This window comes from Halorhodospira sp. 9622 (assembly GCF_022228025.1).
GTDB classification, from domain to species: Bacteria; Pseudomonadota; Gammaproteobacteria; order Nitrococcales; family Halorhodospiraceae; genus Halorhodospira; species Halorhodospira halophila_A.
Map to the genome: position 1 here is coordinate 55856 of NZ_JAJNRE010000003.1, position 57671 is coordinate 113526.

Annotated in this window: 49 protein-coding genes and 1 pseudogene (2 of these 50 running past the window's edge); 18 read left to right on the plus strand and 32 right to left on the minus strand. The window is 63.5% G+C overall.

Annotated elements, in window-relative coordinates:
• Together LRG07_RS02525 and LRG07_RS02530 are read right to left on the minus strand one after the other, a co-directional pair.
• On the minus strand, window positions 1-3619 hold the 5' portion of the coding sequence (locus LRG07_RS02525) for a PAS domain S-box protein (RefSeq protein WP_238641708.1). Its footprint begins 314 nt before the window's first position; the window shows 3619 of its 3933 coding nt (coding positions 1-3619); the start codon lies at window positions 3617-3619; the stop codon falls past the left edge of the window.
• A gap of 492 nt (window positions 3620-4111) precedes the next feature.
• Window positions 4112-5884, minus strand: a complete 1773-nt coding sequence (locus tag LRG07_RS02530) for a bifunctional diguanylate cyclase/phosphodiesterase (protein ID WP_238641709.1) — start codon at window positions 5882-5884, stop codon at window positions 4112-4114.
• A 435-nt stretch (window positions 5885-6319) separates the two neighbouring features.
• Here LRG07_RS02530 and LRG07_RS02535 point away from each other — a divergent pair, with 435 nt between their 5' ends.
• From LRG07_RS02535 to LRG07_RS02545, 3 genes and pseudogenes are all read left to right on the plus strand, one after another.
• Window positions 6320-6886, plus strand: coding sequence for a recombinase family protein (locus LRG07_RS02535; RefSeq protein WP_238641710.1), 567 nt, complete (start codon window positions 6320-6322; stop codon window positions 6884-6886).
• Between the two features lie 359 nt (window positions 6887-7245).
• Window positions 7246-8408 (plus strand): annotated as a pseudogene (locus LRG07_RS02540) (IS3 family transposase).
• 221 nt (window positions 8409-8629) lie between these two features.
• Window positions 8630-11047 (plus strand): hypothetical protein, encoded by a 2418-nt coding sequence (locus tag LRG07_RS02545; RefSeq protein ID WP_238641711.1) that lies wholly within the window; start codon window positions 8630-8632, stop codon window positions 11045-11047.
• Window positions 11048-11428: 381 nt separating this feature from the next.
• On the opposite strand, the gene LRG07_RS02550 is transcribed toward LRG07_RS02545, so the two are convergent.
• Window positions 11429-12565: a hypothetical protein gene (locus LRG07_RS02550; RefSeq protein ID WP_238641712.1), complete on the minus strand. Its 1137-nt coding sequence runs from the start codon at window positions 12563-12565 to the stop codon at window positions 11429-11431.
• 177 nt (window positions 12566-12742) lie between these two features.
• Between LRG07_RS02550 and LRG07_RS02555 the strand changes: the two genes are divergently transcribed.
• Window positions 12743-13837, plus strand: a complete 1095-nt coding sequence (locus LRG07_RS02555; RefSeq protein ID WP_238641713.1) for an IS5 family transposase — start codon at window positions 12743-12745, stop codon at window positions 13835-13837.
• Window positions 13838-14179: 342 nt separating this feature from the next.
• On the opposite strand, the gene LRG07_RS02560 is transcribed toward LRG07_RS02555, so the two are convergent.
• The 13 genes from LRG07_RS02560 to LRG07_RS02620 form a co-directional block, all read right to left on the minus strand.
• Window positions 14180-14914, minus strand: coding sequence for a TIGR03747 family integrating conjugative element membrane protein (locus tag LRG07_RS02560; protein WP_238641714.1), 735 nt, complete (start codon window positions 14912-14914; stop codon window positions 14180-14182).
• Window positions 14914-16983 (minus strand): type IV conjugative transfer system coupling protein TraD, encoded by a 2070-nt coding sequence (gene traD, locus LRG07_RS02565; protein ID WP_238641715.1) that lies wholly within the window; start codon window positions 16981-16983, stop codon window positions 14914-14916. The genes LRG07_RS02560 and traD overlap by 1 nt, the downstream gene beginning before the upstream one ends.
• A complete protein-coding gene (locus LRG07_RS02570; RefSeq protein WP_238641787.1) occupies window positions 16980-17507 on the minus strand; it encodes a PFL_4695 family integrating conjugative element protein in 528 nt (175 codons plus the stop codon). The genes traD and LRG07_RS02570 overlap by 4 nt, the downstream gene beginning before the upstream one ends.
• 128 nt (window positions 17508-17635) lie before the next feature.
• Complete coding sequence (locus LRG07_RS02575; RefSeq protein WP_238641788.1) at window positions 17636-18172, minus strand: transglycosylase SLT domain-containing protein; 537 nt, start codon at window positions 18170-18172, stop codon at window positions 17636-17638.
• Complete coding sequence (locus LRG07_RS02580) at window positions 18172-18978, minus strand: TIGR03759 family integrating conjugative element protein (protein WP_238641716.1); 807 nt, start codon at window positions 18976-18978, stop codon at window positions 18172-18174. The genes LRG07_RS02575 and LRG07_RS02580 overlap by 1 nt, the downstream gene beginning before the upstream one ends.
• Window positions 18975-21770 carry a conjugative transfer ATPase gene (locus LRG07_RS02585; protein ID WP_370641484.1) on the minus strand — a complete coding sequence of 932 codons (2796 nt, stop codon included), beginning with the start codon at window positions 21768-21770 and terminating at the stop codon, window positions 18975-18977. Before LRG07_RS02585 ends, LRG07_RS02580 begins: the two co-directional genes overlap by 4 nt.
• Before the next feature lie 5 nt (window positions 21771-21775).
• Window positions 21776-22303 (minus strand): TIGR03751 family conjugal transfer lipoprotein, encoded by a 528-nt coding sequence (locus LRG07_RS02590; RefSeq protein WP_238641789.1) that lies wholly within the window; start codon window positions 22301-22303, stop codon window positions 21776-21778.
• Entirely contained in the window at window positions 22263-23801 is a 1539-nt protein-coding gene (locus LRG07_RS02595) for a TIGR03752 family integrating conjugative element protein (protein WP_238641718.1), read from the minus strand. Before LRG07_RS02595 ends, LRG07_RS02590 begins: the two co-directional genes overlap by 41 nt.
• Window positions 23801-24778 carry a TIGR03749 family integrating conjugative element protein gene (locus LRG07_RS02600; protein ID WP_238641719.1) on the minus strand — a complete coding sequence of 326 codons (978 nt, stop codon included), beginning with the start codon at window positions 24776-24778 and terminating at the stop codon, window positions 23801-23803. Before LRG07_RS02600 ends, LRG07_RS02595 begins: the two co-directional genes overlap by 1 nt.
• Window positions 24760-25053 (minus strand): hypothetical protein, encoded by a 294-nt coding sequence (locus LRG07_RS02605; RefSeq protein WP_201173631.1) that lies wholly within the window; start codon window positions 25051-25053, stop codon window positions 24760-24762. Before LRG07_RS02605 ends, LRG07_RS02600 begins: the two co-directional genes overlap by 19 nt.
• Entirely contained in the window at window positions 25050-25952 is a 903-nt protein-coding gene (locus LRG07_RS02610; RefSeq protein ID WP_238641720.1) for a hypothetical protein, read from the minus strand. The genes LRG07_RS02605 and LRG07_RS02610 overlap by 4 nt, the downstream gene beginning before the upstream one ends.
• Window positions 25949-26629: a hypothetical protein gene (locus LRG07_RS02615; protein ID WP_238641721.1), complete on the minus strand. Its 681-nt coding sequence runs from the start codon at window positions 26627-26629 to the stop codon at window positions 25949-25951. Before LRG07_RS02615 ends, LRG07_RS02610 begins: the two co-directional genes overlap by 4 nt.
• A 946-nt stretch (window positions 26630-27575) precedes the next feature.
• The gene (locus LRG07_RS02620; protein WP_238641722.1) at window positions 27576-28226 is read right to left on the minus strand and encodes an NYN domain-containing protein; all 651 of its coding nucleotides are present in this window, start codon (window positions 28224-28226) and stop codon (window positions 27576-27578) included.
• 210 nt (window positions 28227-28436) lie between these two features.
• On the opposite strand from LRG07_RS02620, the gene LRG07_RS02625 reads away from it, so the two are divergent.
• Window positions 28437-29360 carry a DNA methyltransferase gene (locus tag LRG07_RS02625; RefSeq protein WP_238641723.1) on the plus strand — a complete coding sequence of 308 codons (924 nt, stop codon included), beginning with the start codon at window positions 28437-28439 and terminating at the stop codon, window positions 29358-29360.
• Here the strand turns inward: LRG07_RS02625 and LRG07_RS02630 are convergent.
• The 5 genes from LRG07_RS02630 to LRG07_RS02650 form a co-directional block, all read right to left on the minus strand.
• A complete protein-coding gene (locus LRG07_RS02630) occupies window positions 29355-29999 on the minus strand; it encodes a hypothetical protein (protein ID WP_238641724.1) in 645 nt (214 codons plus the stop codon). The genes LRG07_RS02625 and LRG07_RS02630 overlap by 6 nt on opposite strands.
• Window positions 30000-30017: 18 nt before the next feature.
• The gene (locus tag LRG07_RS02635) at window positions 30018-30248 is read right to left on the minus strand and encodes a helix-turn-helix domain-containing protein (RefSeq protein ID WP_238641725.1); all 231 of its coding nucleotides are present in this window, start codon (window positions 30246-30248) and stop codon (window positions 30018-30020) included.
• A 197-nt stretch (window positions 30249-30445) separates the two neighbouring features.
• Complete coding sequence (locus LRG07_RS02640) at window positions 30446-34231, minus strand: hypothetical protein (RefSeq protein WP_238641726.1); 3786 nt, start codon at window positions 34229-34231, stop codon at window positions 30446-30448.
• 131 nt (window positions 34232-34362) lie between these two features.
• A complete protein-coding gene (locus LRG07_RS02645) occupies window positions 34363-34623 on the minus strand; it encodes a hypothetical protein (protein ID WP_238641727.1) in 261 nt (86 codons plus the stop codon).
• Window positions 34624-34728: 105 nt separating this feature from the next.
• Window positions 34729-35349, minus strand: coding sequence for a hypothetical protein (locus tag LRG07_RS02650; protein WP_238641728.1), 621 nt, complete (start codon window positions 35347-35349; stop codon window positions 34729-34731).
• A 500-nt stretch (window positions 35350-35849) separates the two neighbouring features.
• Here LRG07_RS02650 and LRG07_RS02655 point away from each other — a divergent pair, with 500 nt between their 5' ends.
• Window positions 35850-36278: a DUF192 domain-containing protein gene (locus LRG07_RS02655; RefSeq protein WP_238641729.1), complete on the plus strand. Its 429-nt coding sequence runs from the start codon at window positions 35850-35852 to the stop codon at window positions 36276-36278.
• Window positions 36279-36383: 105 nt separating this feature from the next.
• Here the strand turns inward: LRG07_RS02655 and LRG07_RS02660 are convergent, their stop codons facing one another.
• The 6 genes from LRG07_RS02660 to LRG07_RS02685 are packed head-to-tail and all read right to left on the minus strand — an operon-like array spanning window position 36384 to window position 41442.
• A complete protein-coding gene (locus tag LRG07_RS02660) occupies window positions 36384-36671 on the minus strand; it encodes a hypothetical protein (protein WP_238641730.1) in 288 nt (95 codons plus the stop codon).
• Between the two features lie 13 nt (window positions 36672-36684).
• Window positions 36685-37458, minus strand: a complete 774-nt coding sequence (locus LRG07_RS02665) for an ATP-binding protein (protein ID WP_238641731.1) — start codon at window positions 37456-37458, stop codon at window positions 36685-36687.
• A gap of 8 nt (window positions 37459-37466) precedes the next feature.
• Window positions 37467-38441, minus strand: a complete 975-nt coding sequence (locus tag LRG07_RS02670) for a hypothetical protein (protein ID WP_238641732.1) — start codon at window positions 38439-38441, stop codon at window positions 37467-37469.
• Window positions 38438-38986: an STY4526/YPO1902 family pathogenicity island replication protein gene (locus LRG07_RS02675; protein ID WP_238641733.1), complete on the minus strand. Its 549-nt coding sequence runs from the start codon at window positions 38984-38986 to the stop codon at window positions 38438-38440. Before LRG07_RS02675 ends, LRG07_RS02670 begins: the two co-directional genes overlap by 4 nt.
• A gap of 5 nt (window positions 38987-38991) precedes the next feature.
• On the minus strand, window positions 38992-40584 hold the full coding sequence (locus tag LRG07_RS02680; protein ID WP_238641734.1) for a ParB family protein: 1593 nt from the start codon (window positions 40582-40584) through the stop codon (window positions 38992-38994).
• A gap of 36 nt (window positions 40585-40620) precedes the next feature.
• Window positions 40621-41442, minus strand: coding sequence for a ParA family protein (locus LRG07_RS02685; protein ID WP_238641735.1), 822 nt, complete (start codon window positions 41440-41442; stop codon window positions 40621-40623).
• Window positions 41443-41928: 486 nt separating this feature from the next.
• Here LRG07_RS02685 and LRG07_RS02690 point away from each other — a divergent pair, with 486 nt between their 5' ends.
• From LRG07_RS02690 to LRG07_RS14015, 8 genes are all read left to right on the plus strand, one after another.
• Window positions 41929-43167 (plus strand): integrase arm-type DNA-binding domain-containing protein, encoded by a 1239-nt coding sequence (locus LRG07_RS02690; protein WP_238641736.1) that lies wholly within the window; start codon window positions 41929-41931, stop codon window positions 43165-43167.
• Between the two features lie 298 nt (window positions 43168-43465).
• Window positions 43466-43666 (plus strand): AlpA family transcriptional regulator, encoded by a 201-nt coding sequence (locus LRG07_RS02695; RefSeq protein WP_238641737.1) that lies wholly within the window; start codon window positions 43466-43468, stop codon window positions 43664-43666.
• A gap of 13 nt (window positions 43667-43679) precedes the next feature.
• Window positions 43680-44603: a toprim domain-containing protein gene (locus LRG07_RS02700; RefSeq protein WP_238641738.1), complete on the plus strand. Its 924-nt coding sequence runs from the start codon at window positions 43680-43682 to the stop codon at window positions 44601-44603.
• Window positions 44603-46399 carry a DUF927 domain-containing protein gene (locus tag LRG07_RS02705; RefSeq protein WP_238641739.1) on the plus strand — a complete coding sequence of 599 codons (1797 nt, stop codon included), beginning with the start codon at window positions 44603-44605 and terminating at the stop codon, window positions 46397-46399. Before LRG07_RS02700 ends, LRG07_RS02705 begins: the two co-directional genes overlap by 1 nt.
• Before the next feature lie 175 nt (window positions 46400-46574).
• The gene (locus LRG07_RS02710) at window positions 46575-46841 is read left to right on the plus strand and encodes a hypothetical protein (protein WP_238641740.1); all 267 of its coding nucleotides are present in this window, start codon (window positions 46575-46577) and stop codon (window positions 46839-46841) included.
• Window positions 46838-47329 (plus strand): ProQ/FINO family protein, encoded by a 492-nt coding sequence (locus LRG07_RS02715; protein WP_238641741.1) that lies wholly within the window; start codon window positions 46838-46840, stop codon window positions 47327-47329. Before LRG07_RS02710 ends, LRG07_RS02715 begins: the two co-directional genes overlap by 4 nt.
• Window positions 47326-48489, plus strand: coding sequence for a single-stranded DNA-binding protein (locus tag LRG07_RS02720; RefSeq protein WP_238641742.1), 1164 nt, complete (start codon window positions 47326-47328; stop codon window positions 48487-48489). The genes LRG07_RS02715 and LRG07_RS02720 overlap by 4 nt, the downstream gene beginning before the upstream one ends.
• 937 nt (window positions 48490-49426) lie before the next feature.
• Entirely contained in the window at window positions 49427-49876 is a 450-nt protein-coding gene (locus tag LRG07_RS14015) for a helix-turn-helix domain-containing protein (protein ID WP_370641482.1), read from the plus strand.
• Between the two features lie 139 nt (window positions 49877-50015).
• Here LRG07_RS14015 and LRG07_RS02725 read toward each other — a convergent pair whose 3' ends face one another.
• Both LRG07_RS02725 and LRG07_RS02730 read right to left on the minus strand, forming a co-directional pair.
• Window positions 50016-50219: a hypothetical protein gene (locus LRG07_RS02725; RefSeq protein WP_238641743.1), complete on the minus strand. Its 204-nt coding sequence runs from the start codon at window positions 50217-50219 to the stop codon at window positions 50016-50018.
• Between the two features lie 626 nt (window positions 50220-50845).
• Window positions 50846-51223 (minus strand): diacylglycerol kinase, encoded by a 378-nt coding sequence (locus tag LRG07_RS02730; protein ID WP_238641744.1) that lies wholly within the window; start codon window positions 51221-51223, stop codon window positions 50846-50848.
• 123 nt (window positions 51224-51346) lie between these two features.
• Between LRG07_RS02730 and LRG07_RS02735 the strand changes: the two genes are divergently transcribed.
• From LRG07_RS02735 to LRG07_RS02750, 4 genes are all read left to right on the plus strand, one after another.
• Window positions 51347-52066 carry an outer membrane protein gene (locus tag LRG07_RS02735; protein ID WP_238641745.1) on the plus strand — a complete coding sequence of 240 codons (720 nt, stop codon included), beginning with the start codon at window positions 51347-51349 and terminating at the stop codon, window positions 52064-52066.
• A gap of 276 nt (window positions 52067-52342) precedes the next feature.
• Window positions 52343-53341, plus strand: a complete 999-nt coding sequence (locus tag LRG07_RS02740) for a zinc-binding dehydrogenase (protein ID WP_238641746.1) — start codon at window positions 52343-52345, stop codon at window positions 53339-53341.
• A 25-nt stretch (window positions 53342-53366) separates the two neighbouring features.
• Window positions 53367-54197 (plus strand): DUF429 domain-containing protein, encoded by an 831-nt coding sequence (locus LRG07_RS02745; RefSeq protein ID WP_201168871.1) that lies wholly within the window; start codon window positions 53367-53369, stop codon window positions 54195-54197.
• A gap of 116 nt (window positions 54198-54313) precedes the next feature.
• Entirely contained in the window at window positions 54314-54832 is a 519-nt protein-coding gene (locus LRG07_RS02750) for an Hsp20/alpha crystallin family protein (protein WP_238641747.1), read from the plus strand.
• Between the two features lie 123 nt (window positions 54833-54955).
• Here the strand turns inward: LRG07_RS02750 and radA are convergent, their stop codons facing one another.
• The 3 genes in view from radA to dnaB are tightly spaced (each overlapping or abutting the next) and all read right to left on the minus strand, a layout consistent with a single transcriptional unit that may run on beyond the window.
• The gene (gene radA / locus LRG07_RS02755) at window positions 54956-56305 is read right to left on the minus strand and encodes a DNA repair protein RadA (RefSeq protein ID WP_238641748.1); all 1350 of its coding nucleotides are present in this window, start codon (window positions 56303-56305) and stop codon (window positions 54956-54958) included.
• Entirely contained in the window at window positions 56305-57399 is a 1095-nt protein-coding gene (gene alr / locus LRG07_RS02760) for an alanine racemase (RefSeq protein ID WP_238641749.1), read from the minus strand. The genes radA and alr overlap by 1 nt, the downstream gene beginning before the upstream one ends.
• Window positions 57396-57671, minus strand: the 3' portion of a protein-coding gene (gene dnaB, locus LRG07_RS02765; RefSeq protein WP_238641750.1) for a replicative DNA helicase. The gene runs 1539 nt beyond the window's last position; 276 of the gene's 1815 nt are visible here — the last part of the coding sequence; the start codon falls outside the window, past its right edge — the gene reads right to left on this strand; the stop codon is at window positions 57396-57398. The genes alr and dnaB overlap by 4 nt, the downstream gene beginning before the upstream one ends.

Below are 57671 nucleotides of genomic sequence, written 5' to 3' on the forward strand. Positions count from 1 at the left end.
AGCAGCCAAGCTGTTCCAGCATGATCCGGGCGAGCATCACGTTCGCTGGCTCATCATCGGCGACCAGTACGCGGAGGGAGTGCTCCGGTACATCGATAGCCTGAGACGACTCCACCCCACCAGGGTCCCCGTCACCGGCTCTCGAACTGGCGGCGGGTGCAGCCACCGCTGGCAAGGGCACGGTCACGCTGAACGTGGTACCGAGCCCCGGCGCGCTGTCCAGGTTGAGTTCGCCGCCAAGGAGGCTCAGCAGCTCCCGCACAATGGCCAGCCCCAGTCCGTGCCCACGCTGTGCGCCGGCGTAATACCCCCGGTCAAAGGCCGAGAAGATCTGCTCCTGCGCCGGCTGCGGAATCCCCGGGCCGGTATCGCGCACCCGAAAGGTGACCCGCTCGCCTTCCTGCGGGACAACCTCAAGGTCCACCCGGCCTTCATCCGTGTACTTCACGGCGTTGCTGAGCAGGTTCGAAAGCGTCTGGGCAAGCCGCGTGGCATCCCCCTCGACCCACTGCGGCAAATGCGGATCGACCCGGCAGCCCAGCTCCAATCCCCGCTCCGCAGCAAGATGTCGAAATTCGGCATGTTGGCAGTCGATCAACGCGTGCAGATTGAAGGGGGCCGGCGTCACCGCCAGCCGGCCCGCCTGCAAGCGGCTTAGATCGAGCAGCGAGTCGATGAGGCCGAGTAGCCGCTGCGCGCCCTGGCGGCAATACTTTATATACTCGGCATGCTGCTGTTCCGGAAGCCCGGGTTCATCGAGCAGCTCGAGGAAGCCCATCAGGGCGTTGAGCGGTGTGCGCAGGTCGTGGCTGACGGCGTTCAGGAAGGTGGTCTTGGCCTCCACTGCCTCCTTAAGCTCGCGCTCTGCACGCTTTTGGTCGCTCATGTCGAGGCTCACGCCGACCGCGGCTACCACATCGCCGCGATGATCGGTGACCGGGTGGATCGTCAACTGCGCCGGGAAGGTGCTGCCGTCGCGGCGGATCAGCTCCGTTTCTCGGCGAAGCGGCTCGCGCTCCCGGACCAGCCGTGTCACGTGCGCGTGGTCTACCTCCGGGTCGGTCACCAATTGGCTGGCGTGGCTGCCGATCAGTTCCTCGCGGGCGTAACCGAACAGCTCCTCAGCGCCGGTGCTGGCCTCCAGGATTACTGATTCCAGGTCGGTTTTGACGATGCTGACAGAACGGGCAGCCTCGAAAATCGCCTCCAGTTCGCGCTGCCGCTCCTGGAGCTGCTCGCGCAGCTGCTGCTCGGCCTGCTCGGCGCGGCGGCGCTCGGTGATGTCCACTCCCACCGCCTGAAAGTGGCTCAGCGCGCCGCTCTGGTCGAAGAAGGCGCGGTTGCTCCAAAGGGTCCAATAGGTTTGACCATCCGCGCTTATCACGGTGTTCTCATGGTGGCGCACCGGCTCCTGCGGCGTGAAGCTCGCCAAATACGCTTGCGCCCGCTCACCCTCATCCTCGGGCAGGAAGTTGATCCAGCGCTGGCCTATGAGCTGCTCCGGCTCATTACCAAGGTAAGCCCCCAGGGCAGGGTTGGCATAAGTGATGGTGGTATCGGGCAGGAAGCGCTCAATCATCAACGGCTGGTTCTCGACCAGGTCCCGGTAATGGGCCTCGCGCTCGGCAAGTTCGCGCTGGGTCCGGCGCTGCTGGGTCACATCTTGCGTCGTGCCGCGCAAGATGCATGGGCTTCCGTCGACGTCGAACTCCGGATAGCCGAGCTCTTGCAGGATCCGCTCACCGCCATCTGCTCGCACGATGCGGTGCTCGATCTCGTACGGTGCTCCCGTGGTTAGAGTGCGCTCGATGGCCTCCTTGAGGGCTGGAATTTCCTCGGCCAGTTGATGAGCCCAAAAGGTATCTAAGTCAAAAACATGTTCCGACTCGTCCAACCCATAGAAGCCGTAGATCTCATCTGACCAGTGCACCAAGCCGGAGGGGATGTCATAGACCCAGTGCCCCAGCCCGGCGATCCGCTTGGCCTCGGCGAGTTCCTGCTCGCGCCGGCGCAGCGCCTGCTCCGTCGCCTTAAGCTGTTGGATGTCGACGTACGTCCCCATCAGGCGCTGCGGGCGCCCGTCCGAGGCGCGCTGCACGGTCTGGCCCCGCCCCTGGACCCAGAGCCAGCCGCCATCGGCGCAGCGCAGGCGGAACTCAAGAGAGATCGGCTCGCCCTGCTCGATCAACCGCCATAGCGTGGGCTCAAGCTGAGCCCGATCTTCCGGATGCACCGAACTGCGCAAATCGCCGAAATTTAGGGGGCACCCGTCTGCCGGGTCGTGCCCAAGCATGCGCCAGCAGGCCGCGTCCCGGTGGATGGTGTCGTTCTGCAGATCCCAGTCCCAGACGCCGAAGCCAGCTGCCTCCTGTGCCAGGCGATATCGCTCCCGCTCGGCCGTCTGCTCACTCAGGTCCATCGCGGCACTGATCACGCCGGTGAGCTCGCCGGTGTCGTCAAGGATGGGCACCAGGCTCAGCAGGACCGGGAATACCGACCCGGAGCGGTGTACACGTTGGACCTCTTCGGTGATCTCCCGTCGCTCGTGGCGCAAGCGCTCCAGGAGCCGGCCCGGCACATGCCGCTCCTCCGGCGGATAGAACAGCCGCACACTCTCGCCGATGAGCTCATCACGCGTGTACCCGTGCAGCTCCTCGGCGCCCCGGCTGGCCTCCTCGATCACACCCGCCGCGTCCGTCTGGATCAGGGCGATCGAACTCGACCGGTGGAAGATGGCCTCGAGCTGGCGCTGGTGCTGACGCAGGGCCTGCAGCGTCTTCTGATAGTCGGTCACGTCTTGGACCGTGCCCTGGATAACTCGGCGGCCCTGGCCATCCCACCACTGCTTCGCGACCTCGCGCACCCATAGGAGGCGTCCATCCGGATGCCGAAACCGGTAAGATCCCTCGCAGGCGGTCCGCCCCGGATCGTCCAGAAGCTGGAACTCCGCCATTTGATGGCGATCCTCCTGCGGGACGCGCTTGAGGAGTTCGGCAAGGCTCGGCTCCTCCTCACGAGAGAAGCCACCGAGCTCGTAGATCATTGGAGACCAGATCAGCTCCCCGGATTCCGGGTAGGCGCGCCAATGCCCCAACCGCGCAATGCGCTCGGCCTGCTCAAGGCGCTCATTGGCCGTACCTAAGGCCTGCTCGCTTCGCTGTCGGGACCTTTCCGCTAGGTACCGGTCCGTAATGTCCAGATGATTGAGCACGGCGCCGCGGATCTGACCCTGCTCGATCAGGGGGGTACCCTGCATGAGGAACCAGCGTTCCCGATCTGGGGCATGGCAGGGATATTCATGCTCAAACGAGCTTGTCTCGCCGGCCAGCAGCTGCATGATGCCGTCGTAGGCCTGGGCTGCGTTGGGCTCGCGGGCCTCCATGGCGCCTTTCAGAACCCCCAGGTAGTCCCCCCCGACCTCCAGACTGGGGCCAGCGCCTGCGTTCTCCCTTGCGAAATGCCGCCACGCCGCGTTCACGAACGCGATCTGTCCCTTGGTATCAATCACGGCAATGTGGGAGTTGAGAGCGTCGAGACTGGCACGAGCGAGGTCGAGTCCACCGATGCTTGACGAAAGCTCGGCGCTCTGCGTATCCGAATGGCTAGACCCGGAAGGCATCGCTTGGTGTATTCCCGAGATTGCGGCGTAACAGAGTCCTGTTAGTGAAGGCCATTGCGACGGCCGACGCCTCGAGGAGATGACTCACGGCGCCGGTGAGCCATCGGTGCCGGTAATGTGAATGTTCTGCATGGTACGAAAGGGCAAAATACCAGACACACTCCTCCTTGAGCGCTTTGGACGGACCAGCAAAGACGGGAGTCGAGCCATCTGATCCGGTTATCACTGCAGCCCCGTAGCTCGCCGATCACAAAAAGCGCAGGGTGGTGGCTCAACCACTGACATGGCCTAGTCATACATAGGCTGGGGCTTTTATCAAGGACGCACGACGCCGCAGGTCGAGTTCCAGCAAGAGCGCGGTAGTGCGGCCGGACACTTGAAGATTCATATAGATGACACCGCGATCCGCCCAAGTGGACAACCAGTGGTTCAGTCGTAGAAGGGGTGAGAGCAGCGCCGGCGCCCGGCGGCGCGGATAAGGCCGTGCCCCCCTCAGGGAGCGGGCCGCTCGCCGCGCTCGAGTAGCTCGGTGAGCTGGTCCGCTCGCATGGGGCGCCCGAGCCCGAAACCCTGGCCGCGCTCGCACCCGAGCCCTTGGACGAAGGCGCGCTGCGCGTCTCTCTCGATCCCCTCCGCCACCACCGGCATACCCAACCCGCGAGCGAGGCTCACGATCCCACGAACCAGGGCCTCGGACTTGGCGGAGTTGCCGATGTCGCCGATGAAGGCGCGATCGATCTTAAGCGTGGTCAGCGGCAGGGCCTGGAGATAGGCCAGGGCGCTGTAGCCGGTGCCGAAATCATCCAGTGCCAGCTGGACGCCCATCGCCGAGAGCTCCCGGAAGACCGCCTGGGTATCCGCGTCGAGGTCAAGGAGCAGCGTCTCGGTGATCTCCAGCTCCAGGGCGCCCTGCGGCAGCCCGGTGTCGTCGAGGATCCGGGATACCAAGCCGACCAGGTCGCTGGCGTGCACCTGCCGCGCCGAAAGGTTGACCGCCACCTGCATCGGATACCCCTGCTCCAGCCAGGCCCGAGCCTGGCGTGCCGCCGCCTCCAGCGTCCACTCACCAACCCGGTTGATCAGCCCCGATGCCTCGAGGATCGGTACGAAGACTCCTGGCGAGACCGGGCCGCGCTCCGGGTGATCCCAGCGCAGGAGGGCCTCGGCGCCGACGATGCGCCCCGAGCCGAGATCGACCTGCGGCTGGTAGGCCAAGTAGAGCTCCCCGTCGTCCACCGCCCGCTGGAGATCGGCGCGGAGCGCGAGCTGCTCCCGGAGCCGTGCGCCAGCCTGCGCATCGGCGAGCCTGATACTGGAGGTGCCGTTCGCGAGGGCGTTGGCCGCGGCTGCCTCGGCCTGCCCGAGGAGCGCGTCAGCCTCCTGGCCGTCGTTGGGGAAGAGTGCCGCCCCGGCACACGCCGAGGCGAGCGGGCCTCGCTCGCGCTGGGTCGCCAGCTCCCGATTGACCCCCTCGAGCAGCTCGTGGAGGAGCCCGGTGAAGTGCTGCTCCGCCTCCGAGAGCCGCTCAAGGACGGCGATGATGCGCCCGCGGGCGGCGACACCAAGGAAGTGGGACTGGCCGGCGAGCTGTTTGCGCAGGCCGAAGGTCAGAGTATCGAGCAGCGCATCGCCGGGCTCTTCGCCCATGCCCTGGGTGATGGAAGCGAAGTCGCGGATCTCGACGGCCACCACGGCGAGTTCCTGGTCGAGCCGCTCGGCGCGGCGCAGCGCATCTTCGAGTAGCTGCAGCGTGTACTTGCGGTTGGGTAGCCCCGTGCGGGGATTAAAGTTCGCGTGGTAGTGAAGCCGCTCGGCCTCAAGGCGGTGGAGCTCGGTGACCTCCCGCTGCACCGTGACCAGGTAGCGGGCCTCGCTGTCTGGGGTAGTGACGGGGGCGATGTTCCACCGCACCCGGTAGCGGGAGCCGTCCTTGCGGTAGTTCCAGGCCTCCCCTTCGAACCAGCCGTGGTCGCGCAGGTCCGCCTTGAGTCGGTCCAGTACCTCGCGCTCCGTGTCCGGCCCCTGCAGCACGCGCGGCGTCTGCCCCACGATCTCGTCCGGGGTGTAGCCGGTGATGCGCGTGAAGGCCTCGTTGACGTAGATGATCTGCGGCCCCGGCGGCTCGAGTTCGGCAGTGGTGATAATGATCGCCTCGCCTGCCTGGCTGATCGCCGCCTCCAGCAGGCTCTGGCCGTCCCGCGCTGTCAGCGAGTCCGTGAGCGCCTGGAGCACCCCCACGGCGCCATCCGTGTGGTTCCCGGTCATCGTGGGTCAGACTCCCTGTCAGCGCCTCGATACGGCCGAGGGTAGACGATCCGGTCCCACGATCACCAGCACCGCTGGTTAGGGGGCGGCCCATGTTTCGGTCGAAGTCGTGTTCTACCGCTTCCAATGGGATATCGTTATCGACGCGGACCAGATTCACGCCACAACGGCTCATGTCACCTCGCGCATTCTGTTACGCCGTAACGGCCCAGCGGGCCGCCACCTCGCGATGGGTCATTGCCGCTACCCGCTCCGGTGGCCGGGGGTCACCCAACCGTGCAGTGCAGATCAGCGCTCAGGCGTTCGGTATCATCAATAGGGGGATCATATTCCACCTGGGCTCATCAAACGATAGCCCTATATTGTTGATACCCGACGGCGCAGAAACCGGCAGGGGTCATTTAACGGTCCTTTTATGATGCCAGGAGGCCACTTGTGCGCACGTTCGCCTATTGCCGCGTGAGCACCGTTGAGCAAAACCCCGAGAATCAGATCGGGGCTATCCGCCAAGCGGGCTACGATATCCAGGAACACCGAGTGGTCGTCGAGCACGTCAGCGGCAGTGTGGAAGCTCGCAAACGCCCCGAGTTCCGTCGGCTGATCGACGACAAGCTAGAGCCCGGAGACCGCCTCATCGTGCTCAAGCTAGACCGCCTTGGCCGCGACGCCATCGATGTACAGCAGACCATTGAGGCCCTGCACGCGCGCCAGCTATCCGTGGTCTCCCTCGACCTCCCGACCCCGGATCTGACCAGCGCCAACGGCAAGCTCATCCTGCAGATGTTCGCTGCCTTCGCGGAGTTCGAGCGCAACAGGATCCGAGAGCGCACGGCGGAGGGACTGGAGCGAGCTCGGCGCGAGGGCCGACGCCCAGGGCGCCCGCCGGCTAAGGCCACGACCGCCGCGGTCCAAAAGCTCAAGCTGCGTGGCTACTCGCAACGCCAGGTAGCGCGAGAGCTCGGCAAGGGCCTAGCGACCGTTAAGCGGCACTGGCACGCCTAACCGCCCGGCCCCTACCGCTCAGCGGCGATCGCCTCTGCCGGCTGCGCCGTGTCCCACAATACCCCCAAACCTTGCCGCACCCGGAGCGTCCACAGTATGCATCAAACGCATCCGTGAGGTACCGTACCTCGCAAACACACCAGCCTCGGAATATCGTATGGATGCGTATTTGGCTGACTCCCCTTTGCCACATGGGCATGACAGCAAGCATTACCAAGCCCTCCGCTGAGTCGCCGAGCGAGCTAAATCTAAGGACGCTGTGACTGCTTCGGGTTAATCGGCATTGCCATGAAGTGGTCCAATAGCAGCGGACACCCCAGCTAAGCCACACTAAGGGGAAAGAGACTGGAGGTGTCCTCATGGGGAAGGCGACCCGCCGCCGTTACAGCTGGGAGTACAAAAGGGCCGCGGTGGCTATGCACCGCGAGCAGGGCTACACCAAGGCAGAGGTGGCCCGGCGCCTCGGGATCGAACGCAGCATGCTCGATCGCTGGGAGCGGAAGCTGCACGGCAATGGCCAGGAGGCCGCACCGGCACCCGGCTCGGTCGGTGCTGGCGAGGACGAGCGCGATGCTGAGCTTCGCCGCTTGCGCGAGGAGAACCGTAAGTTGCGGGAAGATAAGGCCATTTTAAAAAAGGCGACGGCCTTCTTCGCCAACGAATAGTGCAGCGGTACGAGTTCATCGAGGCGGAGAAGGCGAACCACAGCATCGACCGGCTATGCCGGAACATGGAGGTCTCTCGCAGCGGCTACTACGACTGGCGCCGGCGAGAGACCCTGGCCCTGGAGCGGAGCATGCTGATCGAGCGTGTCGAGCAGTTGCATGAGCAGAAGCGGGGCAGCCTCGGCAGCCGCCGTATGGCGGCACGGCTGCGCAGCGAGGGCTATGAGGTGGGTCGCCACCGGGCCCGCAGCCTGATGCGCGAGGCGGGCGTTGAGTGCCGTCAGCGCCGGCGTTTCCGGGCCACCACGCTCAGCGATCACCGTCGCCCGGTCGCCCCCAACCTGCTCAAGCGGGACTTCTCGGCGCCGCGGCCCAACGAGGTCTGGCTCGCCGACATCAGCGCGGTCTGGACCTTCGAGGGCTGGGTCTACCTGGCGGCGGTACTCGACGTCTACGACCGGCAGATCGTCGGCTGGGCGATGGCCGAGCACATGCGCTCCGATCTCACGCTCCGGGCTTTGGAGATGGCCATCGGGCGGCGCCGGCCGACCCCCGGGCTCATCCATCACTCCGACCGCGGCAGCCAGTATGCCTCGGCGGAATACCGGGAGCTGCTACGTCGTCACGGACTCACCCAGTCCATGAGCCGGAAGGGGGACTGTTGGGATAACGCCCCAATGGAGCGGTTCTTCGGAACCCTGAAAAGCGAATAGACGGGCGGGCAGCGATACAGCACCCGCCAGGCAGCCTACGACGACATCGCTCGGTTCATCGAACTCGAGTACAACAGCGACCGCCATCACTCTTCGCTCGGGTATCTGACACCGCGCGAAAGGGAAATGGCCGCTGTTGCTTAACCGGGTGTCCGCTGTGACTTGACCAGAACACCATGTGGACTTCTCCGCTGATCTCGATTGCGTTCTTTTGCACGACCTCCAGTGCCTAGAAGGCCCGCTCAGAGCAGAGGCGCCCGCACCAACGGTCTTTTTACAAAACGAGTTTCAATCATAGCCTCCCCCACCCCCGAGGCCGCCTTCGGCTTTTTCATCCAGCCTTCAAAAAGCGACAGGAGTAACCCATGACAAACTCCCAACAACAATTCAGCGCCTCCAAAGAGCGGTGGACCGAAGGCGAACGACGCCTTATCAACGCCACCCGCGACGGCGGAATCGCCAATCTTTCAGCCCTGGACGATACAGACCGACACGTATCGGCCGCCCTAATCGTGGATCTGGCGACGAACGCGTTCGAAGACAAAGAGTTTCCGCAATGGCGCCTCCACGCGAACGGTCTATTCCTTAGGGGTGCCATTATTAACAAAAAAATCGATTTAATAAACAGGCGTGCGCCGGCGTCACTTGTTCTTGATACTTGCACCCTAAAAGAAGGGCTCACTTTAGAAGATTCCCGGATTGACGGAAGGGTCTTTCTCAACAATTCTACTATCGACCGACTGGCCGTCTTCTCCAGAGCGTACATCAACGGTCAGTTCGCGGCCATAAACGCAACCTTTCGCGGCCGTGGCGGTCCGGCAATCAAAGCCCAAGGCGTCAAAGCCACCGGTTGGTTCATGGATAACGCCGAGGTCAATGGTCTTTTACGCATCAACAGCATGGAACTCTCCGGTCAGTTCAGTGCAGACAACGCAAATTTCTTCGGTGAGAAAGACGAGCATGACCGGCGCGGCAGGGCCATCAATGCCCAAGACGCCAAAGCCAAAGACTGGTTCATGCGTGAGGCCGAGGTTAATGGCACGTTCACGCTGACCAGCGCGGAAATCGACGACCAGGTCGAAACAGACAACTCCACCTTCAACGGGTGTGGCCGCCCGGCAATCACTGCCCAAGGCGTCAAAGCAACCCGCTGGGCCATGGATAACTCCAAGGTCAATGGTCTTTTGACGATTAACAGCACAAAACTCTCTGGTCAGTTCAGTGCGGTCAACGCAGTTTTCTTCGGTGAGAGAGACGAGCATGGCCGGCGCGGCAGGGCCATCCATGCCCAAGACGCCAAAGCCAACGACTGGTTCATGCAAGAGGCCGAAGTCAATGGCACGTTCGCGTTGACCAGCGCGGAAATCGCCGACCAGGTCAAAACCGACAACTCCACCTTCAACGGGTGTGGGGGCCCGGCAATAACTGCCCAAGGCGTTAAAGCCACCAGCTGGGTTATGCGTAAGGCCGAGATTAAGGGTTTGTTCGACATCGCGGGCTCCAACATCAACGGTCCATTCATGGCCGAAAGATCCACCTTCCACGACAATCTGTTATTACAATACGGTACATTTCGAGGAGGCATATTCCTGCGCGGAGCAAACACCACAAAAAGGGGGGTCATAGCTCTTTACTCCGCGACCATAGAAAAGACCCTGGATTTTCGCGAAGCAACGCTGAAAACCGATCGCGCAGTGAGCCTGGACCTCCAGGCCGCCAACGTCCACGGCGATACTAAATTTAAAGGTGCCTGCGTTCATGGTTGTATCAATGCGGGGCGCACGCGGTTCACGGGACTCGTTGAGCTAAAAGCTCGTTCGTTGATGTCCGCCGGTTTTGCGCTTGAAGACGGGGAAAGTGATCCCAACCGTATCGGCACCTTTTCGGGGCAGGACTCCGCACGCGCTCTTTATGTCGCTGATTTCACGGATGCAAGGGTGGATGGGCGGCTTATCATGCCGGACAAGCAACCTTGGGGCATAATCTCTCTTTCACATGCCTATTGTGACGCTTTCGAGGATTCCGAGGGTGGATGGCCTGAACCACCGAACGAACAGAAGAATCCTCCCGGACTATTGTTGCATGGCTTCGAATGCAATTATTTCGTCAATCCAGCCGGCTCTCCCACTACCAATTCGGCAGGCGCCGGGCCAATGAGGATTAAATGGCTGGATCGCCAGTCGGCCGAAGGCATGGCGACCCATTTCAATCCCCAGCCATGGCGGCAGACGGCCTCCGTCTTACGGAGGATGGGGTACTATGTGGCCGCAAAAGAGGTTGCGATCGCGCGGCTGCGACGCGAACGGCGGGCACCGGATTCCACACGTTTTCAGAGCTTTGTCAGTAGCTGCCTTGACAGTGTAGCCGACTACGGCTTCAGTCCGTGGAAAACAGTTTCCTGGTCACTTTTCATAGTCGTAGCGTGTGCTTTGTTGTACGGATGTGGTGCGGCAAGCTGCGGGGGCTCCGAATTGTGGGATATCCCAAAGTTTGACTGCGATGATGAGAAGGTTTTCATGCAGGTTCGGCACGGCAGCATTGAGGGTAGCGATGGCACGTATCCAGCATTCAGTGCCCTCGCTTATTCTGCCGACATGTTCATACCCATCCTCGACCTTGGCGCGGAGAGCTACTGGCGGGCTAATACAGAAGCTTGGTTCTATAACGTCCCAATTGGGCATCTCATGTACTGGCTTTCTTTCTTTCAGCGGTTCATCGGCGCCATCTTGGTCGCCATCACCGTTACAAGCTTCATGGGCCTGCTAACACGCGGTGAGCAGTGATCGGGCGCAATAGCCTTTGTGACACCCCGCCATGGGCTTGGCCATTCGGCACAGTGAACGTCACAGCATCCCCACGTGCAGGCCGGGTGTCCGAGAGTGGACGGATATTGCTTAGGGACAGCGCCTTTCCTCACAAGGCTGTGATGACACCCATCACAGCCGCCCACTTTCGGAAAGTCTCGAATCGCAAGTTACAAAAAACCGGTACCCTAGGCCGCCCTCTTCTCCCTTCGGATTGTCACGAATCCGCGTCTATTGCTTTCCTATGACCGACTTAGAATATTTGCCACCGTGGCTAATTCTCCCGATCCTTTCAGAACGCATCAATCTTGCCTTCTTTTTGCGCGCCAAGCTGCGTCAACCGACCCCAGCCCGTGCCGATCACTTAGAAAACCGGACATTGGCCACCCCATCAACCTCTTGCGCCACTTGGCAGAAGTTACCTTGCGGAAGGGCATATGGATGATGAGTATGAATACATGGCATCACCGGCACAAGAGAAAAAGGGAGGCGCCCTGAAGCACTAACCTTCTCTAAAATTTTCTCCATGTCGCTGGTAACCTCCCCCAAGATATCCGGCGCGCCGTTCAACCGTGTACGGAGTTGACCACAATCCCGTTCCAAAACGATATCGGTGAGCCACGTTACACGCTTGTCCAGCTCATAAAAAGGGCCTAACTGAAAAACAATTAAGCGAGGTTCATCAGCGCCTTCACCCCCCCAGCCGACGGCAATAACCCCTTTCGTTTCAAGGGATGTATAGTCCGCTTGCATAGCTTGGAACAACCAGATAACCGCGTTTTGCAAAACTTGCAGCGCTTCTAATTTACGAATGAACTGCTTCTCTGTCAAAGAAAAACTCCCATCAAGGCTAATGACCATATCGTCACGAATCCGGTAGGCGTTGTGCCCGACAGCGTTTCGCAACCGAGGGCAAAAAGCTTGCTCAACAGTTGCGTGCAAAGAGGGGTAACATCGCATACGTCCTTTCAGATGATCCGCCACCACCCCCTTTTTTAATTTCCCACTAGCGTCGCGGAATCGCGCTAGGTCGAGATCAAGCGTACCTGTTCTAGCCACCTCGATCAGATTTAATAGAAAACGAAGCGGTAACTCGACCTCATATTTTCTCTGGTATTGGAGAAGCGACTGGTGCGTTAAACCGTCACAGAAAAACGTATCAAACAGGTTTTCCCATTGAGCCTTGAAAAAATCAGTTGGTTCTCGGTACGCCTTAACAAGTCTTCGCATAACATCCGAGTGTGATCTTTTGGTATTCTCAACCATACTCATTAAGTCATGATGAACTCCGACAAACCCCTTCGCGGCTGCGAAGAAGGGCACAAATGAATTCCTATAGTATCCGTAGGCACGGACATCCTGGTTGGCTACAGCGCTGTACCCCGGCACTCTGAGCTGGTACGAAGCGGAAGCCGGACACCCATTCTGAATCCACTGCTCGTGCTCCAACCAAGTGAGCTGGAGCTTATAAAGCTTTACTGGGTCTACTTCGGCCATGGATACATCCATTTTATTTGTTAACCGATGTTTTATTACCTCATCGAATCATGAGCGCACGCTCTATCGGCGGCTATTGGTTTTTCTCGGCTCATCCCTGGACCTAACATGCTGCTGAAAACCCGGTGTCCCAGTATCATAGACGGGGTTGTTGGAAGCCGAGCATGAGGTAGACGGATGCGCGGTGAAGACGTTGGTCAGCAGCGCCTGTTCAGCTATGGCAGCCCGGAATCCCGCATACCTGCCAACCATCCGCTGCGCCAGATCCGCGCGCTGGTGGACGAGTTGTTTGAGTCCGTCTCCGAAGAGTTGGACGCGGTGTACCCGTACACGGGTCGACCCTCGATCCCGCCAGAGCGACTGATCCGTGCCCTGCTGCTCCAGGCGCTGTACTCCGTCCGCTCGGAGCGGCTGCTCGTGGCGCAGCTCGACTACAACCTCCTGTTCCGGTGGTTCGTCGGGCTCGAGGTGGATGACCCGGTCTGGCATCCGACTACCTTCACCAAGAATCGCGACCGGCTGATCGAAGCAGACGTTGCGCAGCGGCTGCTTCAGGCGTTCACGGAGATCCCGCAAGTCCGCCCGCTGCTCTCGGATGAGCATTTCTCGGTCGACGGCACGCTGATCGATGCCTGGGCCTCGATGAAGAGTTTCAAGCCGATCAGCAGTGATGACGAGGATCCGGGCGATGGTGACCCCCAAGGTGGCGGGCGCAATCCGACGGTGAACTTCCGCGGCCAGAAGCGGAGCAACGACACCCACGCCTCGAGCACAGCCCCGGATGCTCGCCTTTACCGCAAGGCGGACGGGCAGCCGGCGCAGCTGTGCTATATCGGCCATGCTCTGACGGAGAACCGCAACGGACTGATCGTGGACACGCGGCTGACCCGGGCCAGTGGCACCGCCGAGCGCGAGTCGGCGTTGGAGATGATTTGCAACATCCTCTCGGAAAGAAGCCGTCTGACACTCGCCGCCGATGCCGGCTACAACACCCGAGGGTTCGTCCGCCGTATGCGCCAATGCGAGGTCACGCCCCATGTCGCCCAGAAACGCCGCTTCAATGCCATCGACCAGCGCACGACGCGTCATCCTGGGTACGAGGCCAGTCAACGTATCCGCAAGCGTGTCGAGGAGTTCTTCGGCTGGTCCAAGACGGTCGTTAGCCTGCGCAAGACGAGGTTCATTGGCCCGGACCGGGTGGGGTGGGAGTTCAGCTTCGATGCCTTGGCCTACAACCTGGTCCGCACGCCGAAACTACTCGGGGTCAGCTGAGATGGGGGTGGTGTGCCTCCACCCCCTGCACTCAGGCGCCGAGCGAGCTCGGAAGCGGGGCATCCCCCCTGCCGGCCCCCTTCACCTCGTCGATTATCGTCCACGAGCGGCTTCATTCCGGGCCCCCAGTGGCCTCGAGCACTGCGTTTCTCAGCACCCTGCTAAGCCCTGAGACTACAGAGAATTATCCACAGCGTCTTCTAGGGAAGACAACGCCTCGTGCCCAGTAATGGGCGTCAAGAGGCCCCTTCGTAACACCCGCCGATCGCCGACTGCCCTGCATCCGCGACTTAGACACAAGTGCTGTCAATGGACCCGCTTCGAACTGGGCCACTCCTCTGACTAGAGGTACTTCTTAAAGGTGCTCGCGGCCACCACGACGGCCAGGGCATTGAGGGCAGCAAACGGGAAGATGATCCATGCCGGATGCACCGCAACCGGCATGGCGAGGTAGATCACCCACGCCAGGATCACGGTCGGCACGAGCATCCGCTTGGCATGGTGGTAGACGAAGGCGCTCTCGCGGCCACCGCCCCAGCGGCGCAGATCCCGTTGCACAAGGCCATCGACCAGAGCCACGAGGGCGAACAGAAAGAACACCGGCATGGCGAGAGTCAGCACGGCCAAGCGCACCGCGAAGACCTGGGTGATGGTCAGTGCCGAGAGGACATAGGGTTCCACCACATCGTAGCCGCTTCGCAAGGCGGCCTGGACACGCCCACCCTGTGGATCCGGCGACTCGGCGAGCCAGGCCAGGACGTGCTCGAGCCCGGTGAGCTCGACCAGGCCGCGGTAGGTGGTCTCCGCAAAGCCCTGCGCATAGCCGGCCGGGTCATCAGTGAGCAGCGCGCGCCCGTAGTCGCTATCCAGGTGCTCGATCTCGGCAGCGAGCATATTCCGGCTATGCTGGACACCAGCCTTCTGCCAGACCCACGTCTGCCCGACCCACTCGGCGAGGATCGAGAAGCCGAGGGCTACGAGGAGCCATAGGGCGAACGACCCGACCCCACCAAACAGCGCTCCGAACCATCCCGATTTCGACTTCTGCGGCGTGCTTTGGGTCCTCGTGGCGACCATCACTGCCCCTCCTGTACCAAGGGGATCGGTTCCGGACGCATCAGGTCCTCGCCGGTGTTGTAGGACTCGTCCATGCGCTCGGCGATCTCGGCGATATGCTCTGGCATGGCGGGGTCATTGCCGGGCTGAGGCAGCGGCATCCGGATCTTGTAGAGCTGGCCGCCGTTGAGTAGCGCGAAGGCCTGGCCCTTGGGCAGTGCGAGGACATCGGCCGGGGTGAGCATCGGCGTCTTCTCGACGCTGAGACGGTCCTCATTGCGGGAGGTGAACTGCTCGCTCGCCTCGGTGTCGGCCGAGTCGTTGACGCCACTGACCTCCATCAGCGTGTTGATGCGCACCTCGGGCAGCTGCGCGGTGAGCATTTCGGCGGTGGCGTACTCCTTCACCCGGAGCATGATCAGCGTATTGAAGTTGCCCGCGACCTGCCCGGACTTGGGCTTCGAGCCCAAGCGGGCCTCAACGTCGCTCCAGGTCTGGGTGTACGCCGTGACCTGGAAGCCGCTGCCGCCGGCCTTGTTGAGCATCGGCACGAACTCGTCGCCGATAAGCTCGTTGAACTCGTCGGCGTGGATGTTGACGACCGGCATCCCGCTTCGCCGTTCCGGCATGCCGACGTCCTGGCCGTGCTTGTAGATTTGCCCGGCAACCGAGCACAGGTCGGCGAACATGGCGTTGCCAACCGCCGCGGCCACCTCGGTATCCGCGAGGGCATCCAGCCCGACGTAGACCACCCCGCCAGTGCGGATGATCTCACGCCAGTCCAGGATCGGTCGCGGGTCGCTCGTGTCGCTGTAGTCCGGAGCAATGAGCTCGGCGCTCTTGCCGGTGGTCAGCTTCTCGAGCAGCGGCAGCAGGGAGGCCACGATCTTGTCGAAGTAGGTCTTGTCGTACTCGAAGGCCGAGCGCAGCCCGTCGGCGACCGGGTCACTCAGACTGCGATCCTTGGCATAGAGCACCAGGGCGACGGCCCGCGGGTCACGTCCCTGCATGTGCCGCGGGACCTTGCCGTCTTCCTCCTGCTGGCGCACTGCCTCGCGCCACCCCTCCTGGCCAACCTGGCTGAGCCAGTGCTCGTAATACTCGACGAGCAGCGGCTCGATCTGCGAGACGTCGCGCAGGATCTGCCGGTAGTCGGGGCGCGTGCCCAGCGCCACCCGCGCCTGGGCGACGACGTTGACAAAACGCCAGGCGAACTCCCGGAACGCCGCCGAGTTGCCCTCGCTCGGCAGCGGCCGGGTGGTCCGGGTCGCCACCTCCGTGATCCGCCCGAACGAGCCCACGGCGTTGTAGCGCGCCGAGTGCTCCGGGTAGCCGAGGTGGAACATGAAAAACTGATCCTCCCGCCCGGCCCGGCAGGCCTCCGCGTAGACCCGCTTGAGGAGCTCGGCATCGCCCTTGGGGTCGAAGACGACGACGGTCTCCTGGCGTCGAATGTCCTGGGCGACGAGCAGCTCCTCGAGGCGGGTCTTGCCGACCCGTGTTGTGCCGAGAACGAGCGTATGCCCGACCCGCTCGCCCAGGTCCTGATAGACGTCGCGCTCATTCGGCTCCACGCCGTGCAACGCCGGCCGGCCGCCGACCGGCGGCAGCGGAGCGAGCGGATTCCACCACGCGCGCTGGCTCAGCAGCTTCGCTACGGCCTGGAGGACGGGCTTGTTCTCCCACTCGGCCTCGATACGACGAGCCCACTCGTACACCGGGCCGGGCTCGATGTAGCGCTGCGCCTCGGGCTTGATCGTGTCCCAGAGCCGCTGCGTATGCTTCTGCGTCCAGCGAAAGCCTCGACCCAGGTAGAGCCAGTTGCGCGCGACCGGGATCTGCCGGGACGTCATGCGGAACTCCGGCAGGGTCCGGAGATTGCGCTGGTAGCGCAGGATCCACCACCCCTGATACCCCCGCGCGATCGCGACGGCACCAAACACCGCAGCGGTCCCCCAGGCCAGCTCCCGATTCATCATCAGCGCCCACGGCGCATAGGCGGCGATCACCGCCGCCATGCCGGCCGTGGCCGCCGAGTAGAGCTCCACCGGGGGACGCAGGAGCGCCTCAACCGGATGCTGCCCGCTCATTGCTTCGGCCCCTCCGGGGTCAGGATCACGGGGTAACGATCCACGCCGAAGTGCTCCGCGAAGCCGTCACCGGGGCCGACCTGGACCCAGATGCCGTCGGCGAGGTCGCGAACATGCTCCAGGTCTGCCCGATCCTTGGCCTCGACCAGGACACAAACCGCGCCCGCAGCCAGCAGGTCCTCGCGATGCTGCGCCAGCCACCTCAACGAGCCCTCATCGCGACCGATCAGGCACAGGGGGCGCGGGAGCTCGGCCATGCGCTCGCGATGCTTGCGCTCGACCCCCTCCTCCAGGCGCCCGAACTCCATGCGCTCGGTCTCGACAGGCAGCAGGCTCTGCGCCGCGTCGGTCACCTCCGGCTCGGGAGGATCCGGCATGGACAGGGGCTCCGGCTCGCAGCGCAGCGCCTCGAACGAGTCCTCGAAGCGCTCGATGTAGGGATCAATCGACTCACCGCCGCCGGCGTCCACCTCAAGCTCAAAGGCCGCCGCTGAGCCGGCAAAAGCGAGGCCCAGGCTGAGCACCAGCAACCAGCCCCCCGGCCACAGGCACCAGACTGGACAATCTTTGTTCACCCCAAGGCAAACCGCGGCATGGCCGCGATGGGCGCGCTCGCCTCCACAGACTTTTCCACAGCTTCTGTGGGAACCCGCTACGGACATGACAGACCTCCCTCCCTAGACCTGGACCCTGCCCTCTCGCCAACCGGGGCCGGCAGGTGCTCGGCGACCGCCTCGCGATGCGCCGCGGCAGCCTGCGGGTCCGACGGCGCGTGGTAGGCGCCGGCCGCCTCGAGCCAATCACCACGCTCCTCGTAGCGCCCCCGCAGAATCGCCGCCCCCATCTGCAGATTCGCCTGCGGCTCGAGCGCCTGGCTCAGCGATGCGAAGCGCTCGCCATGCCAGTGCCAGTTGACCTGCATCAGTCCCACATCGATGTTGCGCCGGCCATCGGCCCGGTGCTGTCGCAGCGCCGCCTGCGCGGCCTCCCGGCTGGGGTAGCGCTCCGGCTCGCCGCCGACGTTGAGCGTCCACGGCCACGGCTCGTAGCGCCCCGAGCTCAGCGCCGCGCCGGATTCCGCGGCGGCCAGGGCATAGAGCAGCTGCGCTGGCACCTCGGCGGCCTCGGCCACCTCCTGGTAAAGCCTTGGCGGCTCGCCGGCCGGCGCCGTCGGCGCGGTGAGGGCCATCACCAGGCAAGCGGCTCCCACTGAACGCCGTCCCGGCGATAGAGCGCGGGTACCTCGAGCTCGGCGAGCTCGCCCTCGTCCCGGTTGAGCGTCAGCCGCTGCGTCTCGACCAGCTGTGGCGGTACCTGGTGCTCGGTCGCCCATTCGCGCACCTCGTGATCCGATTCGGCATCCAGCACGAAGACATCGGCCTGCCAGCCCGCCCGCTCACTGAGGGCGCCAATCAGGCGCTCCAGGGCCTCGTCACAGGCCGAGCACGCTTCCGCGCGGGTCACCAGGGCGACCCGATCGCCGGGACCGACGTCTTCGATCGAGGCCTCCTGCTGAGCGGCTTCCCGTTCGCTCGCCTCCCGTTGCGACGGGTTTCGAGGGCTGGCCTCATCGGCATCGGTCTCATCGCTGGCGAAGGGGGTCTCATCCGGGTAGAGCCGATCCCAGGCGTCGTCATAGGCGTACTGGAAGGCGAGCTCCTGGCTGACCCGCTCGCGCTCGCGTTCGACCGCGATCTCCGCCATCCGGCGTCGCTCCTCGCCTGAGCGCGCATGGATGCCCAACACCCAGACCGGGTCCAGATCTGGGCTCCAGAGCCCACGCGGGCCTTTCATCAGCGACTCGTAGCGCTCCCACTCCTCATCCTCGAGCTCGCTCCACTGGCTGCGATCGAGGTGCTCCCCGGGCGTCGAGGATCGGTCCTCGTGATCCCGCGCCTGACTCGGTGCGCTGTCGCTCGCCGACGCGACGGCGGGCAACATCCCCAACAGGCCCGTACCCAGCGCGGCACGCATCATCCAGGCTCGTGCGTTCATGTCTGCGCCTCCGCAATCCGTTGGGCCACGATCTCGGCGGCCTCGACCTCGGTGCAGTCGTGCTCGCGCATGATCTGAGCACGCTGCGCCTTCTCCTCGTTCTCGGTCTGTGCAAGGGCCAGGGCGATCGGCGGGGGGACGTTGCGGAACAGCGCCTCGACCTGATCGGCGAGCACGACCCCTTCGACGTACTTGCCCGGCTCCTTGCGCGCCGACAGCAACAGGGCCTTCTGCTCCTCGGTGAGGTCCTTGAAGCGAGCGATGTGATCGACCTCCTCCTTGGGCATGACGAGGCAGAGCCACCACTCCATCATGTTGAGCATCTTCTTCGAGGCGTCGGGGAAGTCCTCCAGGTTCTGGGTGGCGATCCAGAACCAGGCGCCGAGCTTGCGCCACATCTTCGTGATCTTGACCACGAACGGCGCGAGCAGCGGGTTGGTGGTGATGATGTGGCCCTCGTCGGTGAGCACGAGCGTCGGCCGCCCCTCGTGCTGATGTTGCTCGACGAGGTCGTTGATATGGTTCATCAGCCCCATGTAGGTCACGGTCAGCTGATCCTCATAGCCCTCGCGGGCCATGATCCCGACATCGACGATGGTCAGATCCGCCTCCGGCCAGGCGGTACCAGGCCGGTTGAAGACCTGGCCGGCGAAGCCGGAGCAGAACAGCTCCATGGCGTCGGCCATGTCTCGGATCCGCTGCCCCCGGCCTTCGGTCAGCGTCTCGGCGCGGGACTCCTCGCGCAGGGCCTGGGCAACGTCCTCGGTCAGCACCTGGTCTCGGCCGGTGCCGCTGTCGCGCACGTTGCGCGCCGCCCGGATGATCGCGCTGCGGATCGTGTGCCGGTCGGTGCGCGTCATGCGCTCGTCCTCCTTGGCCTCGCCGCCGGTGATCATAATGCGCGCGGCGAGCTCCATCTCGCCGAGCAGGTCCCGGGACCCGCCTTCCTCCTCGTCATCACCTCCCTCATCGCCGCCGGCCGCCCCGGCCTCCGAGTCGGTATCCGTCGCATATTCCTCGGCCCCGCGCTGCTCGTCGGCATCGATCTGCTCGAGCAGCTTCATGGCTGCAGAAAACGGCGGCAGGCTGACGTCCCGACCGGGCTGCAGCGAAACCTGGTTGACGCTCAGCCCTTTGGCAGCCGCGTACTGGCCCAACAGCCCGAATGAGTCACCAGCCTCAATGACGAAGATCCGCGGCTTGTAGATCGCGAGCATCTGCATCATCAGGTAGGTCAGCAGCGCACTCTTGCCGGCGCCGGTCGGCCCGAGGATCAGGGCGTGGGCGTTCTTCTTGCGATCAGCCGAGTTGAGCGGGTCGAAGACCAGCGGCTCCGCACCGCGGTTGTAGAACAGGATCCCCGGGTTCCCCGTCCCGCGGGTGCGGCCGTAGAACGGGGCCAGCGCGGTGACATGGTCCGCATAGACGTAGCGCGCCCGGCGCGAGTAGCGCTCAAGCCGCGGGTCATAGGCCATGGGCAGGCCACGGATGTAGTTGTGAAGCGGCAGGAGCTCGGCCTCCTGCGTGACGACCTGGATCCCGTTGCTGACCAGCCGGGAAGCCAGTTGCTGGCGATCACGCACCAGTTGCCGATCCGTCTCGGCGCGCAGATAGAGCGCGATCTGGGTGGGGAAGAGCTTGTTGCCCCGGGCCATCTGCTCCTGAGCGGCCGTGGCCTCCTCGAGCGCGAGCTGGCTCTCGATGTTCTTGCCACCGGATGCGGCCCGGACCTGGGCGATCCGGTTGCCGACCTCATCCTGCGGCGCGATGGTCACGGTCAGCGCCAGGACCGAGCCTTCCGGGCACTTGTCGAACAGCGCGTAGATGCTCTCCCCGCTGCGCCGCTCGCCGGTGAAGTGCCCAATCCGCGGCGGCTGACGGAGCCCTTGGGCGTAGACAACAGTGTGCGGCAGCCCATCGAAACGCCACACGCCCGCCTCATGGTCCGATTCGGGCTGGGAGAAGTTGAACAGCCCGGCGAAGTCGCGTGCTGTCGGCAATGCCGCGTCGCCCGGATAGGGGGCGATGCGCAGCAGATCCCGCGGGTCACCGTCGGTGATCTCCGGGCGCGGGTTGAACCAGGGGACCAGCCACTCGTAGAGGTCCTTGGCGCCGCACCGGCGTACCTGGACACCGGCGGACTCCAGGGATACGCGCAGCTGGCCGAGCACCTGGTCGAGTTCCTCGTCCGGTGTGAGATCGCCGCCGGCATCACGCCGGTACAGGCAAAGTCGGGTCCGCCGGCGCTGGCCGCGCCAGCTCCCGCCGGTGACCAGCTGATCCGTAAACAGCCCGCCCTCGCGCGAGATACGCCGCAGATGGCCGTCCAGGTGCTCACAGTAAGTCGCCATGAACTCGTGCTCACCGCCGCGCTGCCCGGCGTATTCCCGAATCCGGTCCGGGATGTCCGTCAGATTCGGCTCATCCTGGACAAACAGCTGCAGCACCCAGGGCGAGTGCTCCACCTCGGGGATCGCATCGGCGATGGCCGTCTGTAGGTTCTCCAGGAGCTCCTCCAGGTACGCCTGCGTCCGGGCCTCGCTCGAGGCCGGGGCGAGCTCCAGGAGCGCTCCTACACTGTTGCTGTCCTCGAGCAGGAAAATCTGTGTCTGCGGGTCGTAGTCGGTCCACGGCAGCAGGTCCGTGAACGACTCCGGACGCTCGTAGAGCTGCGCGTACTCGCGCTCCTTGGGGCTGCGGGCCGTGGATCCGGACTCGACCGCCTGTTGCTCGGAGGAATCGGCCTGGGCGCCTTGCCCAGAGCCGTTACGCCGTAACAGCTGTTGCAGCATCCCCATTACCGCGCCTCCGGTTCGCCGGGCAGTGCGTAGTGATCACGCTCGAACATCGGGAAGGTGGTGCTGTAGCCGGGGACCGGGACCTCGTTCGGGGTCGCCAGGTGCGGGTAGACGTACATGACCATGGAGGGATTCGGGACCCGGCCGAATCGCGGCTCCAGCTCATCGTGCGCCTGTCGGGTGTAGCCGGCCAGCGCGGCGGTGCCATCGGTCAGCCGCTGCGCCGGCGTGCTGTAGACCGGGGGTACACGACGTTTCCGCTCGTCATCGGACGCCTCGGCCTCCTGGTCGTCGGCATCCGCTGACTCACCCTGCCCGGGCCCGCGGGCCGACCCGGGGGCCAGTTGCTGCCGACCGTCGTCGATGTCGCCACCGGCGTGCCGGTTCATGTGGGCCTCGTAGACCTCATCGGTCCGCGGCCCTTCGGGGTAGACCTGCGGCGTGCCCTCTTGTGTGGCACCACTGCGGGCGCAGCCGGTCAGTGCGCTAGTCGAGCCGATCAGGGCGAGCAGCATCGCGCTCGCCACGCTCAAACGGCTGATTCGAGAGGCCACGCTGGAAGTCCGGGCGCTGATCATGGGATACCCTCCTGCCGTCGGTCTCGTAGTCGATGCGAAGCTCACGGTCGATGTGGACCGTCACCTCCTGGCCGGCCGGCGTGAAGATGGCGTCGAAGTGGTTTTCCTGGCGCCGACGCAGCCACTCGAGGACCTCCTCGGCGGCGCCCGAAGCGGCCCGGCCACCGACGAACCGGCCCGTGTCGCCGTCGATGATCGTCTGGGTAAAGCCCTGCTGGCCGACGATCGTCTGGGTCTCGGCCTGGGCCAGCGCCTCCGACGCCGCCTGCCCCGCTGCCAACAAGCCGGCCTGGGCCAGGAACGCCGGCGCGTTGCTGACCCGATCACCGGCGATACACGGCACACCCTGCGGGTCGGTGATGTACCCGATCGGCGGCTCGGCCGGATCGCCGGCGCCCATCCGCTCCCCGGAGGCCTTCTCCGTCCCGTCATCCGCGTCATCGGTGCGCATCGAGGCGTCGCCCGGGTCCGGGAAGGTGCGCGTGGTGCCGTCCTCGAAGATGAACGTGGCGCTGTGGAGCTCGCCGCGCACACAGGACAGGGTCCAGTCACCGAAGGCAGTGCCGCTGAGGATCATCCCCTCGAGGCCTGGGATCTCCATGTCATGCGCGGCCAGGTTCTCGCTACCGACGACCACCTTGAACGGCGCTGCGTCCTCAACCGTACCCTCGCGTGGGATGCGGCCAATCAGGGCGGTCAACGTACTTGAGCCCATGAGCATGCTGTTCCGCGGGACGGTGTAGACAGCGAGGTCCTCCTTGTCCCCATCGTCCGTCTGCGCGTCTTCATCGCTGGCCTCGTCTGCCTCAGGGCCGCTCCACTCTCGTGCCTGCGGCCCCGCACCGTCCGCCGCGGCGGGATGTGGGGCATCGAGCGGGTCGATCCAGGTCAGCTGCTCGGCAGTCGTGGACGGTGCCTCGTGCTCCGCCTCGGGGTCCCGGGTCAGATCCGATGGCCGGTACCCGTCCTCGATCGCGGGCTCCTCGTCATCGGTGGCGCCCCCCAACAGGCCGACCGGCTGCTCGTCCGGGGAGAGGCCGAGCCCGACTGGAAGATCCGTGTCGTCGGCCTCGTCCTCCTCCTCCTCGTCCTCCTCCACGCGCGCGGTCAGCTGCTCGATGCGCTGCATGAGCGCCTCGTGGCGCTCCTCGGCATGCTCATCGGGACGCTCCGCTTCTTCCTCAACCTCATCGAGCGCCTGCTCCATGGCTTCAACCTGCTGCTCCAGGCGCTGATTCTGCGCGGTGAGCATGCGGATCGTATCCGCCTGCGTATCGACATCGGCCGGATCAATCTCATCGCCGGGACCGAGCTCGTCGGGATGGGCGACAGTGGCCGATTCCGGCGCATCCTCCCCGCCGCCGACCAGGATGACGACGATCAGCAGGACGGCGACGAGGCCACCGAGAATCGGGAGTAGACGGTTGCTGCGGATCGTGCTCGCCATTACCGGCTCCCCCAGAAGCTCTCCTCGAACGGGCGATCGGAGATCAGGTAGACCGCCGTGGTGTCGGCCTCATGGCCGGCACCGTGCAGCCGGGCGTGTTGGAAGGTCGCCGCGAGCCAGTCCCCGCGCAGGGCCCGGGGGTCGAGCAGGACCGGCTCACGGGTCTGGTTGGTCAGCCGGACCGCCGTGACGTGGTACCCACCCCCACGCCAGGCGGCGATCGGTTCGGCTTCGACGTGGGCACCGCGGACCAGGGCGACAGTCTCATCCTCAACGCCCACCGAGCGGATCCCGGGATGCCCGGGCCTGAGTCGATCAGGGGCGTAGAGGTTCTGTGCGGCGTAGCGTGTGAGCGTGACGTAGTCCAGGACCGGCGCTTGCCCATCGGGGGACTCCGCCTCGGAAGGCTCCTCGGGGTCAGCCGCCGCCTCACGCTCCTCGCCGTGGACGATCAGCTCACGGCGCGGCCCCTCCTCACGCGCCTCCAGATCGAGCATGAAGGACCGTCCGGTGTGCGGCTCCTCGACCAGCACCCGTGTCGCCTCGAAGGCTTCCGTCGGCTGGAGATAGAGCACGCCTTCGCGGGAGAGGACTCGCAGACGATCCTCGAGAGCCGGCGGCACGCCGACCCGGGCCTGATCGGCCGGCAAGCGCACGATCCGTTCCCCATCGACCGGGAGGATGACCCGGATCGGGGTGCCGTCCCAGACCACACGCTCCGGCGCAGTACCATCCTGAGTGGCTCGCGTTTCCGGGGTCGCAACCGTTCCGGCGGCATCGCCGCCCGGCTCCGGACCGTCTACGTCAGGCGCCTCACCGGCACCGGAGTCATCTTCGGAAGCGCCGTCCGGCCGTTGCTCAGTCTCGGAGTCGGTCGTGAACTCCGGCACGGGCAGCGAGAACCCGTCATCCCCGGCCACCGCATAGGCCGGCGCCATAGCGAGAATGAGGGCGCTGGCTAGCGTTCGGGCTCGCACCGTTCACCTCCGATGTAGTAGATGATCTGCTCGGGAGCGCGCGAGAGATCCGCCCACACCTGACGGCGCCCCTCGAGGGCCTCCTCGCAGGAAGGCTCCGGGGATGCCTTTGCTTCATCCGCCTCGCCGCGCTGCTCGTCAGCCGACTCGCTCGCTTCCGCCTCCTCGACCTTCGGCTTGTCGGACGCCTGTTCGGGCGAAGACGGCGTGCTGGAACAGCCCGCCATCACGATCAGGCCTGCCAGCAGGACCCCTGTCGGATAGAACCACCTCATGGGCCAGCCTCCTCGACTTGCAGCGCATGCAGGGTGCCGTCCTGGTGGCGCAGGACCGCGACCTCGGCCTCTGGATCGACCGAGCTCACCCGCCAACTCGTCTCGCCCACGGCCTCGCCGGAGCGATAGCGCCCGGTCTCTCCGTCATGGGCCAGGATGACCAGTGCGGACCCGGCCCAATGCTCGAAGCCGAGTAGACGGGCATCCTCGAGCCTCGGGTTCTCCGGTGCCTCCTCCAGGGTGGTGAGCCGCTCATCCAGCGCGTCGAGCCGGTCCTCGCTGACCCCGGGGATCTGCTGCTCCAGGGCCTCGAGCTCTGCGGCCAGGTCCCCGGTTTGCTGCTCCAGTTGAGCGACTCGATCGGCCGACGGCAGCCCTGTCAGTGCCTCCTCATGCGCAGACAGGGCCTGCTCGATTTCCTGCAGCCCGGACTCCTGAGCCTGCTCCAGGGCATCGATTGCCTGTTCCTGGTCCGCCGCCACCTCCTGCAGCTGATTCTCGAGCTCCTGCTCCAGGGTCTGGACACGCTGCGCAACCTGGGCTAGCTCCGGGGCCGGCTCGGCGCCCTCCTCGTCGTCCCCACCGGCGCCGAGCACGGCTCCAAGGACGACGAGCACGACGAGAACACCTGCGCCAGGGAGGGCGAAGCGTTTGAGGCGAGCGCCGGTGCCGGTTACGGCTGCCTGGTGTTCCTGGCCTTCCTCGCTTGCGCCATCACCGAAGATGGACGCCTCGAGGTCCGCTCCGTGGTCGGCTTCATCGGCCGAACCAGGATCCGGGGTCTCGACGCTCCTGGGGCCAGCGGTTGCCTCGTGCGGCTCGTCCGCCTGCGCGTCGGTCTGGCGCTCGCCTTCGGGAGTATCGGGGTGTTGCCGCTGGGTTTGCTTTCGCCGGCTCATTGGGTCACCTCGCCAAACCACGACTCAGCCTTATCCGGATCGCCGGCCTCGATCTCCTCAGTGTCGGGGATCTCCAGCTTGGCGCCGGCTATCAGCAGATTCGGGTCGCCGCCGATGAAGGCCTGGGGGTTGGCCTCGTAGAGCGCCTGGCTCGCGACCTTCGGATGCCTTGGCGCGACATAAGCCGCGATCTGGTAGAGGCTGGCGCCGCGGGCGATTGGCCCAAGGGTCCGCGGGTCCTCCGGATCGTCCCGGTCGGCCGCAAGCCGCTCCGCATTGGCCTCCGCACCCTCCCGGTACGGCGGCTTCGGCTCATAGGTCACCGCCCGCGCGACCGGGTCGATAAGCAGTCGCCAGGGAGCGCCCCCGAGGGTCTTGAGGGCCTCCTGCAAGGGCATAGGCCCGATCTCCCGGTGGGCCTCGGGCAGCGGGCGACTGGTCAGTACAGGCGTCGCCGACAGCTCCAGGAACTCGTAGCCGCTCGGCTCAAGCAGATGCTCCAGGGCATCCCCGACGGTCGTCACCTCCTGTGGGAACGTGACCTGGACGCTGGTCTTGAGCGGCTCCAGCTCCGCGTCCGTGGGACCAGCGTCCAGACTGGAGTAGCGTCCCACCTGTTCTCCGGCTATGCTCGGCGCAGCGATCGTGAGCAGCGTTGCGAAAAGGACGGCACGCATCTGCTGGCCCCTCCTCTTGCCCGTACCTGCGTGGTTCAGCGTGCCGAGAGAGCACCGCAGGATGTCGCCAAAAAGCAGAATCCTCTGACGAGACTTCTGGCTGTGCGCGTGGGCGACAGGCCGTGAAAGGCCACAAGCTTATAAAAGGTGAGCGGAATGGAAGGGAGACGGAACGGTACGGGGCCTACCCGGGGATGAAATTCTTAAACGGGTCAAAGGGTCAGCGGAGTGATACCCTTGCGAGCTAAGGCACCTGAAAGCCCACCCCTCCCGAGAAAGGGATCATAATGCAAAAAGGGCCAGCGTGCCTCGCAGAGAACGCAGACACCAGACGCTAACGGCACAGCAGACGCGGAAGTGAACGCCTCGCGATGGTTGAAGTCCGCCACACCTTGGGCCGCCTCCAACTCTTCAGCGTCTTCTACGTCTTAAGCCTCTAGGGATCCGGTATGTTTTCTTTGAGGATCGGAAAAGATTCCTAACCCGTTGAGGAACGTCATGACGACCCCTTTTTCAAATGACTCACCAACCCCGGCTACGGACCGACCAACGGGTAACCAGATCGCGGCTGAGATTGCCGCGGAGGCCACCCTGCTGTTGGCCCTATACTACTCACCCGACAGCAATGGGGGGGCGATGAAGACTGACACCCCCGGCGACCCAGCTGAAGTCCAAGAGAAAGCTAAAGCAATCTACAAACGGCTCTTGATTATCGCCAATCAGGAAGGCTTTGACCTACACACCTAAATTGGCATATCCAAATCTGTGTGGGTGACGCCTTCATTAGGTCAGGGCGCGGCAGCATTAGATGTTGTGCGACAGAGTCACGCCGGCGGCCGACTACCCTGCCGCAAGCTGCTGTCACCCACACGATCCGCGAAGGGACCCGCTTAGCCGCGCAGCTCCGCTGCGTCGGCTGCAGCGCATTGTTAGCGCACTACTACGCCTATCCAGGCTGGAAGAAAAGTGATTTGACCTCAGTATTCCAATTCGCATCCTTCACTATTGTGTTAAAGTTAATCGTTCCGTATGCCGCATCGATCAGCCCTCTAGAACAATACGTACCGCTGTGACTATGTCCGCGACTGTCCGTCCACGGTTGAATCTCAAAGTGAGCTACGATGGCATCCTTGCCGAGCGACGTTATCTTGCGAACAACCGGTAGAAAGTCTTGATCACCAGTAATCAGAATCGCAACGTCAAATCGATCGTCGTGCGCGTAATCAAGCACATCGAGTGCAAGCTCCACGTCAACGCCCTTCTGTGCCAGCTTGAACTGTGGATCGTCCTCTGTCGAACTACCCTTTTCAACCTCACGCAGTGGGAGATAATGCGGGACGATTCCTGCGCGTATCAGCGCCATTTCGAAGCCGCGCTCCTTTTCCAGCGTGTCGGTCGCGCTCGCCTTTACCGACGGGCGCCCGTCGTAGTAATGAGCGCCCACTAACTTTGTCATCTCCAAGCTGGTCTTGTGGTGCTGTGCGACGAACTTCTCAAATAGGCCAGGCAGCTCTGGGAGACTGAACCAACCTCGCTCCTCCTTGTAGCGAAAGTAAAGCTGGCCCTGTTTGAAGTAGTTCCCGTCGTAGAAGGCCATTACACGAAAAGGTTTCGGCGGGGCGCTCCCTTTCCAGTTTGACTAGACGCGCTAACGTTTGGGTTAACCGGCGCCGCCACCGGCCTCGCCCGGCTTTTCCGGCCCGGAGCTTTCCGGCGTCCGGTTGAACCCTTTGTTAGATTCAAGTTGACACGAACCATCAGCGATGATACTTTTAGTCATCATTGTCAAGCCTTGGTGTGGGTGTTCATGATCGAAGTCCCTAGTCAATATTCGACATTTCGTTTTCGAAATGCAATGGGTGTCCATGGTGACTGTCTGGAGGTTCTGGGTCAGCTCCCGCCGAACTCCATTCACGCAGTGGTAACTGACCCTCCATACGGTGTCAAAGAGTACGATTTCGATCAATTAGAGAAGCGAAGCAACGGAAATGGGGGCGTATGGCGGATTCCGCCATCGTTTGATGGAAACACTCGATCTGCACTCCCCAGATTTACCGCGCTTAACGAAAAGGAGCGCAGGCAATTGCGCCGCTTTTTTGTCGAATGGACCGATGTATTGCTGAAGCCCTTGGTGCCCGGGGGGCATTTGATTATTGCTACCAATAGTTTTCTTTCACCATTAGTATTCGAATCCCTCATTAAAGGGGGTCTTGAGTACAGGGGAACGCTTATTCGGTTAGTTAGAACCATGCGTGGCGGGGACAAGCCAAAGAATGCAGAGCAAGAGTTCCCTGAGGTTTGCTCGATGCCGAGAGGTTGCTATGAACCGTGGGGCATCTTCCGAAAGCCGTTAAGTCCAAGAATGACGCTGGCTGATAATTTGAGACAGTATCAAGCGGGAGGACTAAGAAGAATTTCAAATACAGCACCCTTTGAGGATGTGATAGAAAGCGGCAGAACACCGAAATTAGAAAGAGCAATAGCAGATCATCCTAGCCTAAAACCACAGGAATTTCTGCGTAAGGTTGTCTACGCTTCATTACCTCTCGGCAAAGGGATCGTGCTAGACCCCTTTATGGGATCAGGCTCAACGCTAGCCGCCTCCGAAGCAGTTGGCTATGAAAGCCTAGGTATAGAACGATTCGAGGATTACTTTAACCTTGCCGAAGAAGCTATACCGCATCTGTATCAGGCGATTGATTTAAAGCGTCAAAACTCTCTAGCTTTATGACAAATCTTCGTACACCCAATTTGATTTCATCTTTTGAACGCCCGACTTGGTGACGCTCGCAGTTATGGTTCGCCTACTGGTTTCCGAGCGTCCGGAAAAGTTCCAGTCGTCAAGTTCTAACTGTGCGGCATAAACCGCCTTAAATTTGAATTTCTTCGGACCAATATCTTTTTTCGCATCGTTTGAGGTGTTGCTATCGAAGCAGAAAACCATTAGCCACACAGCTTCAGCATTATGCCCCTGCCAGCCAGACAAATGACGAGAGCCCTTCACTTCAAGCCCCACGTCTGAATACTGAACCGAATCGTTAGGAAACTTATTTGCCGGGATCAAATCAGGATGTCCATTATGGTATTGGTTTTTAACGAGTGATTTACAGTGCTTTGGGATGATCGAATTCATAAATTCGCCAACCATGCTGCTGAAATTGGCGGGCATCAAAAAGCTTTCGAGCCTGGGCATGTTACGCGTGTTAAGCTGGCTATTTATGAAGCCAAGAAAGTCCACATACTCTTGGAGTGCCATTTGGATATGATCAACAGTCAATCCGTGTGGCAACTCGCAGCTTTGGTTGAAATTGTTCGGATCGGGTGGGACTGGAATGCACGCGTCAGTTTCACTTACCATGATTTTCTTCACTAGCCATGATTTTCTTCACTAGCCATGATTTTCTTCACTAGCCTGCTTCAAAAGTTCATCGGGGGCCACATCAAGCACTTTGGCAATTTTTTCGAGGTTTAATGCCGAAACATTTCTCTCCCCTCTTTCAACGCCACCAATGTATGTTCTATGCATACCTGAGCGCTCCGCGAGAGCCTCTTGGCTCATAGCTGACGCCATTCTCAATCGCTTGATGTTTTGGCCTATCGTCTTGAGGATATTCGACATTGGCCGTATCTTCGGATGATGATTACTATACGTCTACAGACTATAAGTAGCGGGTTTGAATCTAACACTCAGCATCAGCGGCCGCGAGAAGCGGCGTCCGCTGCATGGTGGTGTTAGGCCCAGAATTGGACTCAAGAAGCCGGAACGGGCAGAGGCTATGGAGGGTGATCCCAACGAACTCCAACGTCATCCACCCGTCAGTCACTGAGCCGACGCCGATCCACGTCGTCATCGTGCATATTGGCTTCCCATCCGTAATGCTCAGCCACATCATCGAGCGCGGTAGCAATTGTGGGCCAACGCGCCCGTTGTGCATCTGCCCATGACCGGTATTTCGCAGCCAGCTCGCGTTCTTGCTGGCCTCCCTCATAAGGCGATCTTGTGGTGACGCCACGTCTATTAAGTAGGCCCGTATGCATCCCGCGCAAAACATCGCTGTTGGCGATGGATTCGACCGTATTGCGAATAGGAATACAAGGCCACACTCCTTCGTCGTCAGCCGGCGCATGGGCAAGCAACTCGCCTATGCGAATATCCGCGGAGCGTAGGCGATGGGCTTCTCTACAGAGCTCTTGTGCCTCTTGGATCCATCTAAGCAGCTCCGCCTCGTCAATTGTTCCGTCCGCCTTTCGGCCAGGAATAAGCCGCCAACTATCCAATACGGTCCATGAAAACTCAACGGCATTGCGCAGCTCATCGGCGGAGACGTTTTCATCACCTTGACCATCGTCACGCTTGTAGAGCCATTTGATGAGTGTCGTAAAATGAGAAGGTGACTGGGCAAGTAGCCGGTGACACGCCATCTCCGGTCGATCCGTATGCTCGAAAGCCTTGCAGAAGGGAAACTCGAGCGCTGCGATATCTGAATCCGAAATGTCGTCGCGTTCATCGAGCGCCTTAAACAACTCCACGATGGAATGGCCGAGGTGTCGTGCCGACCGCTTCTCGCTCTGTGCTTCCGTAGCCAAGCTCCGAAGCGCATCACAAATTAAGGGCGTTGAAGCAGAGATCGAAGAACCGAGTCCTCCAATCGCTTCGATCACGTCCGGGGCCCTACCGACGTTGAGGGCCTTTACCATCGCTTCTTCGTAAGGCAGGGAATCCTTCCGGTCAATCCGCCACAGATTTACGCGCTTCCAGTACACATTCGCAACCAGCTCCCAGCCCTCTTCAAGTTGTTCCCAGGTCTCTTGAGTTGCTGGAAGGCCTAGGAACACCGACAACACAGATTCTGTGGGCCAACTGTCCGCTTTGGCTCGCGCCAAGAACCTCGTTGTCGACGTCCAACCGAGTTCAGCGTGACTCAAGGAGATGTAGCTCGCCAGGAAGCTGCAAAACGCTTCGCTCGGTGTGCGAGCGGCCCGCTGCTGTACCAACTCATCGAGCGCGTCGACATCTTCCCTCTTAGAGGCAGCGAACGCCACTTGCACCGGATCACCAGCCTCCTCCACGAAGTCGATGACGCCGTCCAATCCGTAGGCCGAAACGATGTCATCCAGCGCCTCGGAACGACGCACGTCAGCAATCTCCCGGTCGGTACGCCGGGTGCCGGGAATATCGACCCAAGCATTCTCGAACAGCCACCGATGTCGGGCCATCGGCTCATCCGGACTGAGAAGCGCTTCCAGCTCGACTAGGGGCTCAATATCGTCGGAAGGCGCCTCGTCACGTAGGCTGAGAATGTAGTGATACCATCGGGTCTTCGCCCGGAGCGCCTCACAGTCCCCACATACCTGATTGTTGCGCACCCGGTAAATCAATGTATGCAAAAGTCGCCTACGGTACTCTGGCGGAAGCGCCGAAAGGTTGGCATCGAACAGGTCTCCCCATCGTCCGGCATCGGTACTTACATGGGTTTCGATGCGATCGAGGATGGGCCGCGTGTCATGCTGCAGGTCCAGTATCGTCTTCGGTCTTTGGGCAACTCCCGCAACAGGCAGCCAATGAGGATGACGAGTTCCGGAAGTGGTGTCGTGGCGCTTGGGTGCCAGGCTCACAAGCAGGGACCATCCCACCTCAGGCTGTACTTCGAGTACGGCATCGAGTGCCGCCATCCGATCATCCAATGGTGCAAACGTTGCCGGACGCCATGGGAGAAGAATGTCCCGCAGACTGCCGGATGGACGATTCGCCCAACGCCCTCCGGGATCGCGGGCAGCCAGTTCCACAAGCGCGCAACACACGCGAGGTAAGAGGCGCGGCTCCCAAGCCAGCGATTCCAAACCCCACAGGAGGCTGGCGTGGCGACAGCCGCCAGTGAACACATCGCCTTCTTCCTCGAACAACGCCATGACAGGGGGAGTCTCATGCGTCAGGGACTCCTCAACGGCGCTCAGGAAGGCTCTTGGAGAGACCTCCGCTAAGGCATCCAGATTGCCGGCCAGCGACAGCCACCGCTCCGGTGGCGCACCTGACAGTAAATCGCGCACGAGGTCGACCCCGACATCCTGTGGCCGGGTTGACGTATGGAGAGTCTCCAAACCCTCTGTGAAATGGGCCAGCAAGGCGAACGTTCCAAGGATGCCCTCACGCAATGCGCCTGAGTGCCCAAGAACCTTACCTCTTATCTGAGCCATGTAACGCTCGCCAGGAAGCAAATCCAGCGCAGGGTCCCGCTGGCTGAGCAGCTCAAAGGCCTTTTCGCGTAAGGTGCTCAGATGTTCGTCGGTCAGGTACGGTGCGAGGAGATGGAGAGCGTCGACAGGTGCTGTGATTCGCCAGTAGCCCTTGACGCGCATTACCGGCGCATCCGGCAGCGTGGTGAGCTCGGTCAGCGCAGCCCGATAGTCATGAAATGGTCGGCCGGCGAGCGCGGCGATGACATCTCTGTCCCCCGCACTCTCATTGGCAACCCCGCCACGGTGATCATCCACCCAGGCGCCGGCCAAGAAAGCCGGAATCAGTAACCGGAGCTTCTCCGGAGTAGCCCAGTCTGGACGATCAAATACGCCACAATGCCTGCGATACGCCGAAAGGGTGCATCCCGTACGCACGGACAGCGCCTCCGCCTCGGCTTCCTCAAAGCCCAGCTCCTGGAGCGCTTCCGCGAAAGCGTGCCGGGTCGGCCGGACCAAGGTGGTCATCTCGTCACGCCGGCCGGCTGTATAGCCTAGAGGCACCAGCACATGATGACCCTTGCTGACAGCGGCCGTTGGATTCTCAATCTCCTCCGAGTTCGGAATAATGATAAGGGGCGATTTCCACCGTTTTACGGCCTGAAAGGCCGCTTCGTCCTTGACGATAATGGTGCGAGCCAATATCGCTTCCGCCGCGACGCTCTCCGCCTTGTACAGAGCGGCGGCGAGGAAGGCAATTGCCTCATCCGGTGTGTGCGCGTGTACGGCACGCTTTGACGGCGAGGTCTCGGTGGCCCATTGGACAAGTTCTTCCGAATTTTCCTCCCGGCCCGCGACGACGAGGTCTGTCGAGATGGCGGGTGTCGTTTCGGACGACCAGTCCTCCCAGTACTCCTCTAACGACTGAAAGGAACCCGTGATCTTGCCCATCTGTTCCGTCAGCCAAAGCGCAATCGCTGGTGCTTGCTCCAGCATGCTCTCCAGATCGTCCGCATCGAGTACGCGAACGTCCTTCCAAGTCCCCTCCGCTCTCTTAGCATTGCCCCAGCGTTTCTTGCCCTGCGGCCAGCGGCGGGCCGTGACGAATACGAACGTTGTCTCCCCTGGGATAATGTCACCCGGATCAGCGGTTCGTTTCGAATAGTCGCCGTCCGCCTTGCTCTTGATGCTCCTGCTTGTGCCAATTTCCCACACGGATTGACCGGCGGGAATATGCTCTGTGCCTTCCTCGGCGTTTACCAATCCGTCCCATCCACCGGTGCTGACGCTGTCACCAGAAGGCACCTCGAGTACCGAACGCCTGTCTGTCAACGTATAGATAAGTCGACGGACAACTAACGGCAAGATCCCTTCGGAAGCACGCTCATCCGACCAGCGAGTGAGATCTGTAGCGGTAACCCATTCCAAGAAGGCGACCTCCTAGAAAATCATTTTCCTAACGCCAATATTCAGCGGCGCCCTTTGCGTAGCGAAGCGGAGAAAAGACCGTTCGGTGGAGGCCCGTCAGGGCCGGAACGAACTGGAATGCATGGTTATACCTAGTAAAGGTCAAACTCATTGCGATTTATATCGTCTTTAGCAATTCCAATTAGTTGCTCTACTACATCGGTTCCGTCTTGAAGCTTCGCATCTCCGACAACCTCTTGGTTAGCGGTGAAAATATCACCAATCCTTAAGCCACCTTTTGCAATGTAAATCCGATACTCCCCAGTCTCTTGTACGCGGAAAACCATCAACTCATAGTCAGTATCACGAGCACGATATGTTTCTTTTCGGACTTGTTCCATGTGCGTAAACATATACATCCTCATTGGGTATAACGCCAAGCGTAACCGGACCCATAAAGCAGAGCGACGAAGGAGCGGCGCTTTATGGGTCCGAGTTTACGCTCTTGTTAGCCTATCCTAAGCAAGACGGACAGTTTTTCTATAGATGCCATTAATTTTACGACCTTTCTGTTGTGCTTCAGCATCACATGTCACAACCCGCTCCTCATGTCCGAGTTGTTTAGGAACAGAGCAAAGAATCCTCATATTGAAGGGGCCGCCTGACTTTACCCAATTCTTCAAAAATATCCACTGAGCAAAACCATTTGTTCTTGTAGAGAAGATCTCATAAACATCTGAGCGAATCTTATTTTTTATTTGCGATTTAACCTGACACTTCAAGATCTTTGGAATGGCAAGCTCAAAGAGAATATCACCCTTCAAATCCAGATCGTTCTGGCCTGAAACGGATGTGGTTGTTGGATGTATGCCCAGGAAGGTGATTGATTCGTGTTTTGGCGCTGCTTGCACCAGTACCCTATCTACCTTGGCATATGATTTCTTCTTCTGTTGCCGTGTAAGCCCATAACTAAACCCCAGCGACTCTCGGGGAGCCACAGAGAATGAAAATATGTCATGAGTTTGGGGGTCGTACTTGGCTTCCTGACAGATATGCGTTCTTACTTCCTCGGAAAGATTATCAAAATCTAGTTTTGTGGCTTCATTCGTTATTTCTAATTCGAAAGGTCCGTAGGGCATTTTCCTTATCCTCTTTCTGTGTGAATTGTCTTGTTGACTAACCGTGGTATGGAAAGATTCTTTGTATTCCGATCCGGCGTGATTCTGTATATCCGGCTGCGCCAGGATGCGGCTGGAGAGTGATTGTGCGGCTCGGTGCAATAACAGTGTGCCGTTCAGCGAGACGGGGTTCTGGGCGGCGGAGAAGCTCGCAAGACAGTTGGGGCCCGCGTGGCCGCGGTTCTGCGTACGGCAGGTCCGAGAGGTACACCCTCGAGGCGCCCAAGGGCAGGTGGTGTGGCGAGCTCCACGCGCAGTCGTCCGTTGACATGTTGGCCAGTGAAGCACCTTACAGCGGCGGGCTGCAAGAGCGCGCGCCACCTGGCGCGGAACGCTTAAGCGGGCGGGGTGAAAGACGGAGGGCCGCCAAGTCTCAGCGGCTCGGCGGATTCTGTATAAACTCTTGGAGTTGACCCGTTGAGGCGGATCCCTGACCGTTGGCCCCGAGGAGGTATGCAACCATGACCCTCCTAGTCCCCCTGGCCCTAGCCCTAACGCTTCTCCTTGACCCCGTATCCGGTTCATTTGGGGTCGAGGACCTACCGACGACCTCGACTCGAGTCGGCGGAGAACCTATCGAAGTCCGAATCGCCAACACGCGGACGGCTCGAGCCCAGGGGTTTCAGCATGCAAGCCCGGAACAGCTGAGCACAGAACGGGTCCTCTTCGTCTGGAGCGAACCCCACCGACCGAGCTTCCACATGCATAACGTATCCGCGCCGTTGGACATCGCCTGGATTGCCGAGGGAGAGATCATCGCGATCGAGCGGATGACCCCAGGCGAACAAGGATACCGCCCCCCTGAGCCTGTTGATGCCGCGCTGGAACTGGCGCCCAAACAGACGGAGACCATCGGCATAGAACCGGGAACCCAGATCGAGATCCCTTGAATTGCGTGCTCCGACGAGTCCGACCTCTCACCCCACTGATCGTGAACGACCTGTACCGCTGCGCCACATCAGGATGGGTCCAGTATTTAGAGGCTTCCCAATCCATCAACGCTCGCCTGAACCGTTACTGCGTAACGTGGGCTTGAGGTCGAGGAAGGCATCCTGCGCCGGTCCATCGAGGGTATTCAGGACGTGCGCAACGGCTTCCTCAAGGACCCACTCGAGCACGGCGCGCTGGGTCATGCCGTGGTGGACGGCCAGGCGCTCAAGGTTGAGCTTGGCCCTGAAGTGGACCATGGCGTTGATGCGCTCCAGCATCTCGACGTCCTCATCAAGGCCCTTGAGATGACGCTGACGATAGGCTCGTTGTCTCTCGGCATTCGAAGAGGCCATCCCGTCCCCCCTATCACCGTTTACCGCTCCGGTAGCTGGCCCAAGTGAAGGCCAGAGCTGTGCCGTCCTCAAGCAGCCGATCGATGACGCGCTCGCCTAGAATCTGCGTCAAGTCCTGGCATCCGAGGTTCGAGATCACGACGGTCGGCCGCATGTCCGAGTACCGCCGGTTGAAGATCTCAAAAAGCACCATGCGCTCGTGCTCGGAGCCGGTCTGAGCGCCCACCTCGTCGAGGACCAACAGCGGCAAACCAGCGAGCCAGTCGAACACGTCCTGCTCGGTCTGCTCACTCGTCCGGTCATAGGTTCGACGCACCTGACGCACCGCGTCGGAGACGGTGGCGTAACGTGCCTGCCGCTGGTGCGCAGCAATGACATAGCGCGCGATAGCACAGCCGAGGTGGGTCTTTCCGGTACCCACCCCACCCGAGAGGATGAGGTTCGTCCCATTCTGGAGGCGCTCAGGAAACGTCTCCGCGTAGCGGCGGCAAGCTTCACGCACCCGAACCGCTGAGTCCGCTTCGGCGTCAAACGCCTCAAACGAGGCGTCTTGATACCGCTCTGGGATGCCGGCTAACCGGATCATCGTCTGGGTACGCTGCTGTCGTCTCTGCTCCATGTCCTCCCGCCGCTGACGCTGGCGTTGCGCGTCCAGGCAGTGCGGACACCCCCCGCCGACCCAGCGATCACCCAGCCAGGTGTAGATGGCCGTGTACTGGCCGTGGTCAGGGCAGTACTCCTGCTTCTCACGATGGTGGCTATTGAGAGCGTGCGCGATGCTTTGCATAATCCCTCCTACCAGTCGGGGTCCGTTTCAAAGCCCGCAGCCGCGAACACATCAACCTCGGCTTGGTAGCTCTTCTGCGACGTATGCTCATCGAGCGTGGTGCGCGGAGCCGCTCCACCGGACCCTCGGCCACGCTCGATGGGCTCTTTCCAGCGTTCCTCCCGTAGGTAATTGCCTGGGTTGGGGATATAGCCAGCGATCCAGCGCCGATCCTCCAACTGCCTGCATGCGATGTCGCTGAGGATGGCGTCGATCTGCCAGCGCAGCCCGCGCGAGCGGAAGATTTCGTAGGCCTCACGCCGTTTGACCTTCCTTGGGTAGGCCACCCAAAACCGCTCGAAGATCTCGCGGTCATTGGCTTCGGAAGCATCGGCGCTGCGCTGGGCGGAGGCCGAGAGCGTTCCAGCAAGGCCAGCTTCACACACCCGTGCGCCCCCTAACCGATAGGCCCCCTCGGTGTGTAATGGGGCTTCTCTCCGGAGACCGGATACCGGAGGTGTGTTGGCTTGGGTCTGTACCGGGGGTGTCGGGTTAGGGTCGGGATGCCTGTCGGGTTGAGCCCGCGAACGCCCGTCACATGCGAGCCGGGTCGTGTCGGGATCTGTGTCGGGTTCGCTATGCCGGCTTTGTGTCGGGTTTGTGCCGGGTTTTTCCCGCTCAGACGAGTCCGTATGGGCCATCGGACAGTGAAAGATGAGCCGCTTCCCTTGGGTACACTCGACCGTTAACCCCGACCGGTTCAGCCAATCCACCGAGCGCCTTACGGCGGATTTGCTCGGTGTACCGGTGTCGGTCAGGCCCTGGTGCGGCTCGACATGGCAGGCTTCGCGCAGTGATTGCCAGCTGATACGCCGCTGCACACCGACCAGGCCCGTCCGGTAATCCATATACGGCCGGATACCGAGGATGTAGACACGGAGCGCCAGGCTCGGGAGCCCCGTTAACGCCTGGAGTTCTTCCTGGGTCAATTTGATGGCACTCATGAGCGCCCTCCCTCGACCGCCGGTTCGGCCCGACCCCTTGCGGCATACTCCCGCTGGATGGCTTCGGCTTCTTGCACGAGCTGCCACACAGCCTGCGCAGGAACGCAGCACCTCTGGGCAACTCGCAGATACCGTTTCGCATCAGGTAGGCCGTGGTGCTGTTGCCAGGATTGCCAGACGACGTCGGCCCGTTCCGGCTGAAGACGGGGTGGGCGCCCCTGGTGCCGAGACACTCCCAGCGTCCGGCGACGACGGGCCACCTCTGCAGGCGTCATCCCGAAAAGCGCTTCCATCATCGCCCCGTGGGCATGATGGCGGATCAGTTCATCGGCGAGCTCGTCCTCCTCGGCACGGCGACGAGCGCGATCGATGGCCGCCGCCAGACGCTCAGGATGAACGTGGATGTCGAGAAAGTACCGAGCTTGCGACAGCAGGTAGAGATACTCCCGGAAGGTCAATTTCTCGATCTGCTGCACGCTGCCTTGTTCCTGCTTGCACTCGAGGGCATGCAGAATCGCCTCGTGTGCGAGCTTGGTCGGGCTCATTGTCCTCATGGCTCGCCCTCCCATAGGTTCAGGTTGCGTTCGAGTGCGGCGTTGCGTAGTTGACGGCAGAGCCGCAACAGCTGGATGAAGTCCTGAATATCGGTCTCGGGTACCGATGGGTTCGACCAGAAGTCCATTGCGATTTGGACGTAGCCTGGGGACCCTATGCGACTGCGGACAGCGCCGGGGCTGCTGTTGACGATTTGCGGTAGGTCGTAATGACCAGGTAGATGCGCCCTGCGGGCATCGGAGGCCAACGCCTCGGAGAAAGCAAGCAGGGTCCACCAGATCCACTTCCGAGCGGGGTGCTGGGAGCCGGCGTCAGGGGCCTCCGGCAACTCAACCAGGTAGCCGACCCCGTGATCCCAGGAGTGCACGCACCGATCGAGTTCGTAACGCCTCGCGATACTGTGTGCCAGCCGATAGATGTGCTCGCGCAGATCAGGAACGGACTCGCCCTCTACGACCTCATCATCGGAGGTCGCCTCTGGGCGGAACTCAGGCTCCGGACTGTTCAGAGCTGGTTCCGGTTCGAACGGGGCGGACTCCTCTAGGTCCCCTTCGTCTTCTGCAGAGACCGGGGTGCATGCTGCGGTTGTCCTATCGTCAGGCGCCGTGTTTTCCGACTCCATGGCACCTGACCGAACCATTCCTTCCGGCGCATCATCGTGATCAGCATCCAATACGGAGGTGGACTGATCCTCCATACGATCGATGCGTCCCGGCAGCGGATGGCCGCTCAAAACGGTGTCCAGTTCATAACGCACAGCGCGCTGGTCGATTCCCAGCGCCTCCGCCATCCGGGCTACCAGTTCATCTCGACCTTCCTCCGGATCCCAGTCGGGAGCGTCGGTATGGGCGAGCGCCTGCTCCCAGAGAATGTCGAAATCCTCCGCATCCCGCTGGTAATGACTCCAGACTTCCTGTGCGGCAGCGTAGATCTTCCTGATGTGGTCGAGCGTTTTTGCGCCAAGGCTGTTCAGCGCCTCCGGGATCGCAGCCAGTAGGTGCTGCGCCGCGAATTCATACCGGAGCAGGTGACGCTTGCTGATCGTGTATCCGAGCCCGTGAAGCCGAGCAATGAAGGCATTGCGGCTGAGCTTCTCGCCTGACTCCGCCTCTAGGTGGCCCCGAAGGTGTTCCAGGGCAAGGGCCTTATCGATTAAGGCGAGCTCGCCTCGGAGCTCGTTCTCGACCAGGTGGCTGGTCAGAACCGTAGTCTCACCCTGCCAAGGGTGGTAAAGGCAGTGGACCCGCGCGAAGGCTTCATCCCCGGTCTCCGCATAAAGTTCGCGGAGAATGCGCAGGCGGGTATTGCCGCCGGCGCAGATCGTGTAGTGCTCATCGCCAGGGCGACGGGTCACATCCAGGCTGTTGTTAAGCCCCCGCTGCGCCGCAATCGATTGCTTGATCTCTTCATAGCGGGGGTTTTCCAAACGGCGTGGGTTGTCCTGGTACTCGAGGATCTGCTCGATCGATAGCACCAGCTGGGTCACGGTGAGCGGGTCACCCGGCTGATCCAGGCTGTGCTCCCGGGTACCGTAGTGCCCTTGCCACAGGCCCTGTCGGACCTTTTCAGTCAAACCGCGTTTTGCCATATGCGCCTCCGGCACTCCGAGCCAGGCCGTAGTCGGCTAGACGTCCTCGAGGTGCGGAAAAAGCTCTCGAGTGAGAGCCCGCATGGTCTCGAGCGCTGCGGGGGTCGGCCCGTCGCGCCTGGGCTCCCATTGGTGCACCGGGATCTGCCGGGTAGCCGCCTCTCGGTAGGCCACGGTGGCCGGCACCGTGGTTTCGAGGATGGTGATCTGCCCTTTGCTGGGCTCGTAGGTCTCGCGGCGCAGTTCTTGGGCAATGGCCCGGGCATCCGCTGTGCGATCCATCCGATACAGCAGCCCGCGCAGCGGAGCGATGGGTGCACCAAGCGCCGACATGGGCTTGAGGCGATCGATCATCCCGAGCGTCCCACGAGCGAACTCGCGCGCTGAGAGAATTTCCGGTGGTATCGGCGAGAGGAGCATATCCGCCGACAGGACGGCGGCGTCCTGGAGTGGACCGACGGCCCCTTGGGTGTCGATCAGCACCACGTCATAGATATCGTCGTACTCACTCAGGATGTGCCGGAGACGAACCCGGCCATCGGGCGTGTGCAGGATCCAGTTCTGAAGAGCACCATCCGGGTCATCACTCAGAACCAGATCGAGTAACCCGCCGCCCTCACCATCGATCTTCGTGGTGCTGACAGTACTGCCGGTCTCACCCTCGGTGATGAGCGCCGTCAGACCTCGGGAAGAGGGTGGGTCATGGATCGGGAAATAGCTGGACAGGGTTGGTTGGATGTCTGCATCGACGAGCAGCACACGCTGACCGTGGTCGGCCAGGTAGGCACCAAGGTTCGCGGTAACAGTGGTCTTTCCGACGCCGCCCTTGGTGGAACAGACACAGAGTTTGATTGCCATGTTGCCTCCCCTCCGCTTGCATCAAGCCGGAGGGGAGATGTGCTAGCAATTCACGAGGTAGCCCAAGTGTTGTTGGCAAGCCGTTAGTCAACGGGCCATTCCGGACTCTTAATCAGTAGGTTCAAGGTTCGAGTCCTTGGCGGCCCACCATACACCCGTTTTTCAACGTCCACTGACAGCCTACCCACCAGCCTAAAAGCCCGGCACACGGGCATTTTCCCGTCTCTACTGTCCACTGCCGTCCACTGTAAGCTACCATCATTCGCGGGTAGTAGACAGGGTGCCGGCATGACCGCGCTACCCGCTACCCACTCCGGTGGCGGCACGGCTGCGGGCCAGTACCCACCGCCCGGAGATCAACGCGGACACCCTATAAAGCAGGTGTCACAGGTGTCACAGGTGTCACAGCGTTGTTTTTGAAGGGATTTTCCCGTGACACGAGGCATGTCACAGGTGTCACAGGGTGTCACAAGGGACGGCGAAGGCATGGCGCGAGCAACCAACAAGCTAACGGACCGACAGTGCCGCACGGCAACAGTGCCCAGCGGCAGGCGCCAGGTGAAGCTATCCGACGGCGGCGGGCTCATCCTGCTGGTGAAGACCGACGGCGCCAAGCAATGGCAGCTGCGCTATCGCCGGCCATCCGGGCGCGAGGCAACAATGGGGCTCGGCACCTACCCCGAAGTGACGCTATCGAAGGCACGCGAGCAGCGCGACGAAGCCCGCGCCCTACTCGCCGACGGAATCGACCCCATCGAGAACCGGAAGAGCAGACGGCAGGCCGCGGCATCGGCCGACGCGAGCAGCTTTGAGGCCGTGGCACGCGAGTGGTGGGGCGCGGTCCACTGGCATGAGGTCACGGAATCGCACGCCACGCGCAACCTACGCCGGCTGGAGCAATACGCGTTCCCGACGCTTGGCCGCAGGCCGGTTGGAGAGATTGAGGCGCCCGAGGTGCTGCAGGTGCTGCGACGGATCGAGCAGCAGGGCACCGTGGAGACGGCGCACCGGGTGAAAACCCTGATTGGCCAGGTCTGCCGCTACGCCATCGCCACCGGACGCGGCAGCCGTGACCCTACCGCCGACCTTAAGGGGATGCTGCGATCCCCAACCACGCGCCACCTGCCGGCTGTGACCGACCCCAAAGAGCTGGGCGGGCTGCTGCGCGCCATTGATGGGTATCGAGGCCAGCCCACTACCCGCGCCGCCCTGCAGCTGGCACCCATCCTATTCTGCCGCCCTGGTGAGCTGCGCGCGGCCCGATGGGAGACCTTCGACCTGGACGCGGCCACATGGGATTTTCAGCCGACCAAGGGCGGCGACCCGTTATTGACCCCGCTACCGGATCAGGCGGTTTCGATCCTGCGCGCGCTGGAACCCATCACCGGGCGCGGCCCGTACGTCTTCCCGTCCGGACGCACCGCGGAACGCCCGATCAGCGAGAACACTTTGACGGCTGCGCTTCGACGGATGGACTACGGCGGCCGGATGGTGGCGCACGGCTTCCGCGCGGCGGCCCGGACCATCCTGGTGGAGCGGCTGGGCTGGGGCGTTGAGATTGTGGAAATGCAGCTGGGCCACCGGGTGCGCGACCCCCACGGCCGGGCGTACAACCGAACGCAGTGGATCGAACAACGGGGCGCCATGCTCCAGCAGTGGGCCGACTACCTGGACAGCCTGCGCGGGGATCAGGCGGTCATCCCAATATATGGGGCCCAACGGTAGGACGCTTGTGTACATGTTGGTACGCCGCGGGACAGTAGGGCCTTGAGCGCACACAAAAGCCCATGCTAAGGTTGCGGCAGTGTGTCACATCAGCACACACGAAAAGCCCGCGGCGAGTGCTGCCAACACTCCCCGCGGACCATGAAACCCGCGTCAAGGCGGGCAGGTATCAAACAACCAAAGGTTGATAGCTACAGTTATCGCAGTATACGGATACGTATGGACGTGTACAAGTAGTACTTGACGGGCGTTGCTGCGATGCCCTGCCTGGCCTTGGCGCCCCATCGTTGGAGGCGTCATGCAGAACGATCAGGACCGCATCATCCGACTGCCCGAGGTTCAGCACCTTACGGGCTATAGCCGTAGTGGACTCTACGCCGCCATGCGCCGCGGCGACTTCCCCCAGGGCGTGAAGCTCGGCCCGCGTGCCACCGGCTGGCGCGAAGCCGACGTACGCCAGTGGCTGCAGAGCCGCCCCACCGTCTACGGCGACCAGTGACGGAGGTGCGGCCATGCAAAGCAAAAACGCCCGGTTGGGGCCGGGCGCTGGGGGAAGGTCTGCCCACGATTCTACCCCGGCCCAGGCCCAGGCCCTCGACGCTATCGCCGCCGCAATGGCGGCCCGCGGCATTGCTCCAGCTGGCGGACTCGCCGAGCTAGTCGCCGACGGCCACTTGCACCGTTATCGGGTGGACGGCGACAAGGCCGGAAGCCGTGCGGGCTGGTGTGTCATCCACCTGGACGGAGTGCCCGCCGCGGCATTCGGCAGCTGGAAGCACGGCGTATCCGACACCTGGCGCGCCCGTGCCCCCGCCAGCGAAGCCGAGCGAGCGCAGCACCGCGAACGGATGGACGCGGCCCGCCGCCAGCGCGAAGCCGAGCAGGCCCGCCGACACCAGCAGGCCGCCGACAAGGCAGCCAGCCTATGGGCCAAGGCCCGGCCCGCCGATCCGACCCACCCATACCTGCAGACCAAAGGGGTTCCACCGCTCAAGGCCCGCCAGCTGCGCGACAGCCTGGCGTTGCCGCTCTACGACTTCGACCGCCGGTTGAGCTCGCTGCAGTTTATCGACGGCGGCGGCGGGAAGCGGCTGCTGTCGGGAGGCCGTAAGCGCGGTTGTTTTACCCCCGTGGCCGGCCGCGCCGACACCGCCAGCCGGCTGCTGCTCTGCGAAGGGTGGGCGACGGGAGCCAGCTTGCACCAGCTGGACGACACCGCCTTGGTACTCGCCGCGGTGGACGCTCACAACCTGCAGCCAGTGGCCGAAGGTGCGCGCCGACGGTGGCCCTGGCTGCCGCTGGTGGTGTGTGCCGACGCCGACCCAGTGGGCGAACGCAAGGCCCGCGCCGCTGCCCTGGCGGTGGGCGGCGAAGTGGCGATACCCGACGCGGGTGACTTCAACGATGCCGTGCAAGCGGCAAGGGGGGAAGGATGATGGATCAGGAGACGGAAGGCCGGGTGGTCGCCATCCGGCCGGAATCGCCGCACGAATCGCCGCCGCGCTACCCGGCCGAAACCGAGATTGAGCGCCCGGGGTTCGCGGTCCATGACGATTGGTTTTCGACCGGCGGGCGACAGCAGCCGCCCGGCTTGTACTGGCATGACTGGGGCCGCGGCGAAGACCCCGAGCCGGTCGATACATGGATCGCCGCGCCGGTTCGGGCGCTCGCGCTCACATCCGACGAAGACGGACGCAGCGCCGGGCTGCTGCTGCGCTTCCGCGACCACTTCGGGCAGTGGCGCGAGTGGTCGATGCCGCTGCACCTGCTCAAAGGTAGCGGCGATGAGCTGCGCGGCGAGCTGCTGGACATGGGGTTCCGGTTCAACGTCCGCCAGGCCAGGCGGTTTAGCGAGTGGCTGATGCAGCAGCACCCGCGCGAGCGATTGATCGCGGCCACCCGCACGGGCTGGCACCCGACGGGCGACGGCCGTTGTTTCGTCCTACCAAGCGGAACCATCGGCAGCGATGAGGTGCGCCACCAATCAGAGCACCCGGGCGTGGATGACTTCCGGCAGGCCGGGACGCTGGACGGATGGCGGGAAACGGTGGCCCAGCCGTGCCGAGGGAATCCGGTGCTGCTGCTTTCCGTATCCGCCGCCCTCGCCGGCCCGTTGCTCAAGGTCGCCGAACTACGGGACGCCGGGGGCAACGGGCTCCACCTGGTGGGCGACAGCTCACAGGGCAAGACGACGGCACTGCAGGCGGCCGCATCCGTATGGGGTGGCCCGGGATTCGTCCGAACCTGGCGGGCAACCGCCAACGGACTGGAGGCAGCCGCCGCCGCACTCAATGACACGGCGTTGATCCTCGACGAAATCAGCGAATGCGACTCGCGCGAAGTCGGCGCCATCGTCTACGCACTGGCCAACGGTAACGGCAAGCAGCGCGCCCGCCGGGAAGGCGGCAGTCGCCAGGCGGCCCGGTGGCGGGTAGTGGCCCTGAGCACTGGCGAACGCTCGCTATCAGCGCACATGGCCGAAGGCGGGGGCCGGATCAAGGCCGGGCAATCGGTACGACTGCTGGACGTGCCAGCCACGCGCCGGGAGCACGGCGCCTTCGACCAGTTGCACGGGCACGCCCACGGCGGGGCGCTCGCCGACGCGATCAAGCAGGCAGCGGAAGCGCACTACGGCCACGCTGGCACCGCATTCGTTCGCTACCTACTGGATTGCGACCACGATTTGCCCGGGCTGCTCAAGGACACCCGGGAGGTGGGCGGCTTCGATGCCAGCGAGGGGCTGGAGCGGCGAGCCGCTGGAGTTTTTGCCCTGGTGGGGCTGGCGGGCGAGCTCGCCAGCGAGGCAGGCATCACCGGATGGGCCGAAGGCGAGGCCCTGGACGCAGCAACGGCGGCGTTCGACTGGTGGCGAGCGGCCAAGGGCACCGGCCGAACCGAGCAGCAGCAAATCCTAGACGCGGTGGCCGACTTTCTCGCGCGCCACGGGGACGCAAGGTTCAGCCCCATCAACGGCGAGCCGCGCCCAGTGCAGAACCGGGCCGGCTACTGGCGAGATGACCCGGAAGGCCGGGTGTACTTGCTGCACTCGGCAGCCCTGCAGGAAGCCGCCGCCGGCTTCGACACGGTGCGGGCACTCGACGCCCTGGAGTCAGCCGGATGGCTTGCCGAGCGTGAGGGGCGCGCCCGAAGCGTGCGAGTACGCCCCCAGGGGCAGCCGCTTCGGCGCTTCTACGCGGTGCGGCCGGTGGAGGATGGCGATGGGAGTGCGTGACCTACTCCAGCGGCGGGCATCTGTGACACCGCGTGACATCTGTGACACCGGGCGTGTCACAGAAAAATCCCTTGTAAATCAACGCTGTGACACCTGTGACACCTGTGACACCACAAAAGACCACGGCGGGAATCGTGACGCCGCCAACGATGCCCCGGAGTGGAGCCCGGCCGACGTGGCCGAAGCCGCCGAGGAACGTGCCGCCATCGTGGCGGAATCGACGGGCGCCAGCGCGGAAGACGTGGCGCGGTCATCGAAGCGGTTTTACGCCCACGTCTTCGGCCCGGGGCAGGAAACCGGGTGCTGTCGGGCAGCGTTTGACCGCTACTGCGACGAAGGGGCACGGCTCAAGCGGGAATACGAGGCGGCGGTGGCGGCGTGCGATGCCTCGCTGCCCGAGCTGACGGCCGCGCGGGCGCGAGTGAATCAGGGGGAAGTATGACCAGCAACAAGCAGATCAGGCGCGAGCAGCAGCGCGAGCAGATCAAGGCCGCACGGCAGTGGCTGGCGGAGCGGTTTCCCGCGGTCTTCGACGAAGGGGGCATACCGCTGGCCATTGGCGCCCACCAGCAGGCGCACGATGCCGCGGCCGCCGACCCGGAGGCACCGCCACACTGGGCCATCCAGACGGCCTTCCGCCGGTGGGTAAACCATCCTCGCTATTGGGAGGGGCTGGCGGCGAAGCGGACCCGTCGGAACCTGGACGGCAGCGAAGCGGGAGAGGTCACAGACGAACAGGCCAAACGGGCTGTGAAGCAACTCAAAGAGCACCGCCGGCAGCAGGCGGCGAAACGAAAGCAGCAGGGAGGGCAGCAGCAGAGCAGCGAGAAAACGCACCAGGCGACCGAGAAGGTAGGACGGACCGGCCGCCCGGTGCTCACCCTTAAAGGCAAACGCCGGCAACGCCGGCAGGGGGATGGTACGCAATGACAGCACAGATCGCAGCCTGGGGCCGACTGGGGAAAGCGCCGCGGCCGATTGACACGAAAACGGGCAAGCCCATGACCGTGGCGAGCCTGGCGGTGGATGTTGGCGACGATGACGGGCCGGAGTGGCTGGGGCTGGTGGCGTTCGGCCGCCAAGCCGAGCAGCTGGCCCAGCATCAGCAGGGCGACTGTATCAGCGTGTCGGGGCGACTCCAGCGGCGAAGCTACACCGGCAGCGATGGCGAGCAGCGCCGCGAGCTGCAGGCCGTGGTGGATGCCCTGGTGAGCAGCCGAAGCGTCCGACCGGGCGGCCGAAAGAAACGCCAGCAGCAGGCAGCCGGTGGCGGCGACCTCGCCGAAGCCCGGGAACTCCACGGGCAACCACCGGCGCCTGACTACGGCGTTAACGAAACGAAAGCCGCCAACGGGCTCAAGTTTTCTGCAACGCGGCCGCCGTCAATTATGGGAGCAATATCGCAGATGCAAGGGAAGATGGGGGCAGTCATGGCAGGGTTTACTAACACACGCCGTCGGAACACCACAGAAGCAAGAAATCACGGAGTCTGTACGAAACGCACCATAACGATGACCCTAGTCGGCCTGCTTGCAGCAGCCATGTCATCTGCTGTCAGCGCGCAGGGCGGCGGTTGGTCCTTCGAGGGGCCAGATTTACCGGGACAGGATTTTTATGCGGGTGCTTTTATTTCGCAGTGGACTTTCGAGCCCGAAAGCGAACTTCTGGGGGCCGATGCGGGAACCAGCATGCAATCAGTGGGTGGCGGCGTTCTCTTAGGTGTAAGGCTATATAATCAAATGACACTGGAGACGCGGCTGACAACCGGCTTTTCGGATGATTCTGACAATAACCTGGACGCTGAACTTGAGCACTCTCTATCCGCGTTGGGGCGTTTCAATCTTGACCTAGGACTCCCTTGGCGTAACGAAATATATATTATGGGCGGCGTTACAAGTTACACGTTCGAGCTCTCTAGAACGGACAGCGACGAATCATTAACTCGCTCCGAATTGGCGCTAGCTGCTGGTGTCGGTGCAACCCACCGAGTAACTCAACGCGTGTGGATATTTGCAGAATATTTCAACCAAGCGGTTTTCAAGGAAGACGACCTCGATAGTATCGGTGCCGGAGGGATGATCCGCTTTTAATGCAGAGATGCGCGCCTCGCTCGGCATCACTGAAAGGCATGACTAAACACATGCTACGCCCTGCCTGATCATATTCCGCCGAGGAGTTATTCGTTGCTCCAAATCCGGTTGGCGCTGCAGGAACTGATCGGGAGCCTGAAGGCGAAAAACGAGGTCGGCGACTAGCGAGGCAGAGGGGGAGGCACGGGGTGGACTTACGTCGATACTTGATCTTCCGATGCCAGAGGCAACTGCCGATGATCGACGAAAGCGAGCCCGTGAGCTTGCCGAACCTGGAGCCGTTGGAGCTCCCCGACCCCGAACCGCTGGCGTTACCCGACCCGGAGCCGCTGGCGTTACCGGGTGACGGTTTACCGCCCTACAAAGGGGGAAGCGATGACCTTTACGCGCTAACCCGCCGGCCGATCCGCACGGGTGACGTTGTGGAGGTGGAGGGCCGCCCGGGCGAGTGGCGGGTGGTGTCCAGGGCGGCGGAAACGGCACTGCTAGAGCATTGCGACACGCGGCGGCGTGAGCGGGTGTCGGTGGCTCGAGGGGACGCAGCGGGGACGCACCCCCAACGCGCGAGGGTAGAGCGCGGGGACCCTGCGACGGTGCCGGGTGCAACCGCGGGGGCGCCGAGTCCCGGGGCTCGGGTAAATATCGCGCCGGGTGACACTTCAACAACAACAAGGCGCCGGGGTTTCTTTACCGGTACGCGCGCGGGAATTTTCTGCCATCGTTTCGCGCGCGCGGAATTTCCCGACACCGTTACGCGCGCGAGGGGTGCGGCACCTTGCCGCGGTTCCCCGAACACTACGCGCGCCCCTCGAGGTTTTCGGAGCACTACGCGCGGGGAATATTCTGACCCGGGAAAAAAGACCCCCAGGGGCGCCGAGCGCCTTTGAGGCAAACGCCCGGGGACCGACGGGGCACAGCGGCGCGTGTACGCCCGCGCATGGAACTTGTGGCCCGGGATTGGCCGGGCGATACCCACCCGATACGGCGGCGATGCGCCGCGACTACCCGCCGGCCCTGGCGGGCTACCGTAAGGCGCAACACCAACCCCGCAACCCAAGGCACCGCCGTGCAACTCACCACCGGGCAAGCCGCGGCCGCGTATGGCGTCCACCGTTCCACCGTGCACAGGGCGATCAAGGCCGGGCGGATAACCGCGACGCGCCGGGGCGATGGCACGCGCGTGGTCGACCTGGCGGAGCTCATCCGCCTATGGGGTGAGCCGGCGCACCCGCCCGGGGAGCAACGCCCGGGCAACGCTGGCGGCGATGACGTGCAACGGGAGACGGTGGAGGCGTTGCGGGCATTGCGCGATGAGGTGGCCGCGCTCCGGGGTGAGATAGCCGAACAAAGGCGATTGCCGCCACCCCCTACCCCCTCGGCATTTTAGCGCCTGGTGTGGCCCGCCACGCGCCAGCTGCACAGGGAGAAGGCCCGCGAGATACCCCCGCATTGTCTGGCGGATGGAAGCAAAAAGCCCGGCACAATAGCCGGGCTGCCCGAGCCGATGACGGCACGTTGATGGTTGATTACGCAGCGGCCCGCCAGGCGGCGACCGTTTCCGCGTGGAGTTGATCCGCCAGCGCGGCGGCCCGATGGTCGCCAAGGGCCAGCGCCATTCGCTTGGCCCCCAGCAACTCGCTGGTGATGCCGTGGTAGTCCGGTTGATCCTTGGCGAGCCTGGCGCGGGTGGCTTCGGCGATGCCCTGCAGGGTGATGTTGTCGGTTTTCATGGGGTGCGCCCTTTTGCCGCGGTTGGTTTTTGGCAACGGACGCGTGCGGGTACTGGTGCGGGTAGCGGCAACCCACGTTGCCGTTACTTTCCTTTTTTTTCAGTGGCTTACAGCTTTTGTGTGGTGGCTTGGCGGCCCACCAGCTTCGCTACCATTGGCAACCCTACGTATGCCAGGGTAGACACCAGGCCAGGGGCGAGCCCGCTTGACTCCCCGTTGGCGGGCTCCGAAGAGCCGGTGCTGCCACACCGGCTCTTCTCCCACTTCCTTGTGACCCCTGGGCAAACAACTCTTGGTAGTGCTCGAACCGCGGTAGGGGTTCGACCTGCTATCCCGCTCAAGTCGCCTAGATACACCTCCCCGTTTCACTTGCTGCAGCACACCCCCGATGCGCTGCAGCCGTCTTCGTTTCCCATCACCGCATGACTACGCGTTCCAGTCACTCCCCAAGCGTCTCTTACTAATTCCGCCGTTGCCCCCTCCTCTCCTGCCCGACTCCCCGCGGGTCCGGGCAAGACCATCTACCAAACCGTGCCGCAGCGCTCCGCCTCTAGCCGCTATCCGGCTTAGGAGGCGTTGATCAGTGGAGGTACGGCCTGCTGATCCATGCTGCCCGCCTCGGCGAGTCAACCTAGCAAAACCAGCAGCCAAAGAACCACGGCATTGACGATCGCCGTGAACACCGCTGCCGACCCCAGATCCTTGGCGCGCTCGGCCAGCGAATCCCAGTGCTCGCCGGCGCGGTCGACAGCGGCTTCGATACCGGAGTTAAGCAGTTCCGCCACCAGGATCAGCAGAAGACTGCCGACCAGGATCGCGCGCTCGGCACCGTCCGCCCCTAGCATCAGGGCCAGCAGGCCGAGGGGCGGAATCACGACCATCTCCTCCCGGAACGCAGGCTCCTGACGCCAGGCGGCCTGCAAACCCCGCCAGGAGTTACGCAGGGCGCGCGCCATGCGCGGCAACCCGTGACGGCGGGATCGGCTCTGCTCGTCGCGCGGCATCACTCAGGCACTCGTAGTTGGGAGAGCATCCCAGCATGATGCCGCAAAGAAACCGCCCGCGGCAAAGTGCCGCACTATGTGTCGGTTTTCGGGGCTTCGACTATATTCAATCCGCATGCCGTCATGTCCCGGCATTGCGCAATCCAACAACCATGGCAGGAAACGAACGTGAAAGGACTTCGGCTTTTAGGTGGTTCCACCCTCAGCCTTTTGATCGCTGCCTCTCCCTCCCTCGCGGGCGCCTCCTCCTTCTCGGGACCGTATCTGGCCCTTGGCGCGGGTGTGCTGACCTCGCAGACCTACGAGACCAAGCTGCGCGATACCAATGGTGATAGATACGACACCACCTATGGGCAGGAAGACTGGGCCTCGAAGTTCGATATTGTCTTCGGCTTCGGAGAGCGCATCGGTGACCTTTACCTGGCCACGGAGTTCAACTACACCGTCGGCAACCTGGATGGCGAAATCGGCTCTTGGCGAGACAACCAGGGGGAGCGCGGCGAGCTGAGCGTCGACGCCGGTGACGGTCTCGGCGTCTCAGTGCGGGTGGGGCGGATGTTCACGGATACCACCCTCGGCTACGCCAAGGTCACCTACCAGCAGCGCGAACTTGAGCTGACCAGTTCTGGACGCGAAAACAATAACAGCTGGCATGAATCGGACGAAGAGGACTTCGCCGGATTCGGCGTGGGGCTCGGTTTCGAGTATGTCCCACCGGACAGCCCGCTCGGCATCCGCGCCGAGGCCATGCGTATCGATTTCGGCGATGAGACCTTCTCCGATGACTTCAAGGTCGACCTGGTCGAGCACAGCTTCAATCTCTTCGCCTCCTACCATTTCTGACCGTTTGCCCCTCCACCAAAGCCCTGGATCCGGCAGCAAGCGGTTCACTTCGCTTGCTTCCGGGTCGCTACGTCCCAATCCGGCACGCTTGGATCAGACGCCTCCACTCATCCTGAACACGCACGGCTTCATCGGCCCGTCCAGCCATGAGCATCATCGGGTGGGATTGGCCCCACCACCCCGCCATCCGGCATCATGACCGGAGCCGGTGGCGGCGGTATGCGCACGCACCGGCACCGACCGAGCACTCACAGGTTCAGGGAGCGGATCGGACCCATGCACTGCATCCAGATGACCGCTGTTGGCGACCCGGACGTTCTGCAGCCCGCCCAGGTGCCGACCCCGGAGCCGGGCCCCGGGCAGGTGCGCGTGCGCCTGGCCGCCGCCGGCATCAACCCGGTCGACGCCAAGGTGCGGGCCAACGGCCTCTTCAACCCCGATGCACAACCACCGGCGATCCTCGGCTGCGACGGCGCCGGGACCATCGACGCGGTAGGCCCCGGCGTGGAACAGCTCGCCCCCGGTCAGCGGGTGCTGTTCATGAACGGCGGGATCGGCCTGGAGCCGGGCAATTACGCGGAGTACGCGGTACTCGACGCACGCTTCGTCACCCCCACCCCCGACGCCGTCGATGACGTCCACGCCGCAGCCATGCCGCTGGTCGCGCTCACCGCCTGGGAGGCCTTATTCGACCGGGTCGCTCTGCAGAAGGGCGAGCGCGTGCTGATCCACGCCGGCGCCGGCGGCGTAGGCCATGTGGCCATCCAACTCGCCCGGCAGGCGGGCGCCCGGGTCATCACCACCGTCAGCGATCCGGCCAAGGCGGAGATCGTCCGCGAACTGGGCGCCGAGGCGGTGATCCATTACCGGGATGACGACTTCGTCGACGCAGTGGAACACTGGACCGCCGGCGAGGGCGTGGACGTAGTGCTCGACACCGTAGGCGGCGAGGTCTGCACCCGGTCGCTCCACGCCCTCGCCACCTACGGCCGGCTCGTCACCATCCTCGCCCTGCCCGAGGACCTGGACCTGCACCATGCGCGCGTGCACAACCTCACGCTGGTCCAGGAGCTGATGCTCAGCCCCATGGTTCTGGGCCGGGACGATCTGCGCATCCACCAGACCGGGATCCTGGCCAAGTGCGCCCAGCGCATGGCGGCGGGGTCACTGCAGGTGCGTGTTCAGGAGACGTTCCCAATGGCCGAGGCAGCCGCGGCTCATCGGCGGCTCGAGGCCGGCGGCCTGACCGGCAAGCTGGTGCTGACGCTGCCCTGATGCTCCGCAGGAGGACCACCGTCCGATGAGGCACGACCAGCCAGCGCAGCGGCCCCTGACCGTCCTCGGCGTGGATTGCGCCGTCCAGTCCAAGCAAGTGGGGCTGGCCCTCGGGCACTGGGATGGCCGCGGGCTTCGAGTCGAGCGGGTTGCGCTGGGTTCCGCCTCGCGCAGTGCGGCTCAGATCGCACTGGAGTGGCTCGCCGACCACACCCACGCGCCGCTGCTCGCCCTCGATGCGCCCCTCGGGTGGCCGCAGCCACTCGGTCAGCAGCTGGCGCAGCACCGGGCTGGCGACGCGCTGGGCGCCGACGCCAGCGAACTCTTCAATCGGGTGACGGACCGCTTCGTCCACCGGCAAATCGGCAAGAAACCCCTGGATGTCGGTGCCGACCGCATCGCGCGGACCGCCCACGCCGCCCTGGCGTTCGTCGACAAACTCAGATGCGAGCGCGGCTGGACCCTGCCAATGCGCTGGAGCCCCGGCGAGCTGCAGCAAGGCGACGCCGCTGCCGGCGGCCTCATCGAGGTCTACCCCGCCGCCACCCTGCAGGCCCACGCTATACCCGCCAAAGGCTACAAGGGTCGTGATACCGAGGGCAAAACGGCCCGTGAACGCATCGCCTGCGCCATGGCTCAGATGCTGGGTGGGTCGTTCGAGATCCCGGAACTGGCCACCCGCTCCGACGGCCTGGATGCCGTGCTCTGCCTGCTCGCAGCTCGGGACTTCCTCCTCGGCGAGGCGATGCCCCCGGCCGAGATCGACGAATCCCTCAATCGGGAAGGGTGGATCTGGGTGCGCACGCCGCCCCCTGGGAACGACCGACGTACGTCTGCGCCGCCCACCACCCCTTGAAAGGTCGTGCCGAACGACCTATATCGCGGGGTGGGCGAGGAGCGATCGAACGAAAGTGACAGCCAAGGCAAGCAGGTTCGGGCAAACGGGTCGTCGGAACAAAAGGAGGTGAGACTATGGTGGCACGTCGCAACCTCTTCCCGGTGGCCAACTCGGATCTGCACAACCGCGCCGCGAACCGGGATCTGGCGGCACGCGACCGCTTCACGGCGCTGCAGTCTGAGATGATGCGTTTCTTCGACGACCTGCGCCGCGGGGTCGAGGATCCGCTCGCCCAGATCGGCCCGGACATGACAGCGCCGCGGATCGACGTCCAGGAAGACAGCAGCAACCTGTACGTCGTCGCGGAGCTGCCCGGCATGACGGAGAACGACGTCGAGCTGACGTACAACGATGGCGTCCTCCGCATTGCCGGCGAGAAGCGGGTCGAGCACACGGACTCGGGCGAGTCAGACCGGCAGGTCCACGTCACGGAGCGTTCCTACGGGCGTTTTGAGCGGCAGATCCCGCTGAGTCGCGCCATCAACGAGGAACAGATCAACGCCTCGTTCCGGGATGGCGTGCTGACGATCACACTGCCCAAGGCCGAGGAGGGTCAGCAGGGTCGCCGCATCGAGGTCCAGAGGGCCGCCTAGGGCCCGCGCCCTCCTCCTCGCCCGAGTCCCGCACCACGCACGGGCGCCTCCGCGGCGCCCGTTTCTTTTTCGCCCGGGGCCGTCGGTGCGCGCAGCCGAAAAGCCCCCGCGCGGCGCCCCTCCTCAGCCCATCAGGGCGGTGATCGCCTCCTCCAGACGGCGCACCGGGTGGAGTTCCATGCCCGCCACCCCGTGGCGGGGGGCATTCTTGGCCGGCACCACCGCCCGCGTGAAACCGTGCTTGGCCGCCTCGGCCAGGCGCTCCTCGCCACCGGGGACGGGGCGCACCTCGCCGGCCAGACCGAGTTCCCCGAAGACCACCGAGTCCCGCGGCAGGGGCCGATTGCGCAGGCTCGAGAGCACCGCCGCCAGCGCCGGCAGGTCGCCCGCCGTCTCCTGGACACGCACGCCGCCGACCACGTTCAGGAAGACATCCTCGCCGGCGGTGCTGATCCCGCCGTGGCGCTGGAGAACCGCCAGCAGCAGCGCCAGGCGGCTGCCGTCCAGGCCCACGGCCACGCGGCGCGGCTGACTCCCGGCGGAGTCGGCCACCAGCGCCTGAACCTCGAGCAGCAAGGGCCGACTCCCCTCCCGGGTCACCAGCACCGCGCTGCCCGGCACATCCTGATCGTGACGGGAGAGGAAGATGGAGGAGGGATTGCGCACCTGGCGCAGGCCGTCCTCGGCCATGGCAAAGACGCCGAGCTCGTTGGCGGCGCCGAAGCGGTTCTTCACCGCCCGCACCACGCGGTAGCGACTGCCCTGATCGCTCTCGAAGTAGAGCACGGTGTCTACCATGTGCTCGAGCACTCGCGGCCCGGCCAGGTGCCCCTCCTTGGTGACGTGGCCGACCAGGATCACCGCCATGCCGGTGGTCTTCGCCAGACGCACCAGCTGCGCCGCGCTCTCGCGGACCTGGGAGACCGACCCCGGCGCCGAGCCAAGCGCCGCAGTGTGGAAGGTCTGCACCGAGTCGAGCACCAGGGCCCGGGGGCGGATCCGCTCCGCTGCCGCGACGACCTCCTCGACCGCCGTCTCGGCCATGAGCTTCATGGCGTCATCCGCCACGCCCAGGCGCTGCCCCCGCAGCGCCACCTGCTGGAGCGACTCCTCACCGGTAGCGTAGAGCGCCGGGTGCTCGCGGGAGAGGGCCGCCAGCGTCTGCAGCAGCAGGGTCGATTTACCGATCCCCGGCTCGCCGCCGATGAGCACCACCGACCCGGGCACCAGACCGCCGCCGAGGACTCGGTCCAGCTCAGCCACGCCGGTGGCCAGCCGCGGCTCCGGCGCGGTCGATACCTCGGCCAGCGTGGTGATCTCCGTGCCCCGGCCCACCCGGCCACCGCCGGATCCGGCCGGCTGTGCGATCTCCTCGAGCGTATTCCAGGCGCCACACTCCGGGCACTGACCCGCCCATTGCGGTTGCTCCGCGCCACAGTCCGAGCAAAGAAAACGCCGGCGACTGCGGGCCATCAGGACGCCCCCGTATCCACCGGCTCGCGCCGGACGCGGGGCGGCATCCGACAGAAGAGCTCGTAGGCGATGGTGCCGCAGGCGTCGGCCACCTCCTCGGCGCGCACCACGCCGCCCCAGAGCACTGCAGGATCGCCCTCCGCCACCCCTTCAAGGCCGCGCAGGTCCACCGCCAGCAGGTCCATGGAGATCCGCCCCACCAGCTGCGTTCGCCGCCCGGCCACCTCCACCGGCGTGCCGCTCGGCGCATGGCGCGGATACCCGTCGCCATAGCCCACGGAGACCACCCCCACCGGCATCGTCTCGGGGCAGGACCAGGTGGCACCGTAGCCGACCGCATCGCCGGCCTGCAGATGCCGCACCGCCACCACCTGACCGCGAAACGCCATGGCCGGTTGCAGCGCGGGCTGATCCGCCCGGCCATCCACGAACGGCGACGCCCCGTAGAGCATAATGCCGGGGCGCACCCAGTCGTAGTGGCTTGCCGGCCAGCCCAGCACACCGGCCGAATTGGCCGCCGAGCGTGGCCCCGGAAGACCGTCGCAGGCGGCTTCAAAGGTAGCCAGCTGCCGCTCGGTGGCCGGGTTGCCCCGATCATCGGCACACGCCAAGTGGGTCAGGAAGCCGACGTCGGCCCGCACGCCCGGGGCCTCGGTCAGACGGCGCCAGACCGCCTGGACCTCCTCCGGCGGGAAGCCGAGCCGGTGCATACCGCTGTCGACCTTCACCCAAACCGTCACCGGCGAGGCCAGCCGAGCCTGCGCCAGCGCCTCCACCTGCCAATGGGTGTGAATGACCAACTCGAGATCCGCAGCCGCCGCGCGCTCCAGATCCTCGGCCCGGAACGGTCCCTGGAGGAGGACTATACGCTCGCGGAACCCGGCTTCGCGCAGCGCCTCGGCCTCCGTGGCGTCGGTGACGGCAAACGCCTCGGCGTGCCCGCTCAACGCCCGGGCCACATGCGTCAGGCCGTGGCCGTAACCATCGGACTTGATCACGGCCATGACCCGCCGGCCCGGAGCTGCTTCGCGCGCAACCCGGAGATTGGCCCTCAGTGCGCTCAGATCGACCGTGGCCCGCGCTGCCCGGCTCACCCCGGGATCCCCCCGCCGTAGACGTCCTCGATGTAGTTCTCGAACCGGGTGAACTCGCCCAGGAAGGTGAGCTTGACCGTACCGATCGGCCCCTGGCGCTGCTTGGCGATGATCAGCTCGGCCACGCCCTTGTCCGGGGTATCCTCGTTGTAGACCTCATCCCGGTAGATGAACGCAATCAGGTCCGCATCCTGCTCGATGGCGCCCGAGTTGTGACTGACGATACTGTCTGCCACCCAGGATGCCGGCCCGGGCACGGTCAAATCGTAGAC

What these genes read in the sequence shown, in the direction of transcription:
- LRG07_RS02530 (WP_238641709.1), bottom strand. Translation starts at nt 5,884, where the DNA reads ATGACCGGGAACCACACGGATGGCGCCGTGGGGGTGCTCCAGGCGCTC.
- LRG07_RS02545 (WP_238641711.1), top strand. Translation starts at nt 8,630, where the DNA reads ATGACAAACTCCCAACAACAATTCAGCGCCTCCAAAGAGCGGTGGACC.
- LRG07_RS02550 (WP_238641712.1), bottom strand. Translation starts at nt 12,565, where the DNA reads ATGGCCGAAGTAGACCCAGTAAAGCTTTATAAGCTCCAGCTCACTTGG.
- LRG07_RS02555 (WP_238641713.1), top strand. Translation starts at nt 12,743, where the DNA reads ATGCGCGGTGAAGACGTTGGTCAGCAGCGCCTGTTCAGCTATGGCAGC.
- LRG07_RS02560 (WP_238641714.1), bottom strand. Translation starts at nt 14,914, where the DNA reads ATGGTCGCCACGAGGACCCAAAGCACGCCGCAGAAGTCGAAATCGGGA.
- traD (WP_238641715.1), bottom strand. Translation starts at nt 16,983, where the DNA reads ATGAGCGGGCAGCATCCGGTTGAGGCGCTCCTGCGTCCCCCGGTGGAG.
- LRG07_RS02575 (WP_238641788.1), bottom strand. Translation starts at nt 18,172, where the DNA reads ATGGCCCTCACCGCGCCGACGGCGCCGGCCGGCGAGCCGCCAAGGCTT.
- LRG07_RS02580 (WP_238641716.1), bottom strand. Translation starts at nt 18,978, where the DNA reads ATGAACGCACGAGCCTGGATGATGCGTGCCGCGCTGGGTACGGGCCTG.
- LRG07_RS02585 (WP_370641484.1), bottom strand. Translation starts at nt 21,770, where the DNA reads ATGCTGCAACAGCTGTTACGGCGTAACGGCTCTGGGCAAGGCGCCCAG.
- LRG07_RS02595 (WP_238641718.1), bottom strand. Translation starts at nt 23,801, where the DNA reads ATGGCGAGCACGATCCGCAGCAACCGTCTACTCCCGATTCTCGGTGGC.
- LRG07_RS02605 (WP_201173631.1), bottom strand. Translation starts at nt 25,053, where the DNA reads ATGAGGTGGTTCTATCCGACAGGGGTCCTGCTGGCAGGCCTGATCGTG.
- LRG07_RS02610 (WP_238641720.1), bottom strand. Translation starts at nt 25,952, where the DNA reads ATGAGCCGGCGAAAGCAAACCCAGCGGCAACACCCCGATACTCCCGAA.
- LRG07_RS02615 (WP_238641721.1), bottom strand. Translation starts at nt 26,629, where the DNA reads ATGCGTGCCGTCCTTTTCGCAACGCTGCTCACGATCGCTGCGCCGAGC.
- LRG07_RS02620 (WP_238641722.1), bottom strand. Translation starts at nt 28,226, where the DNA reads ATGGCCTTCTACGACGGGAACTACTTCAAACAGGGCCAGCTTTACTTT.
- LRG07_RS02625 (WP_238641723.1), top strand. Translation starts at nt 28,437, where the DNA reads ATGATCGAAGTCCCTAGTCAATATTCGACATTTCGTTTTCGAAATGCA.
- LRG07_RS02635 (WP_238641725.1), bottom strand. Translation starts at nt 30,248, where the DNA reads ATGTCGAATATCCTCAAGACGATAGGCCAAAACATCAAGCGATTGAGA.
- LRG07_RS02645 (WP_238641727.1), bottom strand. Translation starts at nt 34,623, where the DNA reads ATGTTTACGCACATGGAACAAGTCCGAAAAGAAACATATCGTGCTCGT.
- LRG07_RS02650 (WP_238641728.1), bottom strand. Translation starts at nt 35,349, where the DNA reads ATGCCCTACGGACCTTTCGAATTAGAAATAACGAATGAAGCCACAAAA.
- LRG07_RS02655 (WP_238641729.1), top strand. Translation starts at nt 35,850, where the DNA reads ATGACCCTCCTAGTCCCCCTGGCCCTAGCCCTAACGCTTCTCCTTGAC.
- LRG07_RS02660 (WP_238641730.1), bottom strand. Translation starts at nt 36,671, where the DNA reads ATGGCCTCTTCGAATGCCGAGAGACAACGAGCCTATCGTCAGCGTCAT.
- LRG07_RS02665 (WP_238641731.1), bottom strand. Translation starts at nt 37,458, where the DNA reads ATGCAAAGCATCGCGCACGCTCTCAATAGCCACCATCGTGAGAAGCAG.
- LRG07_RS02670 (WP_238641732.1), bottom strand. Translation starts at nt 38,441, where the DNA reads ATGAGTGCCATCAAATTGACCCAGGAAGAACTCCAGGCGTTAACGGGG.
- LRG07_RS02675 (WP_238641733.1), bottom strand. Translation starts at nt 38,986, where the DNA reads ATGAGCCCGACCAAGCTCGCACACGAGGCGATTCTGCATGCCCTCGAG.
- LRG07_RS02680 (WP_238641734.1), bottom strand. Translation starts at nt 40,584, where the DNA reads ATGGCAAAACGCGGTTTGACTGAAAAGGTCCGACAGGGCCTGTGGCAA.
- LRG07_RS02685 (WP_238641735.1), bottom strand. Translation starts at nt 41,442, where the DNA reads ATGGCAATCAAACTCTGTGTCTGTTCCACCAAGGGCGGCGTCGGAAAG.
- LRG07_RS02690 (WP_238641736.1), top strand. Translation starts at nt 41,929, where the DNA reads ATGGCGCGAGCAACCAACAAGCTAACGGACCGACAGTGCCGCACGGCA.
- LRG07_RS02695 (WP_238641737.1), top strand. Translation starts at nt 43,466, where the DNA reads ATGCAGAACGATCAGGACCGCATCATCCGACTGCCCGAGGTTCAGCAC.
- LRG07_RS02700 (WP_238641738.1), top strand. Translation starts at nt 43,680, where the DNA reads ATGCAAAGCAAAAACGCCCGGTTGGGGCCGGGCGCTGGGGGAAGGTCT.
- LRG07_RS02705 (WP_238641739.1), top strand. Translation starts at nt 44,603, where the DNA reads ATGGATCAGGAGACGGAAGGCCGGGTGGTCGCCATCCGGCCGGAATCG.
- LRG07_RS02715 (WP_238641741.1), top strand. Translation starts at nt 46,838, where the DNA reads ATGACCAGCAACAAGCAGATCAGGCGCGAGCAGCAGCGCGAGCAGATC.
- LRG07_RS02720 (WP_238641742.1), top strand. Translation starts at nt 47,326, where the DNA reads ATGACAGCACAGATCGCAGCCTGGGGCCGACTGGGGAAAGCGCCGCGG.
- LRG07_RS14015 (WP_370641482.1), top strand. Translation starts at nt 49,427, where the DNA reads ATGGAACTTGTGGCCCGGGATTGGCCGGGCGATACCCACCCGATACGG.
- LRG07_RS02725 (WP_238641743.1), bottom strand. Translation starts at nt 50,219, where the DNA reads ATGAAAACCGACAACATCACCCTGCAGGGCATCGCCGAAGCCACCCGC.
- LRG07_RS02730 (WP_238641744.1), bottom strand. Translation starts at nt 51,223, where the DNA reads ATGCCGCGCGACGAGCAGAGCCGATCCCGCCGTCACGGGTTGCCGCGC.
- LRG07_RS02735 (WP_238641745.1), top strand. Translation starts at nt 51,347, where the DNA reads ATGTCCCGGCATTGCGCAATCCAACAACCATGGCAGGAAACGAACGTG.
- LRG07_RS02740 (WP_238641746.1), top strand. Translation starts at nt 52,343, where the DNA reads ATGCACTGCATCCAGATGACCGCTGTTGGCGACCCGGACGTTCTGCAG.
- LRG07_RS02745 (WP_201168871.1), top strand. Translation starts at nt 53,367, where the DNA reads ATGAGGCACGACCAGCCAGCGCAGCGGCCCCTGACCGTCCTCGGCGTG.
- LRG07_RS02750 (WP_238641747.1), top strand. Translation starts at nt 54,314, where the DNA reads ATGGTGGCACGTCGCAACCTCTTCCCGGTGGCCAACTCGGATCTGCAC.
- radA (WP_238641748.1), bottom strand. Translation starts at nt 56,305, where the DNA reads ATGGCCCGCAGTCGCCGGCGTTTTCTTTGCTCGGACTGTGGCGCGGAG.